Below are 56,961 nucleotides of genomic sequence, written 5' to 3' on the forward strand. Positions count from 1 at the left end.
TCGTGGATCTCCTCACAGCACTGCTCGATCTCGCGGTAGTCGGTGTCGAGCCCCGTTCGAAAGACGTCCTCGGTGATTCCAGGGAGGGTGGCGACCCGCGCGCCGACCTCGTTCGCGCGCGAGCGAGCTCGCGTGTGACTCAAGCTCTTCGTCGTCGGACAGAGTACGACGTCGGCCCCCCGCATGGCGGCCGCGACGGGGGCTGGCGGTTCGGTCCCGTGTTGTTCGCCCGGCGGATAGCACGCGACCACGCAGTCCTCGGTCAGGTCGCGTGCGGCGTCGTACAGCGCCTCTCCGATCGCGCGACGCTTGTCGTCGGTGACCACCACACACGACTCGTTCGGTCTGAGCGCGAGACACTGGTTGACCGCCGTTTCGGCCGCGGTCGAGAGCGCCCCCTCGCCCTCCCCACGTTCCCGTTCCTGGCTCATGCCCGACGGTGGGGACCCGACCGCGTTAGGCTTTCGGCCGGCGCTCGAAACGGTTATTCCGCTCGCCCGTGCAGGGCCGATCATGCTCCGAGTCGGGGTCAACGGCTACGGTACCATCGGCAAACGCGTCGCGGACGCGGTCCGCGCCCAGCCGGATATGGAAGTCGCCGGCGTGGCGAAAACCCGTCCGAACTTCGAGGCTGAGCGCGCAGTCGCGAAGGACTTTCCGCTCTACGCCGCTGTCGAGGAGCGCGCCGACCAGTTCGGAGAGGCGGGGATCGACCTCGCCGGGATGGTCGAGGAACTCGTCGAGACGGCGGACGTGATGGTCGACGCCACACCGTCGGGGATCGGCGCGGAGAACAAGTCCCTCTACGAGGAGCACGACACGCCTGCGCTCTACCAGGGCGGCGAAGACGAAGACCTCGTGGACACGAGTTTCAACGCGCGCGCGAACTACGCCGACGCCGCCGGGGCTGACCACGTCCGTGTGGTCTCGTGCAACACTACGGGACTATCGCGATTGGTCGCCCCGCTCGAAGAGGAGTACGGCATCGAGAAGGTGCGCGCGACGCTCGTCCGGCGCGGCGGCGATCCCGCCCAGAGCGGCCGCGGTCCGATCAACGACATCTTGCCGAACCCACGGACGCTGCCCTCCCACCACGGTCCCGACGTCAAGACGATCTTCCCCGACCTCGCGATCGATACCTTGGGGCTGAAAGTGCCAGCAACGCTGATGCACACCCACTCGATCAACGTCACGCTCGACTCCGACGCGACCGCCGACGCAGTCCGCGACCTCCTCCGTGACGAGTCCCGCCTGTTCGTGATCCCCGAACGCCTCGACATCGACGGCGCGGGCGCGCTGAAGGAGTTCGCGCTCGACGCCGGCCGGCCGCGCGGCGACCTCTGGGAGAACTGCATCTGGGGCGAATCAATTACTGTAGAAGACGACGACCTCTACCTGTTCCAGGCCATTCATCAAGAGTCCGACGTCGTACCCGAGAACGTCGACGCGATCCGCGCGGTCACGGGCTCCGCCGACGCGGCCGAAAGCGTCGCCACCACCGACGACGCGCTCGACATGGGGTTCTGACGCGAACCCTTTTGTCCCGTCCTGACCTACCGATGTCCATGAGACGGGACGACCGTGATGACCGTGACGACCGTGATCCATTCGGGGATATCTTCGACGAGATCGAACGGATGATGAACGACATGGTCGGCGGCGACGTCAACATCCAGACCGACACCGTCGGCGGCACCGATCCCCACGTCAGCGTCTACGAAGACGAGGATCACGTGCGCGTCGTCGCGGACCTGCCTGGTGTCGACAAGGAGTCGATCGATCTCACCTGCGACGGCCAGCGGCTCACGATCGACGCTGCCGGCGACCGCCGCGAGACCACCGAACGCGTCCGGCTGCCCGTCCGCGTCGACGAACGCTCCGCGAACGCGACCTACAACAACGGGGTCTTGGAGGTCGTCTTCGAGCGCACCGACGCCTCTGCCGATATCGATCTCTAACACCCACCTTTTGCTGCGCTCGCTCGTTCGCGCCGCTCACTCGCTCGCTGGCAAAATCTGGACCAAAAGCCTCGTCACCCCCTTCGGGGGTTTCTCGGCCCGCTCGCTCACTCCGTTCACTCGCGGTAGAGCTGCACATGCCCTCCGCCTCCGCAACCGCACAGCACCGCCGAAGCCCTCGCTCGCTCCGCTCACTCACCCTTCATCCACCAGGAGAACAAGCTCTCCTGAGCCTCGACTCACTTCGCTCGTCGAGACGCCAGGCCCGCGCCGCCCCGTAGCCGCACCGCTAGTCACACCTGGTCTTCGATGAGCGCCGCGAGGTCGTCATAGAATCCGGATTCGTACTTCGTCTCGTCGTCGATCGTCGGCCGGGCGTTGGTTTCGGAAACTACCACGCGATCGTCGGTCACGAGCAGATCGACACCGAGCCACGGAATCCCCAGCTCCTCGGCGGTTCGCTCGGCGAGATCGCGGAGATCGTTCGAGAGGTCGACGCCCTCGGCCTCGGCCCCACGGTGGACGTTGTGCTTCCACCGCCCCACGCTCCGGGCCGGGTCGGGTAGACGGCGCTCGACCGCGCCGACGTACTCGCCATCGATACACATCGCGCGGTAGTCTGTCGCATTCGGGATGTACTCCTGGACGAGGAAGGATCGATCGCCGGTCGCCTGGTAGTCGTGCACCAGCGCGAGGTAGTCCGCGACCCCGAGGAAGGAATCGAGATCGCCGACCTTCACGACCCCAGTCCCGCGCGTCGTGGAGTTCGGTTTCACCACCACAGGCGGGTCGAACCGCTCGAAGACGGCCTCCAGTGCGGTGTCGTCGACCGGGTTCGAGATCAGTACTGTGTCGGGTACAGGGACGTCGGCACGGGCCAGGCGCGCGATCACGTCGGCTTTGTTCCGGGAGGTCAGGATCGCTTCGCGATCGTTGACCCAAGGCACGTCGAGCAGCGCGTCGGCGACCCCGCCCTCCATAATCCGCGAAGGGTGGACGAAGCCGACGTCGAACCCATTGAACTCGTTCGGCGGGTCGGTCAGCGCTGTCGTCCGTTCCTCGCACTGGACGTGCCGCGCGTCGATCCCGCGATCGGCCAACGGATCGGCCATCCGCTCGAAAGTCTCTTCGCGTGTGGCGACCGCCAGCCTGAGCATAGCGGATCGAGGCCGGCGAGGAACAAAAGCGTTCGAAAAGAGGACGGTTCGGGGAGTGCTCAGGCGACGAGGAGTTCCTCGCCGCGCTCGACGGTGACGTCACACGGCGAGCCGATCTTGTTGTACGCGCGCCGGAGTGCCTCCTTCGCGACGTCGGCCTGGTCGACGTCACACCAGATCGTGAAGATGCGCTCGCCGGCGTCGATCCGTGCAGCGGTGCCGACGGGCTTGCCGAACGCCTGGCGCATCCCATCGGAAACACGGTCCGCGCCCGCGCCAGTTGCCTGCTTGTTCTCCCGAAGGACGTGGTGGGGGAACTTCCGGAGGATCATCTTGTAGTTGCCCTCCCCGAGGTTCTTCAGCAGGTGACGGTTCGCCGACAGTCGCGAGGACTCCATCGCACCGTGGCGGAGCTGGATCTCCTCGTCGACAGAGAGGCTGATCTGGACCGGGTAATCCTCCGGATCGGCCCGGATGTCGCCCATCTTGTGCTGTGCGATCTTCGAGCCGGGGATGCCAGTGATGTACTCCTTGCGGGTGTAGGGAGGCTTCGAGATCTCCCGATACATCGAGGCAGGTTTCTCGGACATGGTCTTACCGACGGGAAGCCGACGGCGCGAATAAAGCCTTCGAAGCCGGCGTGCGCAGCCCACACACGTCGCCGACGGGGCTTTGGGTCCCGAACCCGTACTGTGGCCGTGAACCAACTCATCGACGGCGAGTGGGTATCCGACGCCTACGAGTCCACGAACGACGACGGCGAGTTCGATCGTCAGGAGACGAGCTTCCGGGACTGGATCGAGCCGGACTCGGACGCCGAGTTCCCGGCTGAGGCCGGGCGCTACCACCTCTACGTCTCCCTTGCCTGTCCGTGGGCCCACCGCACGCTCGTGACGCGCGCGCTGCGCGGACTCGAAGACACGATCTCGGTCGACGTGGTCGATCCCTACCGCGCCGAGGACGGCTGGCAGTTCACCCCCGAGCGCGAGGGCGCGACCCCCGACACCGTGAACGGGTTCGACTACCTCCGGGAGGCGTACGTCGCAGCCGACCCGAACGCGACCGGTCGCGTGACGGTACCCGTGCTCTGGGATAAGAAAAAGGACACCATCGTCAACAACGAGTCCGAGGAGATCATGCGGATGCTCGACACCGCCTTCGAGGAGTTCGCGAACGACGCAACGCTCTACCCGGAGGGCAAGCGTGACGAGATCGACGAGACCATCGACGCGATCTACGAGCCGATCAACAACGGTGTCTACCGTGCGGGCTTCGCCGGGAGCCAAGACGCCTACGAGGATGCGGTCTCGGAGCTGTTCGACGCGCTCGATCACTGGGAGGACGTGCTCGCCGACCAGCGCTACCTCTGCGGCGACGTGCTCACCGAGGCCGACGTCTGCATGTTCACCACGCTGATCCGGTTCGACGACGTGTATCATACCCACTTCAAGTGTAACGTCAGGAAGATCGCGGAGTATCCGAACCTCTGGAACTACCTGAAGGAGCTCTACCAGTTGCCCGGCGTGGCCGCAACGGTGAACATGGACCACATCACCGAGCACTACTACGAAACCCACACCGACTTGAACCCGAAACGGATCGTTGCGGTGGGGCCGAACCACGATTTCGACGCGGAACACGACCGCGAGCGGCTGGCTGGCGGACCGCCGGAGGGTGTTAGTGCGAAGGCGTCAGCTGACGATTGAATACGACTCGGGCACTATCGGGAAGCCAACTAACCATCCCTTCGAACCGTCGTACAGCACACGAACGAGGTGATCGAGGATTCTGGCTCGACAAAGGGAACGACCAGTACAGCGTTCGGTAGGACTCGTGCTACGAACCGGAATCCGGCAAATGTTTCTATTCATCTTCTATGATAAATACTTATCACGGGCCGGAGACATTCACAGCTATGGACGATATTTTCGCGGGCCAGCTCATGTCGACCGATCTGTACACGGTCGCCCCGGACACGCTCGTTGAGGAGGTGGCGGGGACGATGCTCGACAACGAGATCGGCTCAGTCCTCGTGGTCGACGAGGACAACCAGCTTCTGGGGATCGTCACCACCACCGATTACGTCGAGATCGTCGCCGAGAGCCATCCGAAGGCCGAGACCACGGTAGAGCGATACATGACCACCGACGTCGTGACGGCCACGCCCCAGGACTCCATTCGCGACATCGCGGACGCGATGATCGAACACGGGTTCCATCACGTGCCCGTCGTGAGCGAACCCGACGGCGTCATCGGGATGGTGACGACGAGCGATCTCACGGGATACATCTCGCACGTCCAGACGCCGAGTCCATCGTAGCTCCCCCGCTGGTGGGACCAGCGCGGTGACGGACCGGAGGGACGAAGCCCGTCGCGCCAGTGGATCGATCCATGCCCGATCGACGCGACACCGACGTCACCAGGGGAGAAATCGACGACACGCCCACGGTCGCGTGCAGTCGGTGTGACCGCGAGTGGGACCTCGACTACGAACTCGACGAGCTCCACGCCGGCAACGGGGCGCTCGAACAGTTCGCGCTCGATCACCGCCAACATACGGGCCATTTCCCCGACGACGTGACGCCGTGGCTCGCGGAGTGTCGTCGCTGTCCGGACCACGAGGCGTTCCTGTCCGAACGTCCCGCGCGGCGGTGGGCCGAAACCCACGCGCGCCACACTCGCCACGGCGTCGCCCTCCAGCACGCCTCGGTCGACGAGACGATCATCATCGAACCGCCGTCGCAGTAACGACGCCGGCGATTGCTACGGACTATCGCGTCATCGGATTTTCCTCGGTACCGCTTTCGTCCGTCGGGCCGAGCAGTCGTGGTCTATTCGGCGAGTGTGGCATAGAATTTCCCTCGCACATCTGTGTGTCTATCCAACGAGCGGAACATTCAGAGTAAGACTACATCCTTGGTATCGTGAAGCAGGTCCTGAATGGTGGACGGGGCCATACAGAGCCCTGAAAGTGGCCAAAGAATGAATGGGTCTGTTCTCACATTATGGACGCGCAATGGCTATCGAAGAGACTGCTTCCAGTGATCGGTATCTGACGAAGCGGAACTTCGTACGATTTTATAAGTGGCTCACGGTTCTCGCACTCGCAGCTGTCGTCGTGTCTGCTGTCGCCAGTGTGGTTGTCCCGAGGGTTGTCACTGGAGTTGTCGTCGGTTCTTGGCTTCTCGTGAGTCTCCTCTTGCTTGTACATATGGGAACCCACAATGATCCAATATAGAGACACATCCAGAACTACTCACGTTCGTCTCGTCGAGTGCGACTCCTGCCGACCGTCCGTCCGCAGCGCGATTGCAGTAGATCGCTGTGAAACCCTCCTCAGACACGTTATTCGGTAGTTACGTGACCACCGAAACACCATGATGGTTGCTAGCACGAATCAGAAACATTCTCGCGTATGTAACGATAAATAGAGCATCGAAATAGAAGAAAGGAAGCCCTATATTCCCCCATCCAGTAGAGCCTTCGTTCGTAGTGGTCCGTCTTTCAAACCCAATCAGAGTAGTCGTACTGTATATCGGTCTCGCGCTCGTGCGTGCCGATCTCATCGAATCGGAGCGGGCACGCCGGACGACCGATCTCGCGTGGCCGCGTATTCTCACCGGTATCGCGCGGATGTCGAAGAACGCGGTCGACATCGCGATGGTCGGCGTCGCGGTCGGTTCCGTCGGTATCGCCGGCGTGGGCTTCGCGAGTCCTTTCTGGGGCCTCGCGTTCGCCGCCGGTGGCGGGATCGCCGCCGGGACGATCGCCCTGGTCTCTCAGCGCTACGGGGCCAAGCGCCTCGGCGCGATCGACCAGGCCGTGCGATCGAGCGCCGCCGTCGTGGTCGCGCTCACGTTGCCGCTCATCGCGATCTTCTGGGTCTTCGGAGGCGATCTCGTCGCCTTGCTGAGCAACGACGCCGAGGCGGTCGCGCTCGGCGCGACCTACCTCCGGATCGTCGCGTTCGGCATCCCCTTTGCGGCGCTCAACCTCATCGGGAGCCGGGTGTTCCTCGGCGTCGATGACGCCAGAACACCGATGATGCTCCGTTCCGGCGGCGCGGTCGCGAACGCCGTTCTCAACGCAGCCTTGATCTTCGGTCTCGATCTCGGTGTCGCCGGTGCGGCGCTCGGTACTGTGCTCTCGAACGCGATCGTGACCGGCATCTTCGCGGTCGGGCTCGTCGCGGGGCGGCTCCCCGTCATCGGCGAGCTCCCGGTGCAGATCGATCCTCGGGGCAGCTACCTCGCCGATGTCCGCGAGCTCGTCGACATCGGGATCCCCGTGATCGGCCGCAACCTCGTCTGGACGGTCGCGGAGTTCCCGATGCTCGCGATCGTCGCGCTGTTCGGCCCGCAGGTCGTGGCGGCGTACGTGATCGCACGCCGGATCTGGGGGCTGATGAACACGCCCGGCTGGGGATTCGGCCTCGCTTCCTCCAGTCTCGTCGGTCAGGCGCTCGGCAGCGGCCACGAGGAGACCGCAGAAGCGTACGGTCGGGAGATCGTCCGGTTCGCGGTCGCGGTCTACATCGTCTCGGCCGCGATCGTCTTCGTGCTCGCCGAGCCCATCGTCGCCACCTTCGCCGGCGGCGGCTCCGAGACCGTGATCTCGGTCGCGGTGTCGCTGGTGACGGCGGCCTGTGTCGCGATCGTCCTCCAGGGCGTTTCGGGGGCTGCTGCTGGCCCGCTCGACGCGAGCGGCGACACCGGCTGGCCCTTCTACAGTCAAGCACTCGGCATCTTCGGCGTCGCCATCCCCTTCGCCTACCTCGGTGCGACGACCTCGCTCGGCCTCTACGGGCTGTATCTCGCCTTCCTCGCCGAGACGACGGTCCCGGCGGTGCTCAACTACTACCGCTTCGCCACCGACAAGTGGAAGCAAGTCAGTCGGCGGCACCGGCCAGACGCCCCGGCCTGACGACTCTGGCATGATCTCGACGGCGCGATGAGGAGTCGCGCGAAAGTCACGGAAACACCGGATTCTCACTCACCGGACAGCAGGTGGACATCGGCTGCGTCGAACCCCACCTTGATGGAGTCATCCGGCGGCTGCCTGGCGTCGGTTTTCACCAGCAGCGAGCGGCCGTTCCACGTACAGTGGAGCCGATAGGCGTCGCCGAGGAATTCGCTGTTCTCGACGGTCGCGGTCAGCGTCGTTTCGCCGCTATCGAGAGAGATCGCCTCGGGGCGAACGCACACCGCCACCGACTCCCCGGTCGACACGTCGGCGGATTCGGGAAGTCGTATCTCGTGATCGTCTACGAGCGCACGCGGCGGTTGGGTCGCGGACACCTCGCCGTCGAAGAGGTTGTTGTCCCCGACGAACTCGGCGACGAACCGCGAGGCGGGTTCGCGATAGAGTCGTTCCGGCGTATCGACCTGCTCGATGCGGCCGTCGTTGACCACCGCGACGCGATCGCTGATCGCGAGCGCCTCGGCCTGATCGTGGGTGACGTACACCGTCGTGATCCCGAGATCCTGCTGAATGTCGCGGACGGTCACCCGGAGTCGCTCGCGGAGGCGTGCGTCGAGCGCCGAGAGCGGTTCGTCGAGCAAGAGGAGTTCGGGACCGGGAGCGAGTGCCCGGGCGAGCGCGATCCGTTGAGCCTGACCACCCGACAGCGCCGACGGGTCGCGCTCGCCCATTCCCGCCATGTCCACTAGTGAAAGAAGTTCGTCGACCCGCTCCTCGGTGGTGGCGTCGCCTGGCGGGTCGCGAAAGTGGAGGCCGTACGCGACGTTCTCGCGCACACTCATGTGGGGAAAGAGTGCGTAGTTCTGGAAAACGATCCCGACGTCGCGCTCTTCGGGAGGAACGTCATCGACTCGCTGGCCGCCGATCCGGACCTGACCGGCCGCGGGCGTCTCGAACCCTGCAATGGTGCGGAGGGTCGTGGTCTTCCCGCAGCCAGACGGCCCGACGAGGGTGAAGAACTCGCCGTTTGCGACCGCGATGGAGACGTCCCGAAGCGCGGTCACGCCGCCGAAAGTCACGCTGACTCCGTCGAGTTCGACGCCCGGATCCGTCCCGCCGTCGGTGGCCTCGACGCCGGTTTCGGATCGGGTCACGGCTCCCACCGCCCGCCGAGGCGTTCGATCACCAGAAAGCTCGCGGCCGTCACCGCCAGCAGTACCGTTCCCATCGCCGTCGCCGGCCCGAGACTCGGCCCGAGCGAGCGGTTCCCGATGTAGCGTTCGAGCGCGACCGGCATCGTGTAGCTGCTGACGCCCTCCGCGAGTAACACTGTCGTATCGAACTCACCGATGGAGATGGCGAACGCGAACGCGCTCCCGGCGAGCACGGCCGCCGCGACGAGGGGCAACTCGATATCGAGGAGCACCCGAAACCGGCTTGCGCCGAGCGACCGGGCCGCGTCGAGCAGCTGGGTGTCGAGGCCACCGAGCGCGGGGGTGACGTTGCGGGTCACGAACGGGTAGGCCGCGACAGCGTGGGCGGCGACAACCGCGACCGCGCCGCCCACGACGATCCGGTGGCCGAGTATCTCGGTGCCGAAAACCAGAGTCTGTAGCAGCCCGAGCCCGACGACGACGCCGCTGACGGCGAGCGGGGCGGTCATGATCGTTTCCGCGAGCCGCGAGCCGGCCCCGCCCCGCACCGCCACCACCGAAACCACGATCCCCATCGGCACCGCGAGGATCAGAGTACTGAAGCCGAACGTGAGCGAGTTCGTGATCGCCGGGAGCGGCCGGACGGTCCCCGTCCCCGTGGCGGCCTGTTGGCGAACGAGGAACTCGTAGTACGCCGTCGTGAATCCGCCGTTCGGTCCGGTCACGCTTTCGAGAACCATACTCGCGAGCGGGCCGACGAACAGAACCAGAATCCCCACCCCGTAGATCCCGAGACCCATCCGGACGGGGTCGCGAAGCGTCCGCCAGCCCTGGACGAACACCTGTCGTGGACGGGAGGCTCCCCCACCGCGTGCGCTCGTCTGCCGGGCCTCGTATCGGAGATAGAGATAAGTCAGCCCGAGCGAGAGGGTGGTTTCGATCGCTCCGAGGGTGGCGGCCTCGGCGAGCGCGAGGTCCTGGACCCGGGCGTAGAGCCAGACCTCGACGGTGGCGAGCCGGAGCCCGCCGAGCGCGAGCACGATCGGAAAGGACAGAAAGGTGAAGACGAACGTGAGCAGCGCCGCGGTCAGGAGGGCGGGCAGCAGCTGAGGCGCGACGACGTCCCGAAACGCACGCAGCGGCGACGCGCCGAGCGCGCGTGCGGTCTCGACGCGCCGCGCGTCGACGGTCTCCCACGCGGCGGTCACGAGTCGGGTCACGAGTGGCGCGTTGTAGAAGGCGTGGGCGAGCACGATGGCTTCGAGCGTGAACAGCAGGTTCACCTCACCGAGCCCGAGCGCACCGAGAACGTCGTTGAGGACCCCTGTCTGGCCGAACATCGCCAGAAAGCCGACCGCGACCATGATCGACGGCAGCACGAACGGCAGGATGGTGAGCGAGCGGAGCGCCCGCCGGCCACGGAACTCGTAGCGCGCGAGCAGATACGCTCCCGGCAGGCCGACGACGACGCTCGCCACCGTCGAGAGCAGCGCCTGGTTGGCCGTGAAGCCGAACAGCCCGAACTCCACGGACGGAAACCCGGCTCGCATCCACGCGAGCACGCCGGCCGGCACGCTCGTCGGGTCGTCGAACAGGTGGTGGGCGACGCCGGTGTAGAACGGATCGGCGAGCACGTCGGCTAGCGGGGCGACCGTCAGTCGGCCGCCGCGAACCACGGCCTCGGCGAGGACGCTTCCAACTGGATAGTAGAAGATCGCGATCAGTATCGCGAGCGTCAGCGCGAAGCCGGCCGGAAGCGCGAGTCGGCTAGTCCACCGCCGCAGCGTCGTCACGCGCCCGCGACCAGCCTCGCCCACTCCTCGACCCACGTCCCGACCGAACCCGCGAGTTCGTCATACGAGAACGTCACCGGTTCGGGCGGTTCCTTCGCGTACTTCGCGAACTCATCGCTGGGAGTGACGCCCTTGACGGCGGGGAACTGGACGTTCTTGACGGCGATGTTCGATTGGGCGTTCTCGGTGAGGACGAACTCCATGAACCGCCGACCGAGTTCGGCGTTCTCGCTGTCCGCGAACAGCGCCATCGTCTCGGGGTTCGCGTAGCCCTGATCGTTGAGGAACCCGATCTGGTGTTTCGCCATGTTCACGTCCGGCCCGTGGTAGAACACTTGGTCCGTGGAGTACGAGACCACCATCGGGGCTTCGCCGTCCATGTACGCCTGATAGGCCGGCTCCCAGTCCGAGAGCACGCTGACGCCGTTCCCGAGGAGTTGCTCCCAGTAGTCGAGGTAGCCGTCCTCACCCTGAGTGATGATCGACCAGAGCAAGAATGCGCGCCCCGGATCGGACTGCTGGGCGTTCTGGGTAATGAGATCACCCTCGTAGCGCGATTCGAGGAGCGATGCGAAGGTCTGGGGCTCCTCCACCTCGTCCTCGTTGTAGACGAGGCTGATGTAGCCTGTGTCGTACGGGATCGCGCGCCCGTTCGGGTCGACGTTCAGCTCGTCTTTCACCGTGTCGGCGCGGTCGAGGCTGTCCGCAGCGGTTTGGAACAGCGACGTGTCGAGTTGCTGGCTGACCCGAACGAGATCGCTCGCGTTTAGCCCGACGTACACGTCGGCGTCGATCGGCGCGCCCTGCTTGGCCCGCTGGATGTACTGGTTGACGCCGTTCTCGGGAGTCACGAACTCCACGGTCGTGCCCGAGTGCTCCGCCTCGAAGGCGGATTTGAGCCAGTTGCCTGCGGTGTCCTCGCCGGTGAACGAGGAGTACGTCGCGACGGTCAGCGTCCCGCTCGCCGACGCGCTGCCGGTCGTCGCACCCGTCTCGTTCGTGGCGCTCGTCCCGTTTCCGCCAGCCGTTCCATCGCCACCGGCTGTTCCGTTCCCGCTGGACGTCCCGTTCGATTCCGTACTTCCGTTCGTGGCCGACGAGTTGGACGCGTTCTGCCCGCTGCCGCCACCGTCGTTGCTGCCGGTGCAGCCCGCGAGCAGCGTCAGCCCCGCCACGCCAGCACCGGCTCGGCGGATGAATCGTCGTCGTTGCATTACTCGGTGATTCCACTGGGTGGCAATTACCCTGTCGGTCGGGAGTCAGTACGTCGCTCAGTGAACAGGAACGGCGACGATGGATCGAATCGTGAGGGATCGAGAAATCACACCGGTCGGGTATCGATTCGACCGGCCGTCACCCACCGGAACCGGTCGAAACGGCGGTGGCGGGTGATCCGAGACTCGGGAGGTTCGGATCGCGGTAGGGGTTGCGGCCGTACACCGCGCCGTGGAGATCCTGCTCGTCGAGCTGCTCGGTCAAGGTTCGGCGCAGCCGGTTGAGAGCGGTGACGTCGAGATCGTACGTCGAACAGAGATCGGTGAATCGGTCCTCGTCGGTGATCGAGTGGAACTGGTCGTAGAGGTCGGCGAGGCGCTCGGGCGACTGCTCGGCGATCCACTCGTCGTCGTGGAGGCCGAGGTGGCGCTCGCGTTCGCGGTCGACCACGTGGCGGATCACGACCAGCGCGACCTTCTCGATCGCGCGCTGGCTGCCGAACGCGGTGAGGTCGAGATCGACCATGATCCCGATGGAGCGGTCGCGCTGCCACGGCGTGAGTGAGCAATCGCCGCACAGGGCGTGGGTCAGCCGGAGCTTTTCGAGGCGGTGAGCACGCTCGCTGTACCCTTCCATCGCGGGATGGCGCTCCTCGTGGAGCCGGCGGAGGTTCTCTCGGAGGTCACCGTCGGGTGAGTCGGCCCGGCCGATCCGGGTCGCGCTCGGCGTGACCAACCCCCACCGGCGAACGGTTTCGTCGCGCTGGAGATCAGCCCGTGCGACGGCGCTGTCGCCGGGTCGTCGGCTCAATCGGACGATCGTCGGCTCCCCGGCCGAACCCTCGTCCGCATCCGTCGGCGCGACCGGTTCGGGCGTGTCGTCGGCCATGTCGACGGCGTAACGGCTACCGACAGTTGAATGGTGGGTTACTGCGAAAAAGCATCACGAACGGATGCCGACTACACCCCGCTCGTATCTATACCTTGTCGCCAGAGGCACTTAAAGAACTGTCGAGCAGCCGCCGGCAGCAGAGGGCGAGGAACGGAGGACCGCTCCGGTTCGGCCTGTCAGTCGGAGTGTGTCGGGGTGCCGATCCGATCGTCGCGGTCGTCAGGGTCGGTTTCGACCGGTTGCCGCTCGTTCGTCGGGAGGAGTCGGCGCTTCGAGTTGAAAACGACGATGAGACTGCTGATCGCCATCATGACGGCGGCGATCAGCGGTGTGATGATACCGGCCATCGCGAGCGGGAGCGCGATGGCGTTGTAGCCCGCCGCCCAGACGAGGTTCTGCTTGATCCGTCCGCGAGTGTTACTCGCTAGCTCGAACAGTTCGGGGACGGCGTCGAGGCGGTCGTCGAGCACGACCGCGTCGGCCGCCTCGATCGCGAGTTCGGTGCCGCTCGACACCGCGATCCCGAGGTCCGCGCTGGCGAGTGCGGGCGCGTCGTTCGTCCCGTCGCCGATCATCGTCGTCGTCCCGCGCTCGCGGAGGCCCTGGACGATCGCCTCCTTCGACTCGGGGCGCACGCCCGCGAACACGTGATCGACCGCTGGATGGTTCGCGAACGTCCCGGTCATCCGCTCGTCGTCACCGGTCAGGACGACGATTTCCCGGCCCGCGTCCGCGAGTTCCGAAACCACCGTCTCCCAGTTCTCCCGAGGCGTATCCTGAACTGTGACGACCCCGCGGACGACACCCCCCCACGCGACCGCCGTGGGATGGGTGCCCGACTCGTAGGCGTCCGTGACGGCCGCCTCGATCGTAGTAGAATTCGTCCACTCGTCGGTGTCGAAGACGTCGGGATGGCCGACCACCACGCGGGTGCCGTCGACGAGCGCCGACACGGTGCGGTCGGCGCGCTCGAAGCTCGACACCGAACGGGTTGTCGGTGGGGCAGCGTCGTCGATCGCGGCGGCGATCGGGTGGCTCGACCGGCGCTCGACGGCGGCCGCCATCGCGAGCACCTCGTCGGGATCGTCGCCGACGACGTCCGCGAGTTCCATTTTCCCTGTCGTGAGCGTCCCGGTCTTGTCGAACACCACCACCGAGGAGTCGTCGACCCGTTCGAGCACCGTCTCGTTGAGCACGAGCATCCGGTTGTCGGTGGCGTCGCGGGTGGCCGCCGCGAGCGCGAGCGGGGTGGCGATCCCGAGCGAGCACGGACACGAGACCACCAGCACCGAGACGCCAGCCATCACGGCCGTGTTCGGGTCGTTGCCGAGCACGAACCAGCCGGCGGCGGTCAGTCCGGCGAGCACGAGCACGAAAGGAACGAACAGCACCGCAAACCGGTTGACGAGGCGCTGGACGCCCGTCGACGAACTCTTGACGTTCCAGAGGAGTTCGACGAGGCGATCCATCGTGCTGGTGGCGTCGGGGCCGACTTCGACCACGATTGCACTGTCGGTGAGGATCGAGCCGCCGAGCACCTCGTCGCCCACGGATTTGCGCTGAGGGACGGACTCGCCGGTGACGAGCGCCTCGTCGATCGCGGCGGTCCCGTCGACGATGGTGCCGTCGACCGGGATGCGCTCGCCGGGCTTGACCAGCAGGCGGTCGCCGGGCTCACAGTCGGCGATCTCGATGGTTTTGGTGGCGTCGCTGTCGTCGTCGAGTCGGCGGGCCTCGTCGACGCGCGAATCGGTGAGGTCGGCGCGGTTGCCGAGTGCGGCGCGTTTGACACGGGATTCGAGGTGGTTGCCGATGGTGACGATCGCGAGCACCATCACTGCGACGTCGAAGTACGGGTCGCGCCCGCCCGTGAGATAGGTGACCATCGAGTAGCCGTAGGCCGCAAGCACCGCGATGGCGATCAGCACGTCCATGTTCGGACGGCCGACACGGAGGCTGACGTAGGCCCCGCGGAAGATCGGGTAGCCGAGTCCGACGAGGATCAACGTGCTCCAGACCGCGAGCGGACCGAACACCATCGCCTCGACGGTGGTTCCGTAGAGGAAGCTCTCGGGATAGATGCCGAGATACACGGGGTAGATGAACAGCACGTAGAGCACCAACACCGGCATCATCAGAATGGCCGCGAGAACGGCGCGGTACTTGCCGAACTCGACGCGCGAGCGCAGCGAGTCGTTCTCCTCGTCGGGGCCGTGGGCCTGGTATCCGAGACGGCTCAGAGCCGTGGCGATCGCGTCGCGGTCGATCCGGTCGGGATCGTACACCACCTGGACCATCTCGGTCGCATAGCTCGCTCTGGCTTCGTGGACGCCCGCTTCCTCCTCGGCGAGCAGCTCGATGAACCCCTCGCAGGTCTGACAGTGCATCCCGTCGATCGAGAGGTAGGCGGTCTCGGCACCGTCGGGAACCTCTGGTCGGGAGTCCTCGGCCGCGACGCGGTCGCGGACGGCCGCGATCGAGAGGTCGACGTCCTCGCCGTCGTCGACGAGCCGTGCGACCTCCAGACAGCCCCGACAGCAGAACTCGCCGTCAACCTCCGTACTCGTGATCGGGTCCTCGACGGAGAGTTCACAGAGGGTACAACTGGACATCTCAGGCCATCGTCCCTGATCCGGCGAGCGGTTGGTAGTACGGGATATCGGGCAGCGGGAGCATGACGCCAAAGCGCATGAATCCCATCGCCAGCAGTACGTACCCGAGCCCAATGAACAACACGCCCAGCCCGTAGTGGACGACCTGCCGCTGGCGGGCGCTCACCGACCCGATCACCGTTCCGTAGAGGAACACGCTCGGCACGGTGCCGATCCCGAGCGCGCCGAGCGAGAGGAGGCCGTAGAGAGGCGATCCCTGCGCGAACGCGTACAGGAAGGCCGGATAGAGCAGCATGCACGGCAGGAGTCCATGTAGCGCGCCGAGGCCGAGGATGCCGACGCCGTTGACCCAGCGATCGATCCGTGTCGAGATCGCCGTGTAGCTCCGTGCGAACACCGACCCGATGCCGGTGCCGGCGATGACGCCTTCGACGGCCCCCTGGCGGTAGCCCGCCAGCCGGGTGAGTCCCATCACGAGGATCGCTGCGCCCGTGAGTACACCGACAGCGCCCTGAAACGGGCCGAGGATTCCGGCGAGACCGATCGTCCCGTACAGCAGCGCACCGGCAGCGCCGAAAACGGTTCCGATGAGCGCGTAGCTCACCGTCCGACCGAGGTTGAACAGCGTGTGCTGGCGCACTTCGTAGAGGGTGAGCGCGCCCGACCACCGGTCGTCTGACTCCATGCGCTCGACGTAGGTCGCGACGAGCGGCCCGCACATCCCGATACAGTGTGCGCCGCCGAACAGCCCGATGAGGAAGAACACCGCGAGGCCGTAGCCGGCCGTGACGCCGAGCCCACCGATTTGTGTCGGGAGCAGGCTCGTGACCGGCAAGGGCTGCATGATGCGTTCGGTACGATTCCCGCGGCGTAATGGGTTGTGGTTCGACTCGCGAATTCGAGAATCACTTTCGAGTCTGCGTCACGAAACGAGATCCCGGACGTCCGGATGGGTCGCGTGCTGGTCCAACTTCGGTGGTCGCTCCTCGGGCGTCATCCTCGCGAGCGCGTCGCGGACCCGCTGCCACGCCTCGTGACGCCGGAGGACGTACACCGGGATCGTATCGACGCCCGCGAGGGCGGCGAGTACGAGCCGGTGAAACCCCTCGGTCCAGATGATTTCTCCCTCGCGGCCGACGAGCACCATCGGCTCCAGGTCGTGGATGTAGCCGGCGTCCTCCGGCTCATCGTACACGACTCCGCGATTCGGGCGGTACCCCTCGTCGCGGATGTCCGCATACAGATCGTCGAGGGCCGGAAGAAGCCCTTCGCGTAGCTCGCCGACGCTCTCGACGCCCTTGTGTTCGCTGTCGTCCTCGATTTGCTCGATAGCGTGCCCGTAGTAGACGGTCTCTGTCCAGTCGCGTCCCTCTTCGAACCGCTGTGTCAGTCCTTCATGGATGGGTGTTTCATCGATCCGCCGACAGTTTGCCGGTCGGTCCCAGTCACCGTCGTGTACGCTGCCGAGTCCCGACCGTAGCGAGACGACAGTGAATCGCCCGACAGCGCTCGGGTCCACGTGGACGAACGTCCACGGATCGGTCGGGGCGTCGTACCGTCGCTGGTTGGCGGCGGCGTTCCACACCGTCCGGTGACGGAAGGCATCGAGCCACACCCTTCGGACTGTTCGAGGTAACGTCAAATGGATTTCGACGACAGCGATCCGTCCGACTGCGGACCCCGAAGACTCACCTGAGATGGTAGCATGCCTGGTGACAATGGAACCCTCAACGGTCGCCGTCGTCGGGGCCGGAGCGATCGGTGTGACTGCCACTGCGGAACTCGCCACACGAGGGGCGGACGTGACGTTGTACGAACGGGGATCGCTCGCGGCCGGAAGTAGTGGACGGGCCGCAGGCGTTTGCTACGACGCGTTCGCCGATCGAACCGACGCGAGAATCGCCACCCGCTCGCTGGAACGGTTTCGGGAGCTTCCGAGCGTGTTTACCGAGTTACCCTACGTCTGGCTGGCTCGGTCCGGTGACGAAAAGCGGGCAACCGCGATCCGAACGCAATCGAGACGGATGCACGAGTTGGGGCTCGACGTCTCGCTCGTCGCTCCGGACGACCTCTACGACAGGTTTCCGGGATTGGTTACCGACGACGTCGCCGTGGCGGCGATCGCACACGGGGCTGGCTACGCCGAAACCGAGAACTACGTCGAAGTGATGGCGGAACGCGCCAGGAAAAACGGTGCAGCGATTCGGACCGAAACACCGGTCGAGATCGCCACCGATCCGCTACAAGTCCCTGCGGCGGACGAGAAGCGATCGTTCGATGCAGTACTGGTCGCCGGTGGAGCCCATTCGAAACACATACTCGACACCGCTGGCGTCTCGATCCCGCTGAAGCCGTATCGAGTTCAGGCGCTCGTGACGGACCCCATTCCGACCAGCGAGACCGTGCCGATGTGCTTCGACGCCACCGGTAACTACTATTTCCGGCCGCACACGGGCGGTCTCCTCGTTGGCGACGGGACGGAACGAGTCGAGAGCGATCCCGAACACTGGCAGCGCGACGCCGACGAGGAGTTCGTCCAGCAGACACGCGAACGGATCGCTGAGCGGATCCGACCGGACGAGATCGGCGTTCGCAAGGCGTGGGCAGGACTCTGTACTGCGACCCCGGACGGCGATCCGCTGGTTGGCGAACTCCGATCGGGACTGTTCGTCGCAACGGGGTTCCACGGGCACGGATTCATGCGTGCCCCGGCACTCGGTGAGCGAATCACGGACGAGATACTCGGCGGTGACGGTGTTCGGCGGTTCGATCCGACACGGTTCGATGGCACTGAGACGTTCGAAATCGTCGCCGGGATGGATATCGAATGACGCAGTACAGCTAGCACTGTTTGGGTAATTCGCGACCGTCGTTACGGGTAAATAAAGATTTAAGAAATCGAACAAACTCGTGTCATCTGAGATCTGCATGATAGCTCCCACTAAGTTATCAGTAGGGCTCAACGGGCCATAAATACCAATCGTTTAATCTTAACACTTGATAGCAGCTAATTCCAACCGTCCGAATTACAATGTACTCCAAATATGATATCGTAACAACGAGTATGTAAAGTTACTAGTCGGTTTTATTATGGGGTGTAGTGAAGTTGGTGGTCGGTGGCGACACCCACGGTATCCGATGACACAACCAGATATAGACGATGACGGTTCGGTAGAGCAAAACAAGAAAGAAACACGGTACACCTATCAAGAAGCCACAGCACTGGGCGAGGACGCGTTTGAGGATAGTTCGGTCGATCGACGGACGTTCCTCCGAGTTGCAGCGGTAACCGGAGCTGCACTTGCCCTCCCGAGCACGGCCGCTGGCCAAGAGACGGTCGAAGCGGACGTCACCGACGACTCGATGACGGATCTGGCGGCGTTCGTCGTCAACTCGACACCCGCGGAATACGAGGCCGCGCTTGCGATCGAGTTCGCAGATAGCGGGTCACTAGAGGAGTTTTACGACGAGTACGGCGAACCTGATTGGAATATCGACGATGACAACCGTGCGCCGAAAGTGGTGACACGTGACGCTCCCAGCCCGTCTGCACACGCACACATCACGGCACAGGAACTCGAATTCGCGTTCGATGGAATCGGCGGCATCGAACACGTCGATTTCTCACCGGGTGCCAACCCGTTCTGGAAGCTGGACGAGCCGTATTCGGACGGTGTCTTTCCCGATGTCGAGGACGCACGTGACTGGATCTCACATCCAGAAGCGGGCCAGGCACTCGACCACCTCGCAGCGGAGTATCCCGACAGGGTCCGCGTCCACCGGATCGGCCAAGGACCGGGGTGGCAGAACTTCTACACGGGCGAAGAGCCCGACCCACAGGACATCTACGTCGCAGAACTAACCAACGACATCCAGGACGAGGCGTCGTTCCAAGAGAAGGACAAGGCCGTCTTCATCGTCGGTATCCATGGCAACGAGCGTGCCGGCGTCGAAGCCGGAAGTCGAATCGTCGAGGAAGCCGCCAAGGGCGAGGCTGAGGAGTTCACCAGTCTCCTCGACGATATCGTTATCGTCTGGGTCTACATCAACCCAGACGGCTGGACCGTCCGCAAGCCACAGTTCGGACCGAACCCGTACGCTAGCTTCTTCGGCTCACCCCACTATGGCCACTACCGGGGGAACGCATCGGAAGTCGACACTAACCGCCAATACCCGACGATCGGATGGGCGAATCCCGCGTTCTGGCCAGCCGATCACGGAAATGCTCCCGACGTACGCCCCGGCTACGACGTGGGATACGACGACGTCGTCCCGGACGCTCTAGCGACCGTCGGTCATCTCCGTGAATACGACAATATCGAGTATCTCTGTGATTACCACATGATGGGGTTCGCGGACACGATGGTGCTAAACCTCGAGTCCAACGCCGCGTACGAGCATGACGGTACCCACAACCTCGACGAGGTGAACAGGCGCATCGACGCGGCGATGACCGACCAGTGGGGGAGTCCAGAGGCGATCGCTGCCGACACCATCCGTGCAGGGAAGGACACCATCTTCGGCGACCCGGACAACTACGTTCCGGACGAACTGCTCGACTACGGGTCGATCTACGACTCGCTGGGCTACAACATCACCGGTGGACTGCTCGGCTGGGCGGGCCAGCCGGAAGAGTTCGGTGGCCTCGGTGCCGTCACGGTCGCCCCCGAATTGGCGATGCGGGCTTGGGTAAACTGGCGTCCGTACATCGAGCGCCACTTGGCGACGGCCTATCGACTTTCGATGCGCGAGTTCGCTGAGATGTGCGCAGCGAACACGGACGCGACGGTCGCGACGGGTGACCAGGACACCGCCTACGTGACGACCTCGGAGCTCACCCGAAAGTCGGCCGACCTATCACACACCGACGAGAGCCCCGGCAAGGGCAACGGCCGAGGGCAGGGCCGAGCGACGGAGGTCCAGACCCGACACGAGACGGTGCAACCGGGCCCGTCGGGGCGGACAGATGTCTCCTCGCAGAGGCAGACACATTCCCTCGCCGTGGAACTCCACGACAATGGGGTTGAGGAGGGGGTCGTGAAACTGGTCAATCCAGGTGGGCAGGTCGTTCGGACTATCGACCTCGCCGAGACGGACGATCAGAGCTTCTACGTCCCGGGACCGGCAGACGGCGACTGGTCGGTCGAGTTCGATGGTGACGGAGAAGTTGGGGCCGACTTCGTTACCATCGAAAGCGAGGAGGAACACCCCGACCCAGAGGAGGCCTTCGGGTACTCTCAGGAGGAGTACGTTGTCAATCCGATGCAGTTCTTCGCCGATCTCGCACCAAATCTGGAATCCGGGAGCATGGAGGGATTGCGGGTCCACGATGTCCGGATCGGCCGCCTGATGCGCGGCAACTCCGGCAAGCGTCACTTCGACAAACTCGTCGTCTCCCATGATGTCGGTCGTAACGACGACGAGTACATCGCGGAGATCGAGGAGTTCGTCGAGGCAGGTGGTGACCTCGTGTTGACGGACACGGGTTTGTATCTCCTCGACGAGCTCGACGTGGGCGACGCCGAAGCAATCTCTGCAGCGGACATCCAGACCGTCGAAGTCGGGATTGCTAATCTGATCGATCGGAACTTCGACCAATACCTCCTCGATGACATCAGACCGCTCCAGCGCGAGATGTGGAAGAGCCCGCAGGTCGGGTATGTTCCCAATACGAACGACCAACCAGCGACGATTATTGACGACGAAGCCTTCACGGCTGCCGGCGGGGATATCGCCGGGCGGATGCGAGGTGTCGAGGGATCGGGACAGAGTGAGGAGGGCGTTGCAGCCGGGTCACTCCAGGCTGGTGCTGCGGAAATCAACCTCCTCGGCTCGGTCCTCCCACCGGCGAACCAGCGTGAGCTACACCCGTTCGGGATGGCCGACTACGCCGTTTCCTTCATGGGCCACACGATGATCTGCAACGCGCTCGGATTCCAGCAGCGCCGGTTCTACGAGGGTGACCTCGTCGGCACGTGGGGCGAGGTCCGGTAGCTCCGAGTTCACGCCTCGAGTGGATTTTACGATTTTCCACGTTCGACTCAGCGAACTTGATTCGGCAGACCTTGCGTGCGTAGCCGTTCCACGATGATCTCTTTATCGAATGACTTCTCAGTGGGCTCTGTCATACCGGTCTAACCGATAAATGGCGGCGAAAAGTCGATCCAATGTCGGACAAAGAAAACGCCGTGGTGAAGGCACCCTCTAAATCGATTGGGCGGGAGCTGGCAGAGATACGGTAGTTCTGAACGACGGTGCTGACTACAGAGCACGTATCTTGCATGGGTTCACCAAAGGTGGGCCGCTCGGATGTCTCACCACCCGTTTACCAGGATCAGTTTCCTATTTCGCACCCAATAGTCACAGTTTCGGACGAATTACCGAATGAGACGCTCGATTTCGCACATCGAATCGGAACATACGATTGATTGATATGTGGGGGAGATGATGACGATTTTTCTCGGCGTACACCCAGGTACAGTTGCGTGGAATGTGGTCTCAACCTGCTCTGACATGTCTCTTTCTGTAATGGGTTATGTCGGATTTTGATACGGTATCTTTATTAGACGTCAGAAATATAGTAAGTATCACACTACATGAAGAGAAGGCCACAGCTTTGTGTTCTCGTGGCAGTCTCTCTGATGGTTCTGATAATTGGCCACACGGCGGCCGCTGATGTTGCTGTCTCACCAACGAGTAAAGAAGCACCTGTAAGTGATCATCCGGGTCAACGCTCGCTCGACGTTGAAGTATCGTCCGACGGCGAGGCTCTCGACAACACGGCAGTTACGATCATCAACGACAAGACCAAGGACCAGGTCTTCAGCGGATTCACCGACAGCGCTGGACAGGTCAACGTCACGCTGCCTCAGGGCAAATACACCGTTGTTGCTCAGGGCAAGTCGAAGCAGACCAACCTGAACAAGGACCAAACCGTTGGCTTCGAACTCAACGGCGACGAGCGGCCTAAAGGATGATCACTTTCCGTCTTTTCTCCAAATCGATTTTCGGAATCTCGCCAAATTGACCGGATCCGTTACAGAATAGTTGATCTACTCATCATTGGTTGATAAGAGATACTATCGGTTACAATTGCTCTATACCAGCAGATATCGGCTCAGTGGATTCATCGTGACCCTCTTGCTGGCTACAGTCTCTCCATCTCGCACACCGATTCTATCAGAAAGCGAGCCGTTCTCGGACTCCCGCAACAAAGAGCCCATCAATCGACGGTTGGCGCACCACTACCTTCTCCACAAACAATCCGTTTTCTTGCTTTCCTGCGGAGTGTTCTGACAGCGACGAGATCAGCCGGATCGCCGTCGTATCGACTTCCCTACCGAGTCACAGTACACCTCTCTGGCCACAACGCCCGGGCTGAGCCTGAGCGCCGCAACAGGACTGAATCAGGTGCTTGCGACGATCAAGTTCGTCCGAACGATGTCTATGCGCTGCTTTCGGGAATCACGTTGTAAGGAGAACCGCCGCGTGTAGCCTCTCGTATCTTCACCTTGTCGCCAGAACCACTTAAACGCCGAGCCACGAGTACGCTACGTCGGACTCGTCCGGATGTTGAACGTCTTCTGGATGAACTGACGCGAGGTGACCGAGCAGATCATGTACCAGAGCAGCTATGCCTGCATCGGTCCGATGACTTTCGCGGTCCACGCAATTCGGCCAAGGATCGGGAACACCATCGCTGTTGGCGTCACCGCTTGAGCGGGCGAGAGCATCAGCCAGTAGAGCCAGAGGAGTACTGGCACCGTGAACAGCATCGTCCACGCCAACGGACGAAGCAGCCGGATGAACCCTCCTAATTGGTCGGTTATCACAGCCATCTGTTCTTCCTACATTCGTTCGACAGCGTCCTCGTCACCACGCTCTTTGGCGTCTTTCAGTCGCTCGCTGATGGCACTCATCCGCTCTTGGCGCTCGCCCATCCGTTCGTAGTCCATCATCCGCGACTGGATGCCGATCGAAACGAGGCCCGTCCCTGCTGCCAGTACCAACACCACGAGATAGAACGGTAGTATTGCCTCCAGTGGCGCGAGGGGGGCATCGACCAGCGGCCCGACTGAGTCACGGATGACGGGAAGCCGATAGCCGAGAGCGAGACCAACTGCGCCAACTCCTGCCATTTTGTCGGATACCGACCACCCTGTGTCCTCGTTCTGTGCTGCTGTTGGGGCCCTCCGTGTTCTCTAGTGCTTCGGTGACTGCGACTGGGCCATCGATGACGAACCGGTCGCCTGCCTCGATCAGTACGCCTGTTCCGAGGAGACGACCCCACTACGCATCAGCGATGTCGGCGTTGACATCGCTCCACGCGACGGTTCCGTCACCGGATTCTGCAACATCGAGCACGACGGCCAACGAACCAGCTAGTTCGTCATCTCGACCGATGAGTGCATGGAGTTCCTCGGTGTTCTCCACCATTGATAGATATCATTGTGTCGTTGTGACGAATTCCGGTCGGTTTCCGTCATCATTCTGACCCCATCAGCCACCTCCCAGCACCGTGGGACTGAACGTCTGGACGGCAGAAACCAGCCGAGTATTCAGTCGTCAACCCAACCAGCGGCCTCATCGCAATCGTCAAGCGCCGTGAAATTTCGACCCCGAGCCACCTGCGAACGTCCGGTCGACGGACAGCACTTTGAACACAACCCCACGCAACGTCAACACCACTAACGGGCTGAATCGGGCCACACGACCGAGGTCTGAAACGAGTTCGACATCTACACGAGGACACCAAGGTCGCGGTGCTCTCCACACATCAGGCACGCGCCCGCAGATGGAGCCGGTGTTGTTCACGCGTCCACCCCCTGTGAGGCTGCCGCTGGATGCCTCTTAGGATTTATACAACGGGCATGTGGGTTTGAAGTAGAGTGCCGTCTCCCGAATTCGAACAGATGCCAGACGTTCCGGGCATGTGGCTCACTCCGTTCGCCATTCCGGGGCTGCGACTGGCGTGCTCGAATCGGGTCGGGAGCATTTTCACTGCTCTCGTTGGTCGCAGGAAAATGCCGCCTCCCCGATTTGAACGGGGGACAGCTCGATCTTCAGTCGAGTGCTCTCCCAGTCTGAGCTAAGGCGGCCCGTCCGGATCGACGCCGAGCGACTGAAAAAGGGTTTCGGAATCCCGGTCAGTGAACAAAGAGATCGGCCACGTCGAACTCGGTCCCACAGTCCTCACAGACGTAGCCGAGTCCGTCCTCGGTCGTCACGTGACCGCCACACTCGGGACACGTCGATCCGGAGATCATCGTATCGTCCACGAAGCCGAGTGCTAAAGGCCTTTGCCGTCCGCCGAACCTGGCCGAATGGCGGGAGCCTTTCACCGCTCAGCACCAACGGCGGGTATGTCGACTGGCCGTGCCCTGTTGCTCCTCGGAACGATCGCTACGCTGGTGTTCACTGCCGGCATCCTCATCGTCGCCCTGCTCAGCTAGTGGGATGATCGTTCGACGGGCCGGGAACGCCACCGCCAAACCTGACGACAGACGGGTGTTTGCTCGGGCACGATCCTGTGCCATCGCTCTGGTCGTGTAAGCTCATCCAGCGCTGGAGGCGACGTGGGGGGTGGGTGGAGCTACTCTTCTCGTAGGCTCGGGTGTGTGCGTTGCTCGTCCGGATGGGGTTCGGCGACGTACTCTCGTATCGTCTCTCGCGATTCGTCCTCCCGTCGTCGGCGCTCTCGATCGTCGATCTCTTCACAGCCGGGCGGCAGGTCCCGCCCGCGGTCGGTGAAGTAGCCGTCCGGGGCGACCCAGTCGTGGTAGAACGGCCGATCGTCGTCCTCCAGTAGCGTGACGGCAACCTCGGCACCGTGGCCGGCGTTCACGATCGCTTGATGGGGTTTCTCGGCGAGTCGTCCGGCGGCGTACAGCCCCTCTACGCCGGTTCGGCCTCGTTCGTCCGTATCGACGTACGTCTTCCCGCGATCGATGATTCCGATGTCCTCGATACCCGCGAGGTAATCGGTGGTGTTCTTCGTCGCGGCGATCACGTACTCGGTGTGATAGCGATCCCCGCCGGCTGTTTCGACGGCGAACCCCTCGGACGTCGTCTCGACGACTGTCACTTCCGTCTGTTGGCGGTCACAACCGCCGTTGTCGGCCTGCTCCTGCATCATCTCCAGCAGGAGGCGGGCGTTGATGCCGGCGGGAAAGCCTGGATAGTTTTCGAGGTGAGCGTTTCGTCGGAGGAGTGACTCGCCGGCGTCGATAATGAGTGTATTGAGGCCGTGTCGAGCGGTGAAGGTTCCCGCCGATAGACCGGCCACACCTCCACCGACGATGACGACGCCGTACGCGCTGTGGTGGTCCGATTCAGTTGTCATGGTCGTTGATCGAGGGTTTCTGCGTGCTCACGGATGAGATCGTCGTCGAGGTGGGTTAGTAACTGCCGTTGTCCGTCCCGGTCGCGTCGACGGCGTTCCTCGGTGTCGATACACCGACCCAGAAACTCCGTTTTGAGATCGGTGCGAGCAGCGTCGACCGTCGTCTTGTCGAGGTCGTGCTCCTCGGGAAGCATCTCGTCGTCGAACCACTCGTCGACGTGCTCGTCCCAGCCGTCGCCGCCGTAGCGTCCATCATGGACGACCCAGTCGACGTAGCGGTCACCGACCGCCGGCCAGTAGCGCTCGCTCATGTCGTCGCGGGCGAGTGCGAGACCAGCCCGGGCTCCATGGCCGGCGTTGACGCCGACCTGGTGGACTGTCTCGTCGCTCATCCAGCCCGCAACATACAGTCCGTCGACGTTCGTTCGCCCTCCCTCGGTGGGCGCGAACGGATCGGGACTCGGGAGTTCCTCTGCGAGCCGATCGAGGACTTCGGCGTCGTAGGCGGCCGCGATGACGACCCGGTCAGCGACGACTGGTTGGTCGGTCGTCTCGACGACGAAGCCGGACGCGTCGTGGCGATCGACTGCCGTAACGCGCTCGTCGACCATCGTGGCTCCCTCGTGAGTGGCGTGTGCCCGCCCGAGTTCGAGGAAGCGGTCGGGAGCGATTCCGCCCGGGAATCCGAGATAGTTCTCGATGTGAGCGCACTGGGTGATCGCGGCTTTCCCGCCGTCAAAGACGACGGTGTCGAGTCCATACCGAGCAGTGAACACCGCTGCGGCCAGGCCCGCAGCACCACCCCCAGCGACGGCAACGTCGTGATCGACTGGAGAGGACGAATCGTTCGCCGGCGTTTCCTCCGGAAGCGTGGTCATCTTACTGGTTACCTTTGACGATGTCCGCGACGCGCTGCCGGTCGAACAGCTTCTCGTCGGTCGGGAACGCCTCGGAATACTGCTGTTGAGCGAGCAACTCGGTCTGGAACAGGTTCGTGATCGGCCCCTGCTCGCCGGTACCGCCTTTGAACACCCGATCGTTTTGTACGGCCGTCAGCTGTTGGCCGACTGAATCCTGTTTCATGGGTTCGAAGTACTGGTTTCGAAACTCCTCGTCGGAGTTGAGCACACCCCAGTGAATGAATATCTGCTTCGGGTCGACCTCCAGCAGTGTCTCGTAGTCGATCATCCCGTTCTCACCGGTGTCCACGCCCGCGAACGCGTTCCGAACACCGACGTCGCGGTAGTGTTTCATCTCGTAGCCCTTCGCGGTGGGGTCGATGGCGTAAAATTTCCCCTTCGAGGGATCGGACCCACCGTTGAGCAATCCGATCTTCGGGCGCTCTCTTTCCGGCGGGAGTCGGGAACGGACCTTCTTCCGAAACTCCTCGTGGAGCGCGGCGAACGCCTCGTAGCGTTCCTCGCGCTTGAACACCTTCGCCACCTTCTCGAAGGCCTCGTACAGCGTGTAGAACTCGTAGGGTTCGCCCCACGATTCGTCGCGCTTGCGGCGAATAAAATTCCCGAAGAAGGGCGCGACGTTCTCTCCGATCTCTTCGACATCCCCTTCTTTCCAGTCGAAGTAGATGGCCGGGAGGTTCGGGTCCATCAGATGGAGGTCCGCATCGACCTCGTAGAAGATCTCCTTGTCGATGCTCTCGCCGTTCGCCCGGATGTTCGCCATCGAGTCGGTGTCGAGCGAAAACCCCGGCAGTTCGTCGTAGTACAGTTCCTTCAGCACCGCCAGTCCCTCCGAAGGGCGATCGATACCGGCGAGTCCGTCGCCCATCCCGAGTGCGATACCCATCTCTCCATAGCCCTCCTTGTAACAGGCCCACCGCTCGGGCACCGACTCGAATGCGACGTCACCCATCGGGGCCATCGTCACCGAGTACGAGCTTTCTCCGCCGCCGCTCGTCGCGTTTTCGCTCTCAGAGTCGGACGAGCCAGCCGTTTCTCCTCCGCTGGTGGTCGTATTGCTACTGTCGGAGCCAGTCGAACCGTTTGCGCCCGTACCGGAACCACTCCCGCCGGTACATCCTGCGAGCAGGCCGCCGGCGATGACTGCGCCGCCGTACTTCACGCAGTCGCGCCGCGTCTGTCCCTCACGCACCGCGGACTCGTCTTCCATGCGGCTTAGGCTTGCCTAAAACTACTTAGCCATTCCGATTTTTCGGATAGCCAAAAACGACACAAAATTCAGTACGGTGCACCACACTGCGGGCACATCGGTGGACCACCCTCGGGGAGTGTCAGTCCACAGTGGGGGCACCCGTCGCCGTCGGGTGCCGTGATCTCCGACACAGCCTCGTCGGTCGTTTCCCGTATCGCGTCGATGCTGCCGATCCCGTTGTCCGTCTCGGGCTGTTCGTTCCCGTTGTCGGGTCCGTTGAGCGTGAGGGCGAAGCGGACTCGCTTGGCGACGAATGGCTCTCCGTCGTCGCCCAGTTCCGCGAGTGGCTCCGAGAGCGACACGTCGGCTTCCGAGTGTGTGAGCAGGCCGAGTGCCTCGGCAGCCCGTCCCTGGACGTGGGCATTCTCGTCGGCCAGCCGTGCGCCGAGCGCGTCGCTCGCTTCGGCGAGCCGTCGGGGGTGCTCACAGCCGACGACCGTCAGCGCCGTACTCAGATGGTAGCGCACGAGGACGTTCTCGTCGTCGAGGTGGTCGGCGAGGGCCGGAACGTGGTGTCTGAGTCTCTCCGGATCGCCCAGCGCGACGTGTTCGAGGGTCTTCGCCAGTTTCTCCTTCACCTCGGATTCGTCGAACGACAACCCGATCCTGAGGTCCGCCAGTAACTCGGGTGAGACAACGATGTCGGGATGTTCGAGCGCCGCGTACCCCAGCGCCTCCGCCGAGCGGGCGCGAACGTAGTAGAACTCCTCCTCGTCGGCCAACCGATCGGCGAGCGCCGGCACCATCGGAACGACCGCTTCGGGGACGGCCTCCGCGACGGCGACGAACAGCTTTGTGGTGGTCAGCCGCACCGAGCGCTCGGCGTCTTCGAGCAGCGCTTCGCATGCCGGGAGGGCTGGCTCTACTGGAGCTGGATCATCGGTCACGGCGGCTTTCAGCGATCGAAGACACGCTTTGCGAGTCTCGACTGACGCCGACGGGAGGGTCTCGACGAGCGCTGCGACTTCCGTGCCATCGCTCCGCTCTAACGCTTCGTCGACCGCCGCTTGCAGTGACGAATCCGGTCCTGCATCACCCATCGTAAATCATCTCTCGTTGTTGCGGATACGCGCGGGTTCGAGCACGGAGATGAAAACAGTTGTCCACGGGTTCGTGGAGTGACTGATGCTCTCTGGCGTTCGGAACCCGTCTATTCATTCGTCGAAACCAAATCGCTCGCTGTCTCTATTTCCGACCGCGATCCGATGAGTGCGACAGCAGAAAACGAATGGGTTCGGGCGGCGTTGGAACCACGGTCGTTCCGCTTCGCTTCACTCCCTGATTCAAATCCGCCATCACCACTTCGACGGCGCTGACGACTCGCTCCGCTCGTCGTATTGTGTCGTCAGAAGATGGGTTCGGGCGGATTTGAACCGCCGGCCTCCTCCATGTCAAGGAGGTGTCATAACCAGCCTAGACCACGAACCCGTCGAGTGCGTACCCCGATATCGCATACGGATGCAATTGAACGTTTCGGAACGAGCGCCCGGCGGCGGTCGCTCGTCCGGCTTGCAGCCGGTACGGTTAAGTAGATGTACGATCTTGTCCATTACAACGCGGAACCGTACATTAGCGATCCACAATGCAAGAGTACATCGAGCGTGCGACCGACGGCGAGGACCTCTCGTTTGCAGACGCGCGTGCGGCGAGTACGGCGGTGTTCGAGGGGGCGAGCGACGCACAGATCGGGGGCTTGCTCACGGCGCTGCGGACGAAAGGCGAGACTGAGACCGAGATCGCGGGCTTCGCGGCGGGGATGCGCGGTGCCGCCCGCACTATCGATCCCGACTGCCGGCCCGTGGTCGACACCTGCGGGACGGGCGGCGACGCCCACGACACGATCAACGTCTCGACCACGAGCGCGGTCGTCGCCGCTGGCGCGGGCGTGAACGTCGCCAAGCACGGCAACTACTCGGTGTCGTCGTCGTCGGGCAGCGCCGACGTCTTCGACGAACTCGGCGTGACGATCGACGCCGAACCCGGTGAAGTCGAACGTTCGATCGAGGAGCGTGGGATCGGATTCATGCTCGCGCCGGTGTTCCATCCTGCGATGAAAGCGGTCATCGGCCCACGGAAGGAGCTCGGGATACGGACACTCTTCAACGTGCTCGGGCCGCTGACGAACCCGGCGGGCGCGGACGCCCAGGTCGTCGGCGTCTACGATCCCGACCTCGTTCCGGTGCTCGCCCGTGCGCTCGCCCAGCTGGACGTCGAACGCGCGCTCGTGGTTCACGGTGGCGGGATGGACGAGATCTGTGTCCACGACGAAACCACTGTCGCCGAGGTTCGGGGCGAGGTGATCGAGGAGTACACGATTTCGCCCGACGATCTCGGCCTCGCGACGTACGAACTCGATGCGGTCGCCGGCGGTACGCCCGCCGCAAACGCCCGCGATCTCGAAGGGATCGTCACCGGCGACGTCGGCGGCGCGAAGCGCGACATCGTGCTCGCGAACGCCGGCGCGGCGATCTACGTCGCCGGCGCTGCCGACTCACTCATGGCGGGCGTCGAGCGCGCCCGTGAGGCTATCGACGCGGGGCACGCGGCCGAGAAGCTCGCCGCGCTCCGGACCACCGACGAGGCGATTGCGGGCGAGACCGCATGACCCGCGTGAAGATCTGCGGGCTGACCCGCGAATCCGACCTCGACGCCGCCATCGAGGCCGGCGCGGACATGGTTGGGTTCGTCTGTGGCGTGCCGATCGAGACGCCGCGCGAACTCGCGCCCGCCCGCACCGCCGGACTCGTCGAACGTGTTCCGGAAGGAGTCACGAGCGTACTCGTCACGATGCCCGAAACGCCCGGTGCGGGAGTCGAACTCGCTGAACGGGTCGATCCCGACGCGATCCAGGTTCATGACTGCTCGCCCGACGAGGTGGCGGCGCTCGCCGACCGCACCGACGCCCGGGTGCTGGCTGGCGTCGATGCGGCCAGCGACGACCTCGACCAGTACGCGACGGTCGCCGACGCGCTCGTGCTCGACTCGACCGACGAACAGGGGGCCGGTGGGACGGGCGAAACCCACGACTGGGATCGTGCCCGGACGGTCGTCACCGACCTCGACGTTCCGGTGTTGCTTGCGGGCGGCCTCACGCCCGAGAACGTCGCCGATGCAGTTCGAACGGTCGATCCCTTCGGCGTGGACGTTTCGAGCGGAACGGAACGGAGCGGGGGCGTGAAAGACCACACAGCGATCCGGCAGTTCGTCGATCAGGCGACTGCCTCGCAGCCGGTGACGACATGAGCGAAGACGGACTATCCCTCGACCGCGAGGAGTTCGTCTCCCTCGCCGAGGACGCCGACCGACCGGCGGTCGTCCGAACGACGGTCGATCTCGATGTCGACGTCGAGCCGCTGGCGGCGTACGCGGCGCTCGCGGATGCGTCGGACGCGGCACATACCTTTCTCCTCGAAAGCGGCGAGAAGCTCGCGTCGAGCGATCCCGACGGCGCGTTCGCCCCCGCCGACGAGGAACGCCACGCGCGCTACTCGTTCGTCGGGTACGACCCGGCGGCCGCCGTCACTCTCGATCCCGACGGAACCGCGGTCGACGTGTTCGACGCGCGATACGCGGACCTCGTCGATCCCGGTGGGGGTGACGTGCTCGACCGGCTCCGGGACGCGCTGTCGGACGTCGAGCGCGTGAACTTCCCCGCGACCGACCGCCAGCAGCTCGACGGCGGCCTCGTGGGCTTTCTGGCCTACGACGCGGTGTACGATCTCCATCTCGACGAGGTGGGCGTCGAGCGGCCCGACTCGCGGATGCCCGACGCGCAGTTCGTCCTGACCACGAAGACCCTCGCGTTCGATCACGCCGCCGACGCGGTGTCGCTGGTGTGCACCCCGCTCGTCCGGCCAGGCGACGATGCAGGCACGGTCCACGACGCCCTCGTGCGCGAAGCCGAGCTGGTCCGCGGGGTCCTCGACGATGCGACGGTCGATCCGGGTGGGTTCGTCCGCGAGCAGGAAACTGCGGGGTCGCGCGAGACGTACGAGGCGGCGGTGGAGCGCGGGAAGGAGCATGTCCTCGACGGCGACAGCTATCAGGTGGTGCTCTCGCGTGCCCGCGAACTCGTCGGCGAGGTCGACCCGCGCGGGCTGTACGCCGCGCTCCGCGATATCAATCCCTCGCCGTACATGTACCTCCTCGAATACGGCGATCGATCGGTGGTGGGTGCGAGTCCCGAGACCCTGGTTTCCGTCAGGGGCGACGAAGTGGTCTCGAACCCGCTCGCCGGTACTTGTCCGCGGGGCGCGAGTCCGGTCGAGGACCGCCGGCTCGCTGGCGAGCTGCTCGCCGACGAGAAAGAGCGCGCCGAGCACACCATGCTGGTCGACCTCGCGCGCAACGATGTCCGTCGAGTCAGCGAACCGGGCTCGGTACGCGTCGCGGAGTTCATGACCGTCCTCAAATATTCCCATGTGCAGCACATCGAGTCGACTGTTACGGGGAGGCTCGCCGAGGGGACGGACGCGTTCGACGCGACGCGCGCGGCGTTTCCGATGGGGACGCTCTCGGGCGCGCCGAAGATCCGGGCGATGGAGATCATCGACGCCCTCGAAACCTCCTCGCGGGGCCTCTACGGTGGCGGCGTCGGCTACTTCTCGTGGGACGGCGACGCCGACATCGCGATCGTGATCCGCACCGCGCTGATCGATCACGCACCGGATGAACACGTGGCCAGCGAGGGAACCACGGCGGACCGCATCACCGTGCGAGCGGGTGCGGGGATCGTCGCCGACTCCGATCCCACGAGCGAGTACGAGGAAACCGAGCGCAAGATGGACGGCGTGCTCGCCGCACTCGACCGAATCGAGCAGCCCGCGGACGCGACGCCACCGCCGGAGGTGAGCCGATGAGCGAGCCCGCCCATCGCCCCCACGAGGCGGGCCACCCGGCCGGCGACGACGCCGATCGACCGCGCGTGCTGTTCGTCGACAACTTCGATTCGTTCACCTACAACCTCGTGGAGTACGTGAGCGAGTACGCCGAAACCGAAGTCGTCCGGAACACCGCCTCGCTCGCGGATGTCCAGGCCGCCGATCCGGACGCGATCGTGATCAGTCCCGGGCCTGGCCACCCCGAAAACGACCGCGACGTGGGCGTCACGCTCGACGTGCTCCGCGAAGTGAGTCCGGACGTTCCGACGCTTGGCGTCTGTCTCGGCCTCGAAGCCGCGGTGTACGCCTACGGCGGGGCGGTCGGGCGCGCGCCGGAACCCGTCCACGGTAAGGCGTTCGCGATCGACCACGACGGCCGAGGCGTCTTTGCGGGGCTGGAGCAGGGCTTTCGCGCCGGCCGGTATCACTCCCTCGTCGCCACCGAAATCCCCGACTGCTTCGCCGTGACCGCACACACGGACGACGACCTCGTGATGGGCGTGCGCCACTGCGAGCACCCGATCGAGTGTGTCCAGTTCCATCCCGAAAGCGTTCTCACCGGCGTCGGCCACGACGTGATCCGGAACTTTCTCAACGGAATCGAGCCTGGTGTCGAGTACGCAGTCGTCGACGATTGAACCCGCGCGGACGGTTCCAGACGAAAACCCCCTCTCGCTTCGCGTGGATTTCCGCGCTCCCTCCCGTGATTCGGTCGAGACGACAACTACTTTCACTCCGGTCTACCTACCGTTATAAGACTGCCAGACGCACGTCAATACCGTAACTCGGCGTGTCTCATCAGACTCGCACGAACAGCCATCACGCCAGCGACCCGACCCGAAACGATGCCGACCGAAGACCGATGCCGAAGCGTTGATGACCCTCGCTTCGGTAGGAGATCGCCGCTACAAATGACTGGTACACCCCCCTCTCACGATCCGCGTATCGCCTGTCGAACGACTGTTCTCGGCCGGGAGGCGGACGCGTGAGTCGCGCGAACCGCTCGGCCGACGAGGTCACGCTGCCGGTGAAGCGCACCGACGGTGACACCCTCGAAGAGCGACTGACCGCCAACGCCTACGACAACATCCTGCCCGCGCGCTATCTCCGGAAGGATGCCGACGGTGAGCTCGTCGAGACCCAGGAGGACCTCTTCGAGCGCGTGGCGCGCAACGTCGCACTCGCGGAAGCGGTGTTCGAGGCCGGACGCCAGGACACCGAGATCACCGTCACGCCCGAGCAGCTGAAACCCGACCACCCACGGCGAGACGATCTCGCGAGCGAAGTGTTCGGGAAGGGAACCACCGCTGACGACGACGCCGAAACCACCCTCTCGGCGTACAACGTCAACAAGTTCGCCTACGAGACGGTGGTTCCCGACCTTCCCGAGGAGATCCGCGAGCACGTCGAAGCAACCGCCGACGCGTTCCAGGATTCGATGGAGGACCTCTCCTTCATGCCGAACTCGCCGACGCTGATGAACGCTGGCGACGAACTCCAGCAGCTCTCGGCGTGTTTCGTCGACTCGCCAGGCGACGACATCGACGACATCCACGAGACCGCGAAGGAGGCCGCCCAGGTGTTCCAGTCCGGCGGTGGGATGGGGTACGCGTTCTGGAAACTCCGACCGTACGGCGACGCCGTCGGGAGCACGGGCGGGATCGCGTCGGGACCGATCACGTTCATGCGGACGTACGACCAGATGTGCGAGACGATCGCCCAGGGCGGCGCGCGCCGTGGCGCACAGATGGGCGTGATGCGCGTCAGCCACCCCGACGTCATCCAGTTCATCCACGCGAAGAACAAGGACGTCTCGCTCGCGCACTCGCTCCGGCTGAACGACCCCGACGACTTCACCCATACCCAGTTCGTCGACGCGCTGGAGGAAGCCCGCGAGCTCATCGACGACGAGGGCAGAGTCCCCGAACACCTCCGGAACGCCGTCGAGGGCCACCTCTCTAACTTCAACATCTCGGTGGGCGTGACCGACGACTTCATGGACGCGCTCGAAGAGGGCGGCGAGTTCACGTTCACCAATCCTCGGACCGAGGAGCCGCACATCGCCACCGCCGAAACCAAGGAACTCTACGACTGCTACGGCCTCGGCGAGCACGTCGAGGTCGGCGAGGAACTCTCGATCCCCGCGGCCGACCTCTGGGAGCACATCGTCGACGGGGCCTACCAGAACGGCGAGCCTGGCGTGATCTACCTCGAACGGGTGAACAAGGAACACTCCTTCGACGTCGAGGAGCACCCCGACCACGAGATCCTCGCGACGAACCCCTGTGGCGAGCAGCCGTTGGAGGAGTACGAGGCCTGTAACCTCGGTCACATCAATCTCTCGACGCTCGCCGCAAGCGATGCGCCGGACTGGCGGGTCTGGTCCGACGAGCACGCCGCCGAGTACGACACACAGGAAGCGGCGATCGAGGCCTACCTAAAGGAAGCCATCGACGTCGAGGCGTTCGACCGTCGGATCGAACTCGGGACGCGGTTCCTCGAAAACGTCGTCACGATGAGCGACTTCCCGGTCGAGAAGATCGAGCAGAAGGTCCGGGAAATGCGCAAGATCGGGCTCGGGATCATGGGGCTCGCCCAGCTGTACATCCAGCTCGGCGTGCGCTACGGCTCCGAGGAGGGCAACGAGATCGCGCGCCAGCTCATGCGCCACATCAACCACGGCTCGAAGCACGCCTCCCACGAACTCGCCGAACAGCGCGGGAGCTTCGAGGACTGGGAGGACTCGAAGTACGCCGATCCCACCGCGTACCGCGAGTGGTTCGAGGCCCAGACCGGCGAGTCGGCCGACGACTGGGCCGACGGGTTCCCGATTCGGAACCACAACACGACGACCATCGCCCCGACCGGCACGACCTCAATGGTCGGCAACACTACCGGGGGCTGCGAGCCCATTTACAACGTCGCCTACTACAAGAACGTCTCCGACGACGTCCAGGGCGACGAGATGCTGGTGGAGTTCGACGACTACTTCCTCCGAGTGCTGGAGGCCAACGACATCGATGTCGACGCCGTGAAGCGAGAGGCCCAAGAGCAGATGGGAGACAACGAATTCGACGGCGTCGAAGGGCTCGACAGCGTGCCCGACGCCATCGGCGAGCTGTTTGTCGTGACCTCGGACCTCTCGGGCATCGAGCACGCGGGTGTGCAGGTGGCGTGTCAGGCGGGCGTCGACTCGGCGATCTCGAAGACCTGCAACTTCCCGAACTCCGCGAGCAAGGAAGACATGGACGAGGTGTACCGATACATCTACGACAACGGTGGAAAGGGCGTCACGGTTTATCGGGACGGCACGCGCTCGAAGCAGGTCCTCACGACCCGGGCGGACAACGCCGAGTTCGCCGACGAGGGCGAAGCCGCGGCGGTCCTCGTCGAGCAGATCGAGGAAGTGTTCGGCGGGATCGAGGGCTTCCTCGACAACGAGGACGTCCGCGCGGCGCTCGACGCCGACCTCGCATCGGTGGTCGACACCGAGCCGGTCTACGCCGCGAAACAGCCCCGGCCCGACGTGCTCCACGGCGTGACCCAGCGCGTCGATACCGGCTACGGCAAGCTCTACGTCAACATCAACGAGGACGACCAGGGACGGCCGTTCGAGCTGTTCGCCAACATCGGCCACTCCGGTGGGTTCACGAACTCCTTCACCGAGGCGCTCGCGAAGGTCATCTCGACCGCGCTCCGATCGGGCGTCGACCCTGGGGAGATCGTCGACGAACTTGACGGTACGCGGAGCCCGAAGGTGGCGTGGGACAAGGGCGAGCAGATCCAATCCATTCCGGACGCCATCGGTACCGCGATGCGGCGGTATCTCGACGGTGAGATCGAGAAGACCTACCCCCAGCAGCGCAACTTGGACGAGATCGCGAGTGAAGAAACCGAGAGTGGGACGACTGGAGACGCAGCGACCGAACCCGACGGTGGTACGCGGGCTGACGCGGCCGGCGGACCGGAAGCCGATACCGATCGGTCGACGGGCGACGTGCAGGCGATGATCGACAGCGGCGAGAGCCCCGAGTGTCCCTCGTGTGGCTCGCTGTCGCTCTACTACTCCGAAGGCTGCAAGACCTGCGAATCGTGTGGCTGGTCGGAATGCTGAACTGACGCGAGGAATCGCTCCGAAGCAGTTCGGACGAATCGATTACTTCTCGATCGTCTTCGAGACCCAGCCCATCGAGCCGCTCGGGAACCGTCCGGTTTCTTTCTTCGGCTGAAGAGTGCCAGTGCCGTCGACCGCGCGGACGACGACCTCGTGTTGCTCACCGGGCTCGTCGTAGTCGTACCGCCACTGCCGCCAGACGTCGCCGCCGAGGTTCGGTGTCAGGACCGGGGAGAGCTCCGCGTCGTTCCACGAACTCCCGCCGTCGGTCGAGACCTCGACGCGCTCGATTCCTTGGACGCCGGCGTTCGCGTGGCCGGCGACCGTGATCCGCCCGTCCGCACGGTTCGTCGCATGGAGCTTCGCGACCGTGTGCACTGGCCCAGTACCCTTCCAGCCCTTCTTCTCCCAGAACCCCTTGGCAGGTCGATCGAGGATCTCGAGCTCGTCGATCCACTTGACGTTGATCTCGCCCCAGTGGCCGGGGATCAGCGCGCGCACGGGGTAGCCGTGAGCGCGCGGGAGCACCTCGCCGTCCATCCCGTAGGCGAGAAAGCCAGTCCGGAGCGCCTCGACGGGAAACTCCTCGTAGTAGCCGTCGACCGATCGGGCCATTACGAACTTCCCCTGGAGGTCCACGCCGTCGAGCACGCGCTCCATCGGGACGCCGGTCCAGAGGGCGTTGTCCATCTTGTTCCCGTTGCGCGGGTCGCTGACACACCGTAGCGTCATGAACCGGTGCTCCGAGCCCATCGACGTGATCTCGTCGTAATCGAACGTGTGTTCGCCGTCGACCGCGCCCGTGATCGAGAGCGTCCAGTCGTCGGCGTTCACGTCGGGATTGGGGTTCGCGGTGTCGACCACGTAGAAGTCGTCGCCGCTGACGAGCTCTTCGAGGCCCTCGATGGCGAACGACGCCGCTTCGGCGTCGGCGAGGAGGTCGTCGGTCGATTTCGGCTGTGCGTCAGCACTGCTGTTACCCTCCTCGACAGTATCCGATCCGCCACCGTCAGCGCCGCCGTTCGTGTCGTTGCCAGCGTCGCTATCCGCACCGATCGCGCCGCCCGTTCCGTTCGCATCGCTTGAGCCGTTGGTGACGCTCGAAAGTGACGCCTCCTGTGCCGACCCGGTGTCGCGACCGCCCAGGACGTAGCCGATGACGCCGACCCCGAGCGCGCTCGCGAGGCTCCCGAGCATCGTCCGCCGGCCGCGCGAGACTCCCGATTCGGCAGTTCCGTCGTCGGCTGTCACGAGCGTGGCGGTGGCGACGCCGACGACGACCGCGCTCCCGACGCCGGCCCCGAGTGAGGGGATCGGCGCGCCCGTCAGCACCGCGGTCGCGAGCCACGCACCGAGTCCCGCGAGGCTCACCGCGGCGGCCGGGCTGTCGAGTCGGTGGCCGGTCGCGAGCGCCGCAAGAGCGAGACTGCCGAGCAGGCCCGCACCGAGCGTGAGCGCGAGCAGCAGGTTGGCCTGCTGGCCGAGATGCTCGATCCCGAACGCCTGGCCGACGTCGGTGAGCGTGACGATCGCGAACTGGAGCACCGCGCTCGGCATCACCGCCGTCAGAAACGAGGTGATCGGCGACGCGAGGAAGGCAGGCGTGAACCCCGCGAGCGCATACGACCCCGCGACGCCCGCGATCCCCGCGAGCACTGCCGTGACGAGTGCCGCGCCGATCGACTCATCGAGGATATTTCTGGCCATGGTCGAGAACGGATTCCCACGGGAATGAACGTTGTCCGGACTCCCACCCAAATCTCTCGAAACTCCTTCGAAACTCCCTCGACAGTCCCTTCAGCGGAAGCTTCAACCCCTTGCCGCCGATCGGATGAGACATGGCCGGCGCGAGCGAGCGACGGGAGGGCGGCGACTCGAACGAGGCTGATGGGGAAAGCGCCGCAAACCGGCGCAATATCGTGGAGTCGAACGCCACGACGGACGGATCGGGTCGACTCTGTCCGGTCTGCGGAACGGCAATGAATCGTCGTCACTGCAAGTACGTCTGCCCGCGCCACGGCGTGGTCTACGACTGCTCGGACACGTTCTGGTGAGGCCGCCGCCGCTCGCGCAGCAACTCGTAGGCCGGCCCGGCGAGCACGAGGAGCGCGACCGCGCCCGCCGCGACCGCGAGTTCGACGCTTGCGCCGGCCAGTCCAGCGGTCGTGAGTCGGTCGAGTGACTGCCCTGCGAGCACCGCGGCGATCGTCCACGGAACCTCACCGAGGGCGGTCCCGAGGAGATACGATCGGAGACCGACCCCGGCGAACCCTGCACCAGCCGACACCGGGTCGGCGGGCAGCGGCGCGAGCCGGGCAGCGGCCACCCCGCGAGCGCCGCCGGTCCGTTCGAAAAAGCGCTCGCCGGCTCCGCCGAGGCGACCGAGGACGCCGCTTTCGGTGTCACTGCTGGCGTAGCGGCTGAGCAGGTACGGCGGGAGACAGGTGACACAGACGCCGGCGAGCGCGAACGGAAGACCGACGAGTCCGTAGCCGTAGCCAACGACCGCCGAACAGAGACTCAGGGGCCACGCGAGAAGCGGCCGAACGAGGTAGAGCGCCGCCACGACCGCCGCGAACACGGCTGGTTGGGATCGAAGCGCGGCGAGCCGTGCGAGCACCCGATCCGGGGACAGCGTGAGTGCGGCGAGCGCCACTACAGCGACGACGATCGCGACCCCGACCAGCCGGCGTCGAGCGCGTTGCACGCACGATCACGGGCGCGGAATCGGCAAACTCGTTCCGGTTCGAACCGGTGGCGAGTTCCGGCGGACGTGGACGGACCGATCGCACAATACTTACCACGTCACCCGACCGAGTGAGCGCGTGAGCGACGCCGATCCGGTCGAACTCGGTGTGGAACTCCTCGCGACGCTCGACGACGCTTCGCTCGACCTCGCGACCGCGATCGACCGGCTCGAAACCGTGACCGACGATCCCCACACGACTCGCGAAATCCTCGATACGGCCGAAATGCGCGGCGTGATCGAACGGGAGGACGGTCTCGTGCGGGTGCTGTCCGGCGAGTTCGTCCGCTTCGGGCGCGACGTCGTCACCCGTGAGGGCGAGTTCACCTGCCGGCGTTGCGGAGCCAGCGTCTCGACGGGCTACTTCCTCTGCCTCGATGTCGGCGAGCACGGTCCGTTCGGATCGTCGTGCATCGAGAAAGTCGTCGGCCGTCGCTGAGCCAACTCACAGGTGCGATCGCTCCATCGGACCTACTGTCGGGCAGCCACCGACTTACCGTCGGCCGCAACGCCGAATCAGCGCTCGTCGTCGAGCCGGTCGGCGAGCCGTTCGAGCGTTGCCTGCTGGCGTTCGAGAAGTTCGGTCTGACGATCGACCGCTTCGCGAAGCGCGTCGATCTCGTCGACGATCTCGGCAGCGGCGCTCGAATCGGCATCCCGCCGAGCGGCGTCCGAAGCGGTGGGGGCCGTGGTCCGAGCAGTTTCGGTGTCCTCGATCGCAACCGTGGGTTCGGTGGACGACGCGCTGGCACCCGGTTGGGTCTCCATGGATCGACCGCTGGTGTCGGACGACTGAGCGTCCTCGCCCGACGATCGAATGTCGTCGGATGGCTGGCCGACGTTTTCTGACGGTTGACCGGCGGCATCGGACGGTTGCGCGGTAGTGTGGGGACGGGATGGCGATTGCTCCGTGCTCGTGTCGGTCTCGGCTTCCTGAACGTCGGTGTTGGGCGACCGCGTTCGGGGCTGTTTGGGGGTATCGGGGTTCGACGACTGCTGATCGGCTGTCTCGGGGGATGTCGTCTGTTGGTGGGATGTTGTCTGCTGGTCGGGCGTTCCTCCGTCGTCGTTCGACGTGGTTCGCGGGCGGAACTCGTCGGTATCCTGTGATCCGATCTCCTCGACGGTGTCGACGTTGTGGTACGCGAGCAGCGCGTCCTCGACGGTTTGGTAGGCCTCTCGATCGCCCTCGCCGGACAGATCGAGCCGCCGCCGCTGGCCGCCGATCGCGATCAGCAGTGTTCCTGCCTCGAACGCCACGTCCGTGACGTCCGCGAAGGCATAACTCTCGTAATCGCGGTCCCAGACCGCCTCGCCGACCGAGGTGAGCAGCCGTCGATCGGTGACCACCAGCGTACGATCGCCGAATCGGTAGCTCTCGGCGATCGACTCGTCGTCGTCGATCAGCCCGGTGGAGCGGAGCACGCCCGCGATCACTGGCGGGAGAACGGTCTCGATCCGGTCGCTCGGGATCGCAAAGCCGCGCACCCCGTCGTCGTACTCGAAGGCGAAGGAGGCCTCGCGGCGGCTGGCCGAGATGTCGAACCGGATGGCGTCGTGGGGGTACTCCTCGACGGACTCGCTGCTGAACAGCCCCGCTGAGTGATAGACGAGCGTCCGCGACGGCGTGACGTACACCCGGTCGTCGTTCCCGATGCTCACGCTGGTCAGCCGCGACTCGTCGGCGAGGCGCTCGCTGACGATCCCGGGAACGTCCATGTGCCGTCTGTGCCACCGTCCGACATAAGACTGCCGGACCAGATGGGAAGGTTAATGACTCCGAGTCGAATACCAACGGACAGCCCGGGTGGCTTAGCTGGACATAGCGCCGCACTCATAGGGTTTCGAGACGGGCGCGATTCCCTTCGAGGCCGCCGCCTCGAACCTGGGACATGCGGAGATCGTGGGTTCGGAGCCCACCCCGGGCACTTTACAAAAATGATATATACCGCCAGGTAGCGATGGGTGCGGCTGGTTCTGGACGTGTGTACGCGTGACAGTTCGTCGTTGCGAGCGCTGCGTTGTCGCTTCGAGCACGATCCCGAATCATAATCGCGCCGGTGCTCGCGGTAATCGGGTTCGTGTTCTGTCGGTGGTCGCCAGCCTAAGTAGCAACTGAGGTGGCGATTGCGAAGCTATCCTGTCGAGAGCGACCACTCGCCGTTGGCATTGATGTTCAGGTACGCCATCCCACTCACCCGGCCGGTCGTTTCACCCTCGAATTGGCCGATCTCGTTGAACACAAGCGATCCAACAGCCGACGAATCGAGCGGGACCGTTTCAACGATGAAGTTCCCGTCCCCGTTGTGTGCCCCCTGGAACGTGGCTGGACCACTGAACTCGAATGGGCCGATATAGCTCGGCCCCTCGCCGCTCGCATCGATCGGGAGCGACTCGGGCTGCGGACTGCCGGGCTGTTCGAGCGTGATCTCCCAGTCCCCGTCAGCGTCGACGTTGAGGTTGTGTTCGCCGGGCGCGTTGACCAGTGCGGCTTGGGAGCCCTCAACCTGACCGATCAGGTTCGTCAGCGAGACGTCTTGGAAGGATTCGCCCTCGAGCGTGACCAACGTCACGATGAAGTTGCTCTCACCGCTGTGGCTGAACTCCGCAGTGATCGGGCCGGGAGAGAGCTGTAGGCCTTCCTCTGTCGAGGTGCCGCTGCCGGAGAACGTCTCCGAGAACCCACCGCCGGACGATGCAGCCGACGCGTTCCCGGTGGCGTTCGTGCTACCGTTGGCCGCATTCTCGGTGGTCTGTGGTCCAGCAGTCGTGGGCTCGTCGCCTGAAGTCGTCATGGCCTCGGTTTCGTCGTTCGCCATCGTGGTCTCCTCGCCGGTGGCCGTCTCAGCTTCGGTCGCCACCTGTGTCTCGACATTGCCAGCAGTCGTCGGCATCTTGGTTTCAGCTTCGGTCGCCGTCGCAGCCTCGGTATCCGTGGCCGCTTCGGTCGCATTGGATCCACCGCTGCCGTTTGAACTGTTGTTCCCACCTGAGTCACCAGAACAGCCTGCTAGGCCGACTGCCGCGAGTGCCGCTGTGGAGAGGTACTTACGTCTGTCCATTGTCCACCTAACGGTACAGTCACAACATGTTAAAACTACGCCAGAATAGCACTTCTTGAAGACCCACTGCGCAGCGAGCCGGCGCTGCTATTCTCTGATCATGTAGACACGCTTCGCTGGCCAAGATTTATCCTGTCCTACGACGCTTTGTCCGGATCATGTCACAATCAAGCGAACCCGGCACTAAATCACACGTCAACGGATATCGATCGTCCGCCGCGTGACGCTGCTTGACGACGAAGAACTGCTGTTTGACGTCAGTCCGCCGTAGTGTTTATGACACTCCGACCGGAGGAAGACGATGAAGAAACCGATCAACACTGCAACGTACATGAGTGGAAACAAGCCAGGCAGAACTCCCGAAGAACAGCGAGTAATCGACTGGGTAGCGGAGGATAAGAGTGAGAAGTGGGCCGAGGAGCACGCGGAGCTGATACTAGCGCAGGCCCGGTTAGTCGGCGAGCTGTAGACGATTTCAGACGAAGTCTCGTGAAGCGTGGGTTCACCGGCCACCGTCACCGATCGGTTCGGTACCGACGGCGCTCGGGGACACCTCGCCAGTACCGCCCCGCTCGATGATCCGATCGGCACAGGCGAATCCGGCGACGATCCCGCCGTTGAGGCTGCGCTCCGGGTACTGTGCCCGACTCGCCATCCCAGCGTAGTAGATCCCTTCCGCGACCTCGTTGTCGAGATCGTAGGGAATCACCATATCGAGATAGCCTCGTTCGTAGACCGGCGCGGTGCGAGGGTTCCGTGCGGTTTCGATCCAGTTCACGCTCCCGCGATCGAAGTCGGGAAACAGGTCCTCGATTCCGGAGAGCCAGGTTTTCTCGACACCTTCGTCGTCCATCCGCCAGAGTTCCTCCTCGGAATCCTGGACGTAGCTCACGGCGTAGAGGAGATGCTCGCCGCCGTAGCGTTCGGGTGGAACGAAGTTGGTGTGTTCGATCAGCGCGCCGAAGGGGGCGTCGTCGGCGATGTTGAGCCAGTAGGTGTCCATTACCGACTCCGAGAGGCTCAGGACCGAACAGACCGTCCCCTGGAAGTCGATCTCGCAGGTGTAGCCCGTGAGGTCCTCTAGTACATTGGGCATCGCGGCGATCACGACACCGTCGACATCGTGGGTCGCGGTTCCAGTCTCAGCACCGACGGTGAGCGAGTCGACCGCGCCGCCGTCGATCTCGATGTCCGTGACCCGCGCCCCGGTTTCGACGTGTTCGCGCCCTACTGCGGACACCAAGGCGTCGATCAGGCGGTGGAACCCCCCGTCGAAGTAGCCGAGGAACTCCCCGCGGAGGAGGTCGCGCTCGCCACGGAACTTGACCCGGCCGAGGAGCCACGCCGCGCTCACGTCCTCTTTTCGCGAGCCGAACTTCGCCTCCAGCAGCGGTTCGAAGAAGTTCTCGTACACCCCACGGGTGGTGTGATCGAGCAGGAACTCCGTGATCGGCACGTCCTCGAAGTCCCGAAGATCGTCGTAGGTGTCGAGCTTCGGAATCCCACCGCGCACGTCGATATCGAGGGTCAACATGCCGAGCCGGAACGTATCGTAGAGACTCAGATGGGGGTAGGCGAGGATCTCCCACGGCTTGTCCATTGGATGGACCACGCCGTCGACGTAGTAGGCGTTCTTCCCGACGTGCCACTCGACCGCGTTCCCGAGGCCGAGCTCCTCGGCGAGTTCGACGATGGTCTCCTCCGATTTCGAGAGGTGGTGGTAGAATTTCTCGATCCGGTCCCCACGAGTCTCGTAGGTCGCGGCGAGTCCGCCGGCGTCGTCGCTCGCCTCGAACACTCGCACGTCGTGGCCGGTCTTCCGGAGACGATAGGCCGCAGCGAGGCCCGCAACGCCGCCGCCGACGATACCGATCATGGTCCGCGTTCCCGCCCGGAGGGAATGGGTGTTGTGATCGCCGGGTCAGGACGGAACGGCTGTGCGCGATCGTCAGCGACGCCGACGGCCCACAGGGTTAGGTGAGTGCCGGATGTACCCGCCACCATGACTGTCGTTGCACTACTCAGCGTCGCCCCAGTTCGGGAAGGCAGCATGGCCGGAGAGGTCGCGAAGGCCGTCGACACACTCGACGACTTCGACGTGAGCTACGAAACCAACCCGATGGGCACCGTGATCGAGGCCGAGGACGTGGGCGAACTGTTCGCTGCGGCCCAGGCGGCCCACGAAGCCGTCGACGGCGATCGGGTGAGCACGGTCCTGAAGGTCGACGACAAACGCGCAAGCGAGGGCTCGGCGAGCGAGAAAGTCGATGCGGTCGAGCGCGAACTCGGTCGGGCGGCGAGCGACAGTCCCGCCGAGTAGGTCGGTTGCCGACAGGATCGATCGGACCGACAGACCGTTGACCCATGCCGCCGAATCCGCCGTATGGACAGCCTCAATCGGATGGCACTCGAACTCGTCGAGGAGGCCATCGAGTTCGCCGACGAACTCGGGATCGCGATCGCCGAACTCGACAACGGGGCCACGGTGCTCGACTTCGGTCACGATGTCGCGGGCGGTATCGAGGCGGGCTTGCTTCTCGCCGAGATCCAGACGGCGGGGCTCGCGACGATCCAGAACCGTCTGGACGAGGTCGCTGGCGCGCCCGTCCCACACATCGATCTCACGACTGACCGTCCGGCGCTCGCGCTGCTCTGCGCGCAGAAGGCGGGCTGGGAGCTCGACGCCGATGAGCTCGAGGGATTGGCGAGCGGGCCGGGGCGCGCATTGTTCGCCGAGGAGGAGATCTTCGCGCGGGTGGGCTACGAGGACGACTTCGACTTCGCGACACTCGCGGTCGAGGCCGACGACCTCCCAGGGGAGGCGGTCGCCGAGCGGGTCGCCGACCGAACCGATGTCGGGGCGAACGCGGTCTTCCTGCCGTCGTTCCCGAGCGCGAGCCTCGTCGGCAGCGTCACGGCCGCTGCGCGCGCCGCCGAACTCGCGACTGTTCGCCTCGCCGACCTCGGCTACGATCCGCTCGATATCCGATCGGTGAGTGCGAACGCGCCGATCGCACCCGTGGCGAGCGACGAGGCGACCGCGATCGGCCTCGCGAACGACGCACTCGCTTACGGCGGCCAGGTCCACCTCACTGTCGACGAGGATTTCGGACGGTTCGACGACCTCACTTCGGTCGCGAGCGACGAGTATGGGGCCCCGTTCGAGGAGATTCTCGATAGCGTCGACTGGAACTTCGCCGAGCTCCCGGACGGGCTGTTCGCGCCGGCGCAAGTCACCGTCGACGTCAGCGGCGGCCCGACCCACGCGTTCGGCGAAACCAGCGAGGACGTGCTGGGTGACGCCTTCGGACTGTGAAATTCAAGATCGTTCCCGAACCCCGAGACGCAGCGTTCGTCGCGGAGGCCCAGCGGGCGCTGCCGCTGGTCCCCGGAAACGAGAACGACTGCTGTGCACGGCTCGTCGAGCGGACGGACCTCGACGCGCGCGAGGTGGCTCGTGAGTGGATCACGTTCCTCCGTGCGCTCGGCCTCGCCGAGGAGACCGAGTCGGGCTATCGGCGGCTGCGACGTGACCCCGCTTCCGAGGAGCTCGCCGACGCCTTTCGTGAGAGGGTTTTCGGAGCCGAAGCCGTCCTTTCGGTGCTCGATGCAGCCGACGAGTCGCTCGGTGTCGAGGCGGTCTACGAGCGGTTCCGCGAGGAAGTGCCGAACTGGGAACGGTATCGACGGACGGATTGGGACGAAGAGTGGCGCGAACGCGTCGAACGGCTGCTCGACTGGGCGGTCGTGTTCGATCTCGCCGAGCGAGTCGACGGCGCGTATCGTACCGTCTGACTTTTGACCTCGATGCCCCTACCACGAGTTGATGAGCGCACCCGTCGACACGGTGCTGTTCGACATCGACGATACGCTGTGTGCGTATCGCCGGTCGGGGGCGGAGGTGCTCGCGGCGGCCTTCGAGGCCGCCGGCGTCGAGCCGTTCTTCGCGATCGAGGACTACTACGACCGCTACTCCCGATTCGCGGATCGGACGGACTCCATTCGGGAGCTCCGTACGGCGTGCTTCGCCGCCATCGCCGACGAGCGCGGCCACGACCCCGATCGCGGGCGAACGGTCGCGGCGGCCTACACCGCCGAGCGCGATCAGTGGAACGTCGACGCGCTGCCAGGCGCGCGCGAAGCCGTCAACCGGCTCACGGCCGACCACCGCCTCGGCGTGGTCACCAACGGCGCACCCGGAATGCAGGCGAAAAAGCTCGCCGCGATCGGCCTCGACGACGCCTTCGAAGTCGTGATCCACGCTGGCTACGACGCACCCGCGAAACCCGATCCCGCGCCGTTTCGCCGGGCACTCGACGCGCTCGATACCGACCCCAGTTCGACTGTCCATGTCGGCAACTCCCTGACTTCGGACGTGCCCGGTGCGCAGGCTGCCGGCCTCCGGGCCGCGTGGCTTTCGGACGGCTCGACGCCCGACCCGGTGCCCGCGTACACGCTCGACTCGATGGCCGATCTCCACGACCCGCCGTGGCGACGCTGACGGTCACTCCGCGGACGTCACGTCCGTCACGGTCCCGACGCCCTTGCTCTGGCCCTCGCGGAAGACGAAGCGCTGGCCCTCTTCGACGAGATAGGGGCGGAACTTGAACCGGACGGTGGTTTGGCCGGTGTCGCCGGGCAGGAGCTGCCCTTCGGCGGGGTGGAACGCGGCGGCTTCGCTCACGGTCTCCAAGTGGACGACCGGCTCGTAGCCATCGTCGATCCGCGTGGGGTGGTTGAGTACCATCACCTCGGCCTCGAACTCTCGGACCGGCTCCGGCTCGGCTTCGCGCGGCAGGAGCACCATCCCACGCTCGACGTCGGCCTCGCGGACGCCCTTCAGCGCGATCCCGACGATTCGCCCGGCCTTCGCGCGGTCGACACGGTGGTAGTGCATCTCGATCGAGCGCGCCTCGACGTCCCGGAAGGAGCCGTCGGGGAACGGACCGAGCAGGAGTTCGTCGCCGGCTTCGACGGTGCCCGAGCGCACAGTTCCGGAAGCGACTGCACCGACGCCCGTGATCTTGTAGCTCCGGTCGACGTACATCGAGAACTCGCCCGTGCTGTCGCCGGTCTTCGGCAGGCGCTCGAACAGGTCGTCGAGCGTGTCCAGTCCGTCCATCGTGACCGCGCTCGTTCGGAGGACCGGGACGACGGAGCCACCGATCTCCTCGACCGCCGTGTCGACACCGTGACGCTCGACGCGCAGCGGCGTCTGCCCGACGTCCCGGAGCAGGCGCTCGACCTCGCGCTCGACTTCGAGGGCGCGCTCGCCATCGACCATATCCGCCTTCGTGATCGCGACCATCGTGGGGAGCTCGGTCGCGAGGAGCACTCCGAGATGTTCGCGGGTGGTCTTGGTGGGGCCGTCGTCGGCCGCCACCGTGAGGAGGCCGTAGTCGAGCTTCTGGCCGACGAGGCCTCTGATGGTGGTTCGGAGCCACGGCTCGTGGCCCACGGTGTCGACAAAGGAGATCAGCTTGTCGGCCGACTCGACCACCGCGGCGCGGTCCGCCTTCCGGTCGGGGTTGTCGGTCCGGACCGGTTCGCCCTCGGCGAATCCGTAGACCGCGTAGGAGAGATCCGCCGAGAGGCCGCGCTCGACCTCGTGGGGCTGGACATCGAGGAAGCTGCGCGTGCCGCCCTCGCCGTCGTCCGGCCGGCCGGTGACGAGCGATCCGACCAGGGTGCTCTTGCCGTGATCGACGTGACCCGCGGTGCCGACGACGATGTGACCGTCGTCTTCCAGCAACGCACCCTCCCTGACTGTGGCGACGCCGACGAGTCCCCCCTCGATCCCCCACGTGTCGACCGACTCGATGTGGGCGTCGGCCTCCTCGGCGAGCAGCGAGAGCACGTCCATCGACTCCGAGAAGTCGTCGGTGGCGATCCCCGCGAGTCCGCCGTCGTCGGTGACGCCCACCACGTACGTGGCCTCGCCGTCGCCCGAGAGCACGCGGTGGCGGAGCTGGGCCGCGAGGCTCTCGCGCTTGCCTTCGGCGAGGTGGAGGTCCTTCGTGAGCCGTTCTTTGAACTCGACGCTGCCGCCCTCGCGCTCGCCCGCATCGAGCGCCCGCTTGAGGACGGCCCGGTCGGGGGCCATGTGCATTCGTGGCGCGGTGGGGGCAAAAGCCCTTCTCTACGGCCCGTGCTGCCGTGTCACGATGTCTCGTCCTCGGTGGCGTGAGGCGAAGACCGTCCGTTGTCAGGGGCGGTGGCGCGCGGGAGTGCGCCACAGGTGCACAACTCGCACGAGGTCTGCACGAGCGAAGCGAGGTGCGACCATAGGGAGCACCTCGATGCGAACGGCGAACGAAGTGAGCCGTGAGCGAAGGGAATGCAGGCTCGTCAGAACGTTGCTCTGACGATGGATGAGCGAGTGAGCGAAGCGAACGAGGGAATCGGCTGGGGAGGGTGTGGTCTGCGGTTCTCACTTGTGTCGTGATTCGTCCGCGGTGAATCAGCCGTCGCCACCGAATCTCATGCTGCGGTTGCTGTTTCCGGATCTCACGAGGAAGACCGCACGATCCGGAGCGCTTCGAGAAATCCATCGGCGTACGCCGCGTCCGTCACCCGATCGGCTGCCCGTGTCGCCGCCTCGTCGGCGTTCGCCACAGCGAACGACCGCCCTGCGGCCTCGAACGTCGCAACGTCGTTCGCGGAGTCACCGATCGCGACGAACTCCGCAGGATCACGTCCGAGGCGGTCGGCGACGATCGAGAGCCCGTAGCCTTTGTCCACGTCGGGCGAGACGACGTGGTACGCGAACCCGGTATCGACCACGTCGAGTCCGTGATCGACGGCGATCTCTCGAAGGGGAGCGAGGGGCGCGTCGCGGCTCACCGCGATCTCGGTTTCGCGCCACCGGTTGACGAGATCGAGACTCCCCCAGCCGAGATCGTGGCCGGCGTCGCGGTAGGCTGCGGCGACGCGGTCGGCGGCCGCTCGATCGCCGGCGGCGACGATCTCGTCGTGAGTGTCGGTATCGAGACAGACCACGCCACCGTTTTCGGCCACGACGAGCGTCGGGAGACCGACGAACTCGCAGAGTGCGACCGGGTACGGCAGTGCCTTGCCGGTGGCGAGAACGACCGGTGCTGGCCAGCCCCGGAGCGCGTCGAAGATACGTGGATCGACGACCCGATTGCGGTCGGTGAGGGTGCCGTCGATGTCGACCGCCAGCGGCGGTCGTGCGTCGGGAGCGTCGTCTGCGCGGTCCATACGTGGTGTGGGCGAGCCGGTCGGTTACGGGTTCGGATCGCGGTGTGCAGCCGAGCGGTGGGTCGCACTCGTGGTCGTCAGTCCGAAAGGTGGTCGTAGGCGCTCTGGACTCGCTTGAACGCGCGCTCGTTGCCGTCGTCGGTGTCGGGGTGGACTTCCTTTACTTTCTCGCGGTACGCGCTCCTGACAGCCGCCTCGTCCGCACCCGGTTCGAGATCGAGGGCACGGTACGCCGCCGCCGTGCTCGGGCCACGACGCTGGCGCTGTCCGCCGGCAGTCGCTCGTCGTCGGCCGCCGCCATCGAAACCGCCGTCGCTTCGCGGTCCGGTCCACTCCTCGCGCGGTCCCGCACCGAACCCACCGGTCTCGGTTCGGCCGGTCCGTGCGGTTCGTTTGGTCCGCGTCGTTCGGTCGGCCCGCCGGGAACCCGCAGTGCGTGTCTGTCGATACACTCGCTCGCGGAGCCGACCACTCACGTGATACCAGAGGAAGTAGGTCACGGCCCCGAACGGCACTGCGAGCGCGAGCGCTACCGGACTGTAGACGAAGCCGAGCACCGTCGTGAAGACGGTCAGTCCGGCGAACACTCCGCCGAGCCCGACCACGAGCCCCGACCTAGTCACGACAGTGCTTGTGGCCCGAGCGGCGTAAGCTTCCCGCCACAGGTTGAAGTTGCCTGACGACGAACGTCGGTCATGAGCGTATCCGGACTGTGTCAGGTCTGTGAGAGCGCCGAAGCGAGTCACACCTGCGATCAGTGCGGGCGGGCCGTCTGCGACCAGCACCACGACGACGCGTTCGGACTCTGCCTCGACTGCTCGGCGGAAGCCGGCGGCAGTGGTGGTGCCGAGACCGGTGAGGATCCTGGCCGGAGCGACGCTGGCGACGACGTTCGGTTCTGAGTGTCCGGACTGGTGTGCAGCGCTGATGCCGCTCAGTCGTCGACGGCGTCGTGATCAACGTACTGACTTTCCCACTCGTGACGGGCCGCGATCGCTGTCCGGCCCTGCTCGGTGACCGCGTAAAAGTTGGTGAGCTCGTTCTGCGAGCCCTTTTCGACCAACCCTTTCTCGACGAGCGTATCGAGGTTCGGGTAGAGTCGCCCCTGTCTGATGTCGTTGTCGTAGGCGTGCTGTAACTCCTCGCTGACCCCGAGGCCCTTCGGGTCGTCCATCCCCGCGATGACGTACAGGAGGTCGCGCTGAAACCCCGTGAGATCGTCCATCATTGCTCCATCGGTCTCCACCACGACTGCGAAGTGCCTTATATTTTCGTGCTTTAGTGGAACTAATACTACGGGTCTCGGTGTATGAGCACAGCGCTACTGGTCTTCCGATCCTCCGGAAAGCCCGGTGTGTGGCTGCTCTTCAGCGATACTCGTTCAGCCGTCTCTTGAGCCGCTTCGCCGCCTCGCCAGCCGCCCGTGCGAACCCTTCACCGCGATCCTCGCCGGCGAAGATGATCCCACGCGAGGAGTTCACGAGCCCGACGCCGTCGGCGAGGCCGTACTCGATCGCGGCTTCGACGTCTCCGCCCTGTGCACCGACGCCGGGTACGAGAAAGGGGAGGTCGGGAACGAGGTCGCGTACCGCTTCGAGTTCTTCGGGAGCGGTCGCGCCGACCACGAGGCCGACGTTGCCGCGCTCGTTCCAGTCGTCGGCGAGCCGCGCAACCCGTTCGTAGAGGCACTCGCCGTCGGCGAGTTCGCGGTCCTGAAGGTCTCCTCCACCAGGATTCGAGGTCCGACAGAGCACGAACACACCCGCCTCCTGGGAGAGAAACGGTTCGATCGAGTCCCGACCGAGATAGGGGTTGACGGTGATCGCGTCGGCGGCCGTCCCGCCGGCCGCATCGAGGTGGGTCGCGTACTGGCGGGCGGTGTTGCCGATGTCGGCGCGCTTCGCGTCGAGGAGTACTGGAACGTCCTTACCATGGGCGTAGGCGACGGTTTCACGGAGCGCGCGCCACCCGTCGGGGTCCTCGTAGAACGCGGCATTCGGCTTGTAGCACGCGGCGTGGTCGTGTGTCGCGTCGATGATCCGGCGGTTGAACGCCCACCGTGGTAGGTCGTGATCGTGGAGGTGGTCGGGAAGTCGGTTGAGGTCGGGATCGAGTCCCACAGAAAGCACGCTGTCGGTCGCATCGATACGGTCAGCGAGCCGGTCGAAAAATCCCATACGCTCCGCTGTTCGTGACTGTGCAAGGACTTTCGGGTTCGTCTCGCCACACTCATGTGGGAAGCGGCCTACGGGTGTGTATGACCATCAGGGCGGTCGCGTTCGATCTCGACTACACCCTCGCTGTCCCCGAACGCGATCGCCAGACGCTGCTCGACGAGGCGAGCGCGGCGGTCGACGGTCCCTGTCTCTCACGCGAGGCGTATCTCGACGCCCACCGGCGACACCTCACCAACCGAACCCGCGAGCCCATCTTCGACGATCTGCTCGCCGACTGCGATACCGACGCTTCGGCCGCGGCGCTCGCGGACACCTACCGTGAGACGATCGCGAACGCGCTCGTCCCGGTCGCCGGGGCCGAGGAACTCGTCAGATCACTCCGCCAGGAGTACCGCGTCGGCCTCCTCACCGACGGACCAGTGCGCGCCCAACAGGCCAAGATCGACGCACTCGGCTGGAACGACCTGTTCGACGCGGTCGTGATCACCGGCGCTCTGGAGGCGGGAAAGCCGGACGACCGTGCGTTCCGGGCCGAACTCGACGCGCTCGGGACGACCGCCGACGAGACGATCTACGTCGGTGACTCCGCCGAACTCGACATTGCTGGTGCGCGTGCTGCCGGCCTTCGAGCGATTCACGTTCTCGACGACGGCACGCCGTCGCCGGCAGCCGACGCCACGATCGAACGCGATGCGCTCGCCGAGCAACTGCCGGGAGTCGTCGCGCGATTCAACTGAGGTCTACAGATTCGACGTCGAGATCGTCGAGTGCGCGCTCGGCCGCATCGCTCACGTCGACGCCTCGCCGACGGGCGTACAGCACCGCCGCGGCCTCGACGGTGACGCCGAGTGAACTCTGCAACTGATTGATCTCCGCGACTGCCTCGCGCTTCTCGACGCCACTCGCAACCACCGTTTCGATCACTCGCTCGAATGTCGACCGCTGCTGGAGGAGCTCCTCGCTCGGCACGAACTCTTCGGGGATCGTCACGTCTTCGGGCTCGAACGTCGGCACCAGCCCGTCGTCGGTCCGGTCGAGCAGCCCCTCACCCACCGCGACGTCGGCGAGCCGGGTGGCCTGTTCCGGCGAGAACCAGTTCCGGTCGAGTGAGAGCGCCACCACGAACTCGCTTTCGGCGAGGCGGGTCTCACCTCGCCCGACGAACGGTGCGGCAACCGCACTGCGAAGGCTCACGACGGACCGGCGAGGGGGACTCGCCTAAACCTGACGGTGCGGCATCGATCGATTCAAGTAGCACGCTCGTCGGTGTTCGGGTATGAAAGACCACGGACGCTCGGTCCGAAAGCGAACCGGCGGACGACGACGCCCGATCCGCGGCAAGCGAAAACACGAACTCGGTAGCGAGGCGACCGAGACTCAGGTCGGCGAACAGGCTCTCAAGACTATCGATGCGCGCGGTAACACCGAAAAGGTCCGCGCGATCGCGACCGATCGCGCGACCGTCGCAACCGACGGCGGGACCACGAGCGCGACGATCGAGGACGTTGCCGAGAACCCCGCGAACCCGAACTACGTCCGTCGGAACATCGTGACCAAGGGCGCGCTCATCGAGACCAGCGAGGGCCTCGCTCGTGTGACCTCCCGACCTGGCCAGGACGGACAGGTCAACGCGGTTCTCGAAGAGTAGTTCTCCGATTTTGCTCGCCGGCCACCGGCGGGGCGGTGGCGGTCCTGGCGTCCTGACGAGCGTAGCGAGTTCGTTCGAAAGGCGCTTCGCGCCTTTCGTGATGACGAAAATCTTTGATTTTCGAACCACAGGGCTCAGGAGAGCGTGCTCTCCTGGTGGATGAAGGGCGAGGCCGCTTTGCGGGGCTCGCGGGTCGTGTCTCCCCGCTCGTCTGTACCGAGGCGCTCGCTACGCTCGCGCCTCGCTGTCGAGGGCTTCGGCGGTGCTGTGCGGGGCGGTTGCTGAGAAGGCTAGTAGTTCGACCGCGAACGAGCCGCAGGCGAGTGAGCGGGCCGAGGAACCCCCGTAGGGGATGACGACGGCTTTTGATCCACATTTTGCGAGGGAGCGAGTGAACGAAGCGAACGAGCGACCGTAGCAAAAGGTGGGGGCTTAGGGCTGCGGCGCGGCCTTCTGCATCGCGGTTTCGGCGATGTTCCCGCCGTAGTCGGCGCTTCGGGAGAGCGAGTCCACGACGAGACCGAGCCGCTGGGCGTGCTCTGGGTCGCGATCACGGAGCAGTCCGTCGACTTCCCGACCGCGCTCGTCGATGTCGTCGATCGCGGACATCGCGTCGTTCGCGAGTCGGAGGGCGTCGTCGTCCTCGTCGGCGAGCAGCGCATCCATCGCGGTCTCGATCACGGTTGCCGCGCCGTCGTGGAGCGCGGCGAGCGCCTCGCCGACGTCCTCCGAGACGCTCTCGACGTCACCGACGACCTCGGCGATCTTGGTCGCGTGGTCGGCAACCCGTTCGAGTTGCCGCGCAGCCGAGTGGTAATCGAAACAGGTCTCGCGCGACAGGCCGATCTCGGTCGCTGCGCTCGGACTCCGGAGCGCGGTCCGGAACACCCGTGCGGTCATGTACCATAGTCGATCGACGTCGTCGTCGCGCTCGATCACGTCGGCCGCGAGATCCGGGTCTCCCGTACGGAGCGCTTCGACTGCGTCCGCGAGCATGGTGAGCGAGACCAGGCGCATCCGTGTGATGGCGTTGTGGATCGAGAGTTCCGAGGAGTCGAGGAGGTCCTGGAGACTCACCCGCTCGGAGGTTTCCTCGATGACTTCGAGGCCCACCAGTCCTTGGGTAGCCTCGCGGATGGTCCGACGCTGGACGGCGTCGACGCTCGCGGTTTCCAAGGTGATGACGTCGAACCCGTTGACGTACATCATCACGACGGCGCGCGTGAGCTCCGCCCCTTCGAGATCGGTGACGTCGAGCGTCCCCTCGGCCGTGGTCTCCTCGGTTCGCGGCGCGAGCAACAGCGACTCGTCCTCGGGGTAGAACTCGACTTCGCTCCCGGCGCTGACCCCGTTATCGGTCGCCCACGTCTTCGGTAGCGACACGGTGTACGTCGACCCGCCCGTGACCTGGACCTTGCGCGTCTCCATAGCCGCCGATCCACTCCCCTCGACAATAAACCTATTCAAAAATATATAGCGAACGCAACTGGACGGGACTTCTCCGTGGAATACTGTCCTCCCTCCCTCCCCTTTGGGATGCGAAGACTCGATCCGCGACTCCAGCAGCGTGTGGTGATGATTGGGGGGATCATAGTGGTGTATCGTAATATATAGGCAGCAATAGCGCCACCAATATTCGGTGGCGATGTCGCCGAAGAGTACATTACGGGGACGGTCCGACGAGGAGGTATGCCCCGCGAGAGTTATCAGGAGCAGCTCGATGCGCTTCGCGAGGACGTCCTCTACATGAGCGAGATCGTCCTCGAACGCCTCCGGATGGGTCTCGACGCGCTTGCCCGCAAGGACGAGGCGACCGCACAGGAAGTCATCGATGGCGACGACGAGATCAACCGGATGTATCTCGACCTCGAAGGGAGCTGTATCGATCTGTTCGCCCTCCAGCAGCCGGTCGCGGGCGACCTTCGCTTCATCGCCTCCTCGTTCAAGATCATCACCGACCTCGAACGCATCGCGGATCTCGCCACCAACCTCGGCGAGTACACCCTCCAGGCCGAACGCGACGTCTTCCCCGAAGTCGCCGTCCAGGGGATCGGTGATTTCACCGTCGATATGGTCGAGAACGCCATGACCGCCTACGACGAGGAGGACATCGAAGCCTGCTACGTCATCGACGAGCGCGACGACGACCTCGACGACCGCTGTGAGCGTGCGTCGAGCCTCGTCGTCCGGGACTTGATCGAAACCCAGTTCGACACCGGCGAGAGCGTCGAACAGCTCATGACCGACGTCTCGCGACTCCTGCTCACCATCCGTGACCTCGAACGCATCGGCGATCACGCGGTCAACATCTCCGCGCGAACGCTGTATATGGTCGAGAACGACGACGAGCTCATCTATTAACAACCCACCTTTTGCTGCGCTCAGTCGCGCGCTACGCGCGCTCCTTCGCTGGCAAAATGTGGATCAAAAACCTCCTCCTTCCCGTTGGTCAGTCGTCGGCCCGCTCGCTCTCTGCGATCGCTCGCGGTGGGATCGCTAACGCTTTCGGCCACCGCGACGCCACCGCACAGCACCGCCGAAGCCCTCGCACCCTGCGGTCGTTCCCGCAAGCCGAAGGCGAGCGGGGAGCTCGGAGCGCCCAAAGCGTGTTCCGGCGCTCGCCCTTCATGCACCAGGATCGCACCGCTACCGCAACCCCTCTCAGTTGAGGTCGTCGAGCACGGCTGGATCGTAGAACGTCACGTCGTTTCGTAGCCGTTCGGGAGCCATCCACGTCGCCTCGTAGGTCTCATCGAGTTCGGGCTCACGGCCCTCGAAGCTGTCGCGCTCGTAGGGCCACTCCTCGGCGATGTCGCCCTCGTACACGCGCCAGATTTCGTGGCCCTGCTCGCCATCGAAGGTGAAGACGTTCTCGTAGGTTCCGACGAGGCCGACGTTC

At 64.7% G+C, this 56,961-nt stretch carries 55 protein-coding genes and 3 tRNA genes (2 of these 58 running past the window's edge); 26 read left to right on the top strand and 32 right to left on the bottom strand.

Going from position 1 to position 56,961, the window contains the following annotated elements; all coding sequences use genetic code 11:
• Window positions 1–431 carry the 5' end (the start) of an aminopeptidase gene (locus tag C449_RS15315; RefSeq protein WP_006078948.1) on the bottom strand. The gene continues 538 nt to the left of window position 1, outside the view, so 431 of the gene's 969 nt are visible here — the first part of the coding sequence; the start codon lies at window positions 429–431; its stop codon lies beyond the left edge, outside the window.
• 82 nt (window positions 432–513) lie between these two features.
• On the opposite strand from C449_RS15315, the gene C449_RS15320 reads away from it, so the two are divergent.
• Complete coding sequence (locus C449_RS15320) at window positions 514–1,527, top strand: type II glyceraldehyde-3-phosphate dehydrogenase (protein ID WP_049914357.1); 1,014 nt, start codon at window positions 514–516, stop codon at window positions 1,525–1,527.
• A gap of 38 nt (window positions 1,528–1,565) precedes the next feature.
• Window positions 1,566–1,958, top strand: a complete 393-nt coding sequence (locus tag C449_RS15325; protein WP_006078950.1) for an Hsp20/alpha crystallin family protein — start codon at window positions 1,566–1,568, stop codon at window positions 1,956–1,958.
• A gap of 293 nt (window positions 1,959–2,251) precedes the next feature.
• On the opposite strand, the gene C449_RS15330 is transcribed toward C449_RS15325, so the two are convergent.
• Both C449_RS15330 and C449_RS15335 read right to left on the bottom strand, forming a co-directional pair.
• The gene (locus C449_RS15330; RefSeq protein WP_006078951.1) at window positions 2,252–3,115 is read right to left on the bottom strand and encodes an ATP-grasp domain-containing protein; all 864 of its coding nucleotides are present in this window, start codon (window positions 3,113–3,115) and stop codon (window positions 2,252–2,254) included.
• A 59-nt stretch (window positions 3,116–3,174) separates the two neighbouring features.
• The gene (locus C449_RS15335) at window positions 3,175–3,705 is read right to left on the bottom strand and encodes a 50S ribosomal protein L16 (RefSeq protein ID WP_006078952.1); all 531 of its coding nucleotides are present in this window, start codon (window positions 3,703–3,705) and stop codon (window positions 3,175–3,177) included.
• A 108-nt stretch (window positions 3,706–3,813) separates the two neighbouring features.
• Between C449_RS15335 and C449_RS15340 the strand changes: the two genes are divergently transcribed.
• The 4 genes from C449_RS15340 (at window position 3,814) to C449_RS15355 (ending at window position 8,038) form a co-directional block, all read left to right on the top strand.
• A complete protein-coding gene (locus C449_RS15340; RefSeq protein WP_049914310.1) occupies window positions 3,814–4,821 on the top strand; it encodes a glutathione S-transferase family protein in 1,008 nt (335 codons plus the stop codon).
• A gap of 209 nt (window positions 4,822–5,030) precedes the next feature.
• A complete protein-coding gene (locus C449_RS15345; protein WP_006078954.1) occupies window positions 5,031–5,435 on the top strand; it encodes a CBS domain-containing protein in 405 nt (134 codons plus the stop codon).
• Window positions 5,436–5,506: 71 nt separating this feature from the next.
• Window positions 5,507–5,863: a hypothetical protein gene (locus tag C449_RS15350; protein ID WP_006078956.1), complete on the top strand. Its 357-nt coding sequence runs from the start codon at window positions 5,507–5,509 to the stop codon at window positions 5,861–5,863.
• 801 nt (window positions 5,864–6,664) lie between these two features.
• Window positions 6,665–8,038 (top strand): MATE family efflux transporter, encoded by a 1,374-nt coding sequence (locus C449_RS15355; protein WP_006078957.1) that lies wholly within the window; start codon window positions 6,665–6,667, stop codon window positions 8,036–8,038.
• Between the two features lie 65 nt (window positions 8,039–8,103).
• Here C449_RS15355 and C449_RS15360 read toward each other — a convergent pair whose 3' ends face one another.
• From C449_RS15360 to C449_RS15390, 7 genes are all read right to left on the bottom strand, one after another.
• The gene (locus C449_RS15360) at window positions 8,104–9,198 is read right to left on the bottom strand and encodes an ABC transporter ATP-binding protein (protein WP_006078958.1); all 1,095 of its coding nucleotides are present in this window, start codon (window positions 9,196–9,198) and stop codon (window positions 8,104–8,106) included.
• Window positions 9,186–11,006 (bottom strand): ABC transporter permease, encoded by a 1,821-nt coding sequence (locus tag C449_RS15365; RefSeq protein WP_006078959.1) that lies wholly within the window; start codon window positions 11,004–11,006, stop codon window positions 9,186–9,188. The genes C449_RS15360 and C449_RS15365 overlap by 13 nt, the downstream gene beginning before the upstream one ends.
• A complete protein-coding gene (locus C449_RS15370; protein ID WP_006078960.1) occupies window positions 10,979–12,196 on the bottom strand; it encodes a thiamine ABC transporter substrate-binding protein in 1,218 nt (405 codons plus the stop codon). The genes C449_RS15365 and C449_RS15370 overlap by 28 nt, the downstream gene beginning before the upstream one ends.
• A gap of 139 nt (window positions 12,197–12,335) precedes the next feature.
• Window positions 12,336–13,085 (bottom strand): hypothetical protein, encoded by a 750-nt coding sequence (locus C449_RS15375; protein ID WP_006078961.1) that lies wholly within the window; start codon window positions 13,083–13,085, stop codon window positions 12,336–12,338.
• A 179-nt stretch (window positions 13,086–13,264) separates the two neighbouring features.
• On the bottom strand, window positions 13,265–15,700 hold the full coding sequence (locus C449_RS15380; protein WP_006078962.1) for a heavy metal translocating P-type ATPase: 2,436 nt from the start codon (window positions 15,698–15,700) through the stop codon (window positions 13,265–13,267).
• A 1-nt stretch (window position 15,701) separates the two neighbouring features.
• Window positions 15,702–16,544 carry a sulfite exporter TauE/SafE family protein gene (locus C449_RS15385; protein ID WP_006078963.1) on the bottom strand — a complete coding sequence of 281 codons (843 nt, stop codon included), beginning with the start codon at window positions 16,542–16,544 and terminating at the stop codon, window positions 15,702–15,704.
• Window positions 16,545–16,622: 78 nt separating this feature from the next.
• Window positions 16,623–17,315 (bottom strand): hypothetical protein, encoded by a 693-nt coding sequence (locus C449_RS15390; RefSeq protein WP_006078964.1) that lies wholly within the window; start codon window positions 17,313–17,315, stop codon window positions 16,623–16,625.
• Between the two features lie 103 nt (window positions 17,316–17,418).
• Between C449_RS15390 and C449_RS15395 the strand changes: the two genes are divergently transcribed.
• The 3 genes from C449_RS15395 (at window position 17,419) to C449_RS15405 (ending at window position 22,677) form a co-directional block, all read left to right on the top strand.
• Complete coding sequence (locus C449_RS15395; protein ID WP_006078965.1) at window positions 17,419–18,531, top strand: NAD(P)/FAD-dependent oxidoreductase; 1,113 nt, start codon at window positions 17,419–17,421, stop codon at window positions 18,529–18,531.
• Between the two features lie 307 nt (window positions 18,532–18,838).
• On the top strand, window positions 18,839–21,694 hold the full coding sequence (locus tag C449_RS15400; RefSeq protein ID WP_006078966.1) for a M14 family metallopeptidase: 2,856 nt from the start codon (window positions 18,839–18,841) through the stop codon (window positions 21,692–21,694).
• Window positions 21,695–22,341: 647 nt separating this feature from the next.
• Window positions 22,342–22,677 (top strand): hypothetical protein, encoded by a 336-nt coding sequence (locus tag C449_RS15405; protein WP_006078967.1) that lies wholly within the window; start codon window positions 22,342–22,344, stop codon window positions 22,675–22,677.
• A 654-nt stretch (window positions 22,678–23,331) separates the two neighbouring features.
• On the opposite strand, the gene C449_RS19020 is transcribed toward C449_RS15405, so the two are convergent.
• From C449_RS19020 to C449_RS15445, 9 genes are all read right to left on the bottom strand, one after another.
• Entirely contained in the window at window positions 23,332–23,538 is a 207-nt protein-coding gene (locus C449_RS19020) for a hypothetical protein (protein ID WP_049914314.1), read from the bottom strand.
• A gap of 9 nt (window positions 23,539–23,547) precedes the next feature.
• Window positions 23,548–23,838: a DUF106 domain-containing protein gene (locus C449_RS19025; RefSeq protein ID WP_049914316.1), complete on the bottom strand. Its 291-nt coding sequence runs from the start codon at window positions 23,836–23,838 to the stop codon at window positions 23,548–23,550.
• A gap of 151 nt (window positions 23,839–23,989) precedes the next feature.
• The gene (locus tag C449_RS18145; RefSeq protein ID WP_161606463.1) at window positions 23,990–24,136 is read right to left on the bottom strand and encodes a hypothetical protein; all 147 of its coding nucleotides are present in this window, start codon (window positions 24,134–24,136) and stop codon (window positions 23,990–23,992) included.
• A 588-nt stretch (window positions 24,137–24,724) separates the two neighbouring features.
• A tRNA-Phe gene (locus C449_RS15420) sits at window positions 24,725–24,798 on the bottom strand.
• Between the two features lie 494 nt (window positions 24,799–25,292).
• Window positions 25,293–26,042: an FAD-binding protein gene (locus tag C449_RS15425; RefSeq protein ID WP_006078969.1), complete on the bottom strand. Its 750-nt coding sequence runs from the start codon at window positions 26,040–26,042 to the stop codon at window positions 25,293–25,295.
• Window positions 26,039–26,920 (bottom strand): FAD-dependent oxidoreductase, encoded by an 882-nt coding sequence (locus tag C449_RS15430; protein ID WP_006078970.1) that lies wholly within the window; start codon window positions 26,918–26,920, stop codon window positions 26,039–26,041. Before C449_RS15430 ends, C449_RS15425 begins: the two co-directional genes overlap by 4 nt.
• 1 nt (window position 26,921) lies before the next feature.
• The gene (locus C449_RS15435) at window positions 26,922–28,172 is read right to left on the bottom strand and encodes an ABC transporter substrate-binding protein (protein WP_006078971.1); all 1,251 of its coding nucleotides are present in this window, start codon (window positions 28,170–28,172) and stop codon (window positions 26,922–26,924) included.
• A 68-nt stretch (window positions 28,173–28,240) separates the two neighbouring features.
• Window positions 28,241–29,254 carry a HEAT repeat domain-containing protein gene (locus C449_RS15440; protein WP_006078972.1) on the bottom strand — a complete coding sequence of 338 codons (1,014 nt, stop codon included), beginning with the start codon at window positions 29,252–29,254 and terminating at the stop codon, window positions 28,241–28,243.
• A gap of 313 nt (window positions 29,255–29,567) precedes the next feature.
• Window positions 29,568–29,642 (bottom strand) — tRNA-Val (locus C449_RS15445).
• Between the two features lie 154 nt (window positions 29,643–29,796).
• Here C449_RS15445 and trpD point away from each other — a divergent pair.
• From trpD to C449_RS15470, 5 genes are all read left to right on the top strand, one after another.
• Entirely contained in the window at window positions 29,797–30,819 is a 1,023-nt protein-coding gene (gene trpD / locus C449_RS15450; RefSeq protein WP_006078973.1) for an anthranilate phosphoribosyltransferase, read from the top strand.
• Window positions 30,816–31,457: a phosphoribosylanthranilate isomerase gene (locus C449_RS15455; RefSeq protein WP_006078974.1), complete on the top strand. Its 642-nt coding sequence runs from the start codon at window positions 30,816–30,818 to the stop codon at window positions 31,455–31,457. The genes trpD and C449_RS15455 overlap by 4 nt, the downstream gene beginning before the upstream one ends.
• On the top strand, window positions 31,454–33,073 hold the full coding sequence (gene trpE, locus C449_RS15460) for an anthranilate synthase component I (protein WP_006078975.1): 1,620 nt from the start codon (window positions 31,454–31,456) through the stop codon (window positions 33,071–33,073). The genes C449_RS15455 and trpE overlap by 4 nt, the downstream gene beginning before the upstream one ends.
• Complete coding sequence (gene trpG / locus C449_RS15465) at window positions 33,070–33,732, top strand: anthranilate synthase component II (protein WP_006078977.1); 663 nt, start codon at window positions 33,070–33,072, stop codon at window positions 33,730–33,732. The genes trpE and trpG overlap by 4 nt, the downstream gene beginning before the upstream one ends.
• Before the next feature lie 347 nt (window positions 33,733–34,079).
• A complete protein-coding gene (locus C449_RS15470) occupies window positions 34,080–37,208 on the top strand; it encodes an adenosylcobalamin-dependent ribonucleoside-diphosphate reductase (RefSeq protein ID WP_006078978.1) in 3,129 nt (1,042 codons plus the stop codon).
• A 42-nt stretch (window positions 37,209–37,250) separates the two neighbouring features.
• Here the strand turns inward: C449_RS15470 and C449_RS15475 are convergent, their stop codons facing one another.
• Window positions 37,251–38,915, bottom strand: a complete 1,665-nt coding sequence (locus C449_RS15475; RefSeq protein ID WP_006078979.1) for a molybdopterin-dependent oxidoreductase — start codon at window positions 38,913–38,915, stop codon at window positions 37,251–37,253.
• Window positions 38,916–39,124: 209 nt separating this feature from the next.
• Between C449_RS15475 and C449_RS18935 the strand changes: the two genes are divergently transcribed.
• Window positions 39,125–39,262: an HVO_2523 family zinc finger protein gene (locus C449_RS18935; RefSeq protein WP_338035220.1), complete on the top strand. Its 138-nt coding sequence runs from the start codon at window positions 39,125–39,127 to the stop codon at window positions 39,260–39,262.
• Here the strand turns inward: C449_RS18935 and C449_RS15485 are convergent.
• Window positions 39,235–39,915 (bottom strand): TVP38/TMEM64 family protein, encoded by a 681-nt coding sequence (locus tag C449_RS15485; RefSeq protein ID WP_049914319.1) that lies wholly within the window; start codon window positions 39,913–39,915, stop codon window positions 39,235–39,237. The two genes, C449_RS18935 and C449_RS15485, sit on opposite strands and share 28 nt — an antisense overlap.
• 118 nt (window positions 39,916–40,033) lie before the next feature.
• Here C449_RS15485 and C449_RS15490 point away from each other — a divergent pair, with 118 nt between their 5' ends.
• Window positions 40,034–40,393 (top strand): DUF5830 family protein, encoded by a 360-nt coding sequence (locus C449_RS15490; protein ID WP_049914361.1) that lies wholly within the window; start codon window positions 40,034–40,036, stop codon window positions 40,391–40,393.
• Window positions 40,394–40,470: 77 nt separating this feature from the next.
• On the opposite strand, the gene C449_RS15495 is transcribed toward C449_RS15490, so the two are convergent.
• Window positions 40,471–41,673: a DUF7115 domain-containing protein gene (locus tag C449_RS15495; RefSeq protein WP_006078983.1), complete on the bottom strand. Its 1,203-nt coding sequence runs from the start codon at window positions 41,671–41,673 to the stop codon at window positions 40,471–40,473.
• Window positions 41,674–41,755: 82 nt separating this feature from the next.
• On the opposite strand from C449_RS15495, the gene C449_RS15500 reads away from it, so the two are divergent.
• A tRNA-Met gene (locus tag C449_RS15500) sits at window positions 41,756–41,882 on the top strand.
• Window positions 41,883–42,089: 207 nt separating this feature from the next.
• Here the strand turns inward: C449_RS15500 and C449_RS15505 are convergent.
• A complete protein-coding gene (locus tag C449_RS15505) occupies window positions 42,090–43,016 on the bottom strand; it encodes a hypothetical protein (protein ID WP_006078984.1) in 927 nt (308 codons plus the stop codon).
• A 301-nt stretch (window positions 43,017–43,317) separates the two neighbouring features.
• Here C449_RS15505 and C449_RS18150 point away from each other — a divergent pair, with 301 nt between their 5' ends.
• Window positions 43,318–43,485, top strand: coding sequence for a hypothetical protein (locus C449_RS18150; protein ID WP_161606464.1), 168 nt, complete (start codon window positions 43,318–43,320; stop codon window positions 43,483–43,485).
• Between the two features lie 33 nt (window positions 43,486–43,518).
• On the opposite strand, the gene C449_RS15510 is transcribed toward C449_RS18150, so the two are convergent.
• Window positions 43,519–44,892: an NAD(P)/FAD-dependent oxidoreductase gene (locus C449_RS15510; protein WP_006078985.1), complete on the bottom strand. Its 1,374-nt coding sequence runs from the start codon at window positions 44,890–44,892 to the stop codon at window positions 43,519–43,521.
• Window positions 44,893–45,018: 126 nt separating this feature from the next.
• Here C449_RS15510 and C449_RS15515 point away from each other — a divergent pair, with 126 nt between their 5' ends.
• The 4 genes from C449_RS15515 to C449_RS15530 all read left to right on the top strand — a co-directional run bounded on the left by C449_RS15515 (window position 45,019) and on the right by C449_RS15530 (window position 47,517).
• Window positions 45,019–45,336 carry an MTH1187 family thiamine-binding protein gene (locus tag C449_RS15515; protein WP_049914321.1) on the top strand — a complete coding sequence of 106 codons (318 nt, stop codon included), beginning with the start codon at window positions 45,019–45,021 and terminating at the stop codon, window positions 45,334–45,336.
• Window positions 45,337–45,399: 63 nt separating this feature from the next.
• The gene (mch, locus tag C449_RS15520) at window positions 45,400–46,332 is read left to right on the top strand and encodes a methenyltetrahydromethanopterin cyclohydrolase (RefSeq protein ID WP_006078987.1); all 933 of its coding nucleotides are present in this window, start codon (window positions 45,400–45,402) and stop codon (window positions 46,330–46,332) included.
• On the top strand, window positions 46,329–46,811 hold the full coding sequence (locus C449_RS15525) for a hypothetical protein (protein WP_006078988.1): 483 nt from the start codon (window positions 46,329–46,331) through the stop codon (window positions 46,809–46,811). The genes mch and C449_RS15525 overlap by 4 nt, the downstream gene beginning before the upstream one ends.
• A 31-nt stretch (window positions 46,812–46,842) precedes the next feature.
• Window positions 46,843–47,517 carry an HAD family hydrolase gene (locus C449_RS15530; protein WP_006078989.1) on the top strand — a complete coding sequence of 225 codons (675 nt, stop codon included), beginning with the start codon at window positions 46,843–46,845 and terminating at the stop codon, window positions 47,515–47,517.
• Between the two features lie 3 nt (window positions 47,518–47,520).
• On the opposite strand, the gene C449_RS15535 is transcribed toward C449_RS15530, so the two are convergent.
• From C449_RS15535 to C449_RS15545, 3 genes are all read right to left on the bottom strand, one after another.
• Entirely contained in the window at window positions 47,521–49,119 is a 1,599-nt protein-coding gene (locus C449_RS15535; RefSeq protein WP_006078990.1) for a GTPBP1 family GTP-binding protein, read from the bottom strand.
• A gap of 404 nt (window positions 49,120–49,523) precedes the next feature.
• The gene (locus tag C449_RS15540) at window positions 49,524–50,237 is read right to left on the bottom strand and encodes a phosphoglycolate phosphatase (protein ID WP_006078991.1); all 714 of its coding nucleotides are present in this window, start codon (window positions 50,235–50,237) and stop codon (window positions 49,524–49,526) included.
• 77 nt (window positions 50,238–50,314) lie between these two features.
• A complete protein-coding gene (locus C449_RS15545) occupies window positions 50,315–50,860 on the bottom strand; it encodes a J domain-containing protein (protein WP_049914324.1) in 546 nt (181 codons plus the stop codon).
• A gap of 72 nt (window positions 50,861–50,932) precedes the next feature.
• Between C449_RS15545 and C449_RS15550 the strand changes: the two genes are divergently transcribed.
• Window positions 50,933–51,139: a hypothetical protein gene (locus C449_RS15550; protein WP_006078994.1), complete on the top strand. Its 207-nt coding sequence runs from the start codon at window positions 50,933–50,935 to the stop codon at window positions 51,137–51,139.
• Between the two features lie 32 nt (window positions 51,140–51,171).
• Here C449_RS15550 and C449_RS15555 read toward each other — a convergent pair whose 3' ends face one another.
• The gene (locus tag C449_RS15555; protein WP_006078995.1) at window positions 51,172–51,462 is read right to left on the bottom strand and encodes a PadR family transcriptional regulator; all 291 of its coding nucleotides are present in this window, start codon (window positions 51,460–51,462) and stop codon (window positions 51,172–51,174) included.
• 142 nt (window positions 51,463–51,604) lie between these two features.
• On the bottom strand, window positions 51,605–52,414 hold the full coding sequence (gene pyrF, locus C449_RS15560; RefSeq protein ID WP_006078997.1) for an orotidine-5'-phosphate decarboxylase: 810 nt from the start codon (window positions 52,412–52,414) through the stop codon (window positions 51,605–51,607).
• A gap of 80 nt (window positions 52,415–52,494) precedes the next feature.
• Here pyrF and C449_RS15565 point away from each other — a divergent pair, with 80 nt between their 5' ends.
• The gene (locus C449_RS15565; protein WP_006078998.1) at window positions 52,495–53,151 is read left to right on the top strand and encodes an HAD family hydrolase; all 657 of its coding nucleotides are present in this window, start codon (window positions 52,495–52,497) and stop codon (window positions 53,149–53,151) included.
• On the opposite strand, the gene C449_RS15570 is transcribed toward C449_RS15565, so the two are convergent.
• Window positions 53,144–53,608, bottom strand: a complete 465-nt coding sequence (locus C449_RS15570) for a DUF2240 family protein (protein WP_006078999.1) — start codon at window positions 53,606–53,608, stop codon at window positions 53,144–53,146. The genes C449_RS15565 and C449_RS15570 overlap by 8 nt on opposite strands.
• Before the next feature lie 82 nt (window positions 53,609–53,690).
• Here C449_RS15570 and C449_RS15575 point away from each other — a divergent pair, with 82 nt between their 5' ends.
• On the top strand, window positions 53,691–54,062 hold the full coding sequence (locus tag C449_RS15575) for a 30S ribosomal protein S8e (RefSeq protein ID WP_006079000.1): 372 nt from the start codon (window positions 53,691–53,693) through the stop codon (window positions 54,060–54,062).
• 432 nt (window positions 54,063–54,494) lie between these two features.
• Here C449_RS15575 and C449_RS15580 read toward each other — a convergent pair whose 3' ends face one another.
• The gene (locus C449_RS15580; RefSeq protein WP_006079001.1) at window positions 54,495–55,490 is read right to left on the bottom strand and encodes a phosphate signaling complex PhoU family protein; all 996 of its coding nucleotides are present in this window, start codon (window positions 55,488–55,490) and stop codon (window positions 54,495–54,497) included.
• Between the two features lie 261 nt (window positions 55,491–55,751).
• Here C449_RS15580 and phoU point away from each other — a divergent pair, with 261 nt between their 5' ends.
• Window positions 55,752–56,423 (top strand): phosphate signaling complex protein PhoU, encoded by a 672-nt coding sequence (gene phoU, locus C449_RS15585; protein ID WP_006079002.1) that lies wholly within the window; start codon window positions 55,752–55,754, stop codon window positions 56,421–56,423.
• Between the two features lie 300 nt (window positions 56,424–56,723).
• On the opposite strand, the gene C449_RS15590 is transcribed toward phoU, so the two are convergent.
• Window positions 56,724–56,961: the 3' portion of an NUDIX hydrolase gene (locus C449_RS15590; RefSeq protein WP_006079004.1), read on the bottom strand. The gene runs 197 nt beyond the window's last position; 238 of the gene's 435 nt are visible here — the last part of the coding sequence; the start codon falls outside the window, past its right edge; it ends in the stop codon at window positions 56,724–56,726.

It is taken from the genome of Halococcus saccharolyticus DSM 5350 (assembly GCF_000336915.1).
Taxonomy (GTDB): Archaea; Halobacteriota; Halobacteria; order Halobacteriales; family Halococcaceae; genus Halococcus; species Halococcus saccharolyticus.

Bases quoted from the DNA above. Each gene is read 5' to 3' on its own strand.
- C449_RS15320 (WP_049914357.1), top strand. From the start codon at position 514: ATGCTCCGAGTCGGGGTCAACGGCTACGGTACCATCGGCAAACGCGTC.
- C449_RS15580 (WP_006079001.1), bottom strand. From the start codon at position 55,490: ATGGAGACGCGCAAGGTCCAGGTCACGGGCGGGTCGACGTACACCGTG.
- C449_RS15530 (WP_006078989.1), top strand. From the start codon at position 46,843: ATGAGCGCACCCGTCGACACGGTGCTGTTCGACATCGACGATACGCTG.
- C449_RS15385 (WP_006078963.1), bottom strand. From the start codon at position 16,544: ATGCAGCCCTTGCCGGTCACGAGCCTGCTCCCGACACAAATCGGTGGG.
- trpE (WP_006078975.1), top strand. From the start codon at position 31,454: ATGAGCGAAGACGGACTATCCCTCGACCGCGAGGAGTTCGTCTCCCTC.
- C449_RS15440 (WP_006078972.1), bottom strand. From the start codon at position 29,254: ATGGGTGATGCAGGACCGGATTCGTCACTGCAAGCGGCGGTCGACGAA.
- C449_RS15380 (WP_006078962.1), bottom strand. From the start codon at position 15,700: ATGTCCAGTTGTACCCTCTGTGAACTCTCCGTCGAGGACCCGATCACG.
- C449_RS15565 (WP_006078998.1), top strand. From the start codon at position 52,495: ATGACCATCAGGGCGGTCGCGTTCGATCTCGACTACACCCTCGCTGTC.
- C449_RS15555 (WP_006078995.1), bottom strand. From the start codon at position 51,462: ATGGACGATCTCACGGGGTTTCAGCGCGACCTCCTGTACGTCATCGCG.
- C449_RS15405 (WP_006078967.1), top strand. From the start codon at position 22,342: ATGGTTCTGATAATTGGCCACACGGCGGCCGCTGATGTTGCTGTCTCA.
- C449_RS15515 (WP_049914321.1), top strand. From the start codon at position 45,019: ATGACTGTCGTTGCACTACTCAGCGTCGCCCCAGTTCGGGAAGGCAGC.
- C449_RS19020 (WP_049914314.1), bottom strand. From the start codon at position 23,538: ATGGCTGTGATAACCGACCAATTAGGAGGGTTCATCCGGCTGCTTCGT.
- C449_RS15425 (WP_006078969.1), bottom strand. From the start codon at position 26,042: ATGACAACTGAATCGGACCACCACAGCGCGTACGGCGTCGTCATCGTC.
- C449_RS15335 (WP_006078952.1), bottom strand. From the start codon at position 3,705: ATGTCCGAGAAACCTGCCTCGATGTATCGGGAGATCTCGAAGCCTCCC.
- C449_RS15400 (WP_006078966.1), top strand. From the start codon at position 18,839: ATGACACAACCAGATATAGACGATGACGGTTCGGTAGAGCAAAACAAG.
- C449_RS15345 (WP_006078954.1), top strand. From the start codon at position 5,031: ATGGACGATATTTTCGCGGGCCAGCTCATGTCGACCGATCTGTACACG.
- trpD (WP_006078973.1), top strand. From the start codon at position 29,797: ATGCAAGAGTACATCGAGCGTGCGACCGACGGCGAGGACCTCTCGTTT.
- trpG (WP_006078977.1), top strand. From the start codon at position 33,070: ATGAGCGAGCCCGCCCATCGCCCCCACGAGGCGGGCCACCCGGCCGGC.
- C449_RS18145 (WP_161606463.1), bottom strand. From the start codon at position 24,136: ATGGTGGAGAACACCGAGGAACTCCATGCACTCATCGGTCGAGATGAC.
- C449_RS15540 (WP_006078991.1), bottom strand. From the start codon at position 50,237: ATGGACCGCGCAGACGACGCTCCCGACGCACGACCGCCGCTGGCGGTC.
- C449_RS15350 (WP_006078956.1), top strand. From the start codon at position 5,507: ATGCCCGATCGACGCGACACCGACGTCACCAGGGGAGAAATCGACGAC.
- phoU (WP_006079002.1), top strand. From the start codon at position 55,752: ATGCCCCGCGAGAGTTATCAGGAGCAGCTCGATGCGCTTCGCGAGGAC.
- C449_RS15430 (WP_006078970.1), bottom strand. From the start codon at position 26,920: ATGACCACGCTTCCGGAGGAAACGCCGGCGAACGATTCGTCCTCTCCA.
- C449_RS15575 (WP_006079000.1), top strand. From the start codon at position 53,691: ATGAAAGACCACGGACGCTCGGTCCGAAAGCGAACCGGCGGACGACGA.
- C449_RS15535 (WP_006078990.1), bottom strand. From the start codon at position 49,119: ATGGCCCCCGACCGGGCCGTCCTCAAGCGGGCGCTCGATGCGGGCGAG.
- pyrF (WP_006078997.1), bottom strand. From the start codon at position 52,414: ATGGGATTTTTCGACCGGCTCGCTGACCGTATCGATGCGACCGACAGC.
- C449_RS15455 (WP_006078974.1), top strand. From the start codon at position 30,816: ATGACCCGCGTGAAGATCTGCGGGCTGACCCGCGAATCCGACCTCGAC.
- C449_RS15435 (WP_006078971.1), bottom strand. From the start codon at position 28,172: ATGGAAGACGAGTCCGCGGTGCGTGAGGGACAGACGCGGCGCGACTGC.
- C449_RS15375 (WP_006078961.1), bottom strand. From the start codon at position 13,085: ATGGCCGACGACACGCCCGAACCGGTCGCGCCGACGGATGCGGACGAG.
- C449_RS18150 (WP_161606464.1), top strand. From the start codon at position 43,318: ATGAAGAAACCGATCAACACTGCAACGTACATGAGTGGAAACAAGCCA.
- C449_RS15510 (WP_006078985.1), bottom strand. From the start codon at position 44,892: ATGATCGGTATCGTCGGCGGCGGCGTTGCGGGCCTCGCTGCGGCCTAT.
- C449_RS19025 (WP_049914316.1), bottom strand. From the start codon at position 23,838: ATGGCAGGAGTTGGCGCAGTTGGTCTCGCTCTCGGCTATCGGCTTCCC.
- C449_RS15475 (WP_006078979.1), bottom strand. From the start codon at position 38,915: ATGGCCAGAAATATCCTCGATGAGTCGATCGGCGCGGCACTCGTCACG.
- C449_RS15395 (WP_006078965.1), top strand. From the start codon at position 17,419: ATGGAACCCTCAACGGTCGCCGTCGTCGGGGCCGGAGCGATCGGTGTG.
- C449_RS15370 (WP_006078960.1), bottom strand. From the start codon at position 12,196: ATGCAACGACGACGATTCATCCGCCGAGCCGGTGCTGGCGTGGCGGGG.
- C449_RS15505 (WP_006078984.1), bottom strand. From the start codon at position 43,016: ATGGACAGACGTAAGTACCTCTCCACAGCGGCACTCGCGGCAGTCGGC.
- C449_RS15495 (WP_006078983.1), bottom strand. From the start codon at position 41,673: ATGGACGTTCCCGGGATCGTCAGCGAGCGCCTCGCCGACGAGTCGCGG.
- C449_RS15325 (WP_006078950.1), top strand. From the start codon at position 1,566: ATGAGACGGGACGACCGTGATGACCGTGACGACCGTGATCCATTCGGG.
- mch (WP_006078987.1), top strand. From the start codon at position 45,400: ATGGACAGCCTCAATCGGATGGCACTCGAACTCGTCGAGGAGGCCATC.
- C449_RS15330 (WP_006078951.1), bottom strand. From the start codon at position 3,115: ATGCTCAGGCTGGCGGTCGCCACACGCGAAGAGACTTTCGAGCGGATG.
- C449_RS15550 (WP_006078994.1), top strand. From the start codon at position 50,933: ATGAGCGTATCCGGACTGTGTCAGGTCTGTGAGAGCGCCGAAGCGAGT.